The 46,337-nt window shown below is 48.2% G+C and carries 39 protein-coding genes, 1 rRNA gene, 2 pseudogenes, 1 riboswitch and 1 other annotated feature; of the genes and pseudogenes, 29 read left to right on the top strand and 13 right to left on the bottom strand.

The genetic code is table 11. From position 1 onward, the window contains the following. Positions 1-4: 4 nt before the first annotated feature. The 5 genes from rrf to tsaD all read left to right on the top strand — a co-directional run bounded on the left by rrf (position 5) and on the right by tsaD (position 3,982). Positions 5-121: ribosomal RNA gene (gene rrf, locus EWH91_RS11775) — 5S ribosomal RNA — on the top strand. A gap of 1,234 nt (positions 122-1,355) precedes the next feature. Then, positions 1,356-1,823 carry a tRNA (adenosine(37)-N6)-threonylcarbamoyltransferase complex ATPase subunit type 1 TsaE gene (tsaE, locus tag EWH91_RS11770; protein ID WP_129930233.1) on the top strand — a complete coding sequence of 156 codons (468 nt, stop codon included), beginning with the start codon at positions 1,356-1,358 and terminating at the stop codon, positions 1,821-1,823. Beyond that, positions 1,804-2,496 (top strand): tRNA (adenosine(37)-N6)-threonylcarbamoyltransferase complex dimerization subunit type 1 TsaB, encoded by a 693-nt coding sequence (gene tsaB, locus EWH91_RS11765; protein WP_129930232.1) that lies wholly within the window; start codon positions 1,804-1,806, stop codon positions 2,494-2,496. Before tsaE ends, tsaB begins: the two co-directional genes overlap by 20 nt. A gap of 5 nt (positions 2,497-2,501) precedes the next feature. Further along, on the top strand, positions 2,502-2,957 hold the full coding sequence (gene rimI, locus EWH91_RS11760; RefSeq protein ID WP_129930231.1) for a ribosomal protein S18-alanine N-acetyltransferase: 456 nt from the start codon (positions 2,502-2,504) through the stop codon (positions 2,955-2,957). Between the two features lie 8 nt (positions 2,958-2,965). Continuing rightward, positions 2,966-3,982, top strand: a complete 1,017-nt coding sequence (gene tsaD / locus EWH91_RS11755) for a tRNA (adenosine(37)-N6)-threonylcarbamoyltransferase complex transferase subunit TsaD (protein ID WP_326407612.1) — start codon at positions 2,966-2,968, stop codon at positions 3,980-3,982. A gap of 179 nt (positions 3,983-4,161) precedes the next feature. On the opposite strand, the gene EWH91_RS11750 is transcribed toward tsaD, so the two are convergent. Both EWH91_RS11750 and EWH91_RS11745 read right to left on the bottom strand, forming a co-directional pair. Further along, positions 4,162-4,971, bottom strand: a complete 810-nt coding sequence (locus tag EWH91_RS11750) for a ZIP family metal transporter (protein ID WP_129930230.1) — start codon at positions 4,969-4,971, stop codon at positions 4,162-4,164. Positions 4,972-5,027: 56 nt separating this feature from the next. After that, positions 5,028-6,989 (bottom strand): ABC-F family ATP-binding cassette domain-containing protein, encoded by a 1,962-nt coding sequence (locus tag EWH91_RS11745; protein WP_129930229.1) that lies wholly within the window; start codon positions 6,987-6,989, stop codon positions 5,028-5,030. A gap of 209 nt (positions 6,990-7,198) precedes the next feature. Between EWH91_RS11745 and EWH91_RS11740 the strand changes: the two genes are divergently transcribed. After that, positions 7,199-7,843 (top strand): redox-sensing transcriptional repressor Rex, encoded by a 645-nt coding sequence (locus EWH91_RS11740; RefSeq protein WP_129930228.1) that lies wholly within the window; start codon positions 7,199-7,201, stop codon positions 7,841-7,843. 83 nt (positions 7,844-7,926) lie between these two features. Further along, a complete protein-coding gene (gene map / locus EWH91_RS11735) occupies positions 7,927-8,685 on the top strand; it encodes a type I methionyl aminopeptidase (RefSeq protein ID WP_129930227.1) in 759 nt (252 codons plus the stop codon). 170 nt (positions 8,686-8,855) lie between these two features. Here map and EWH91_RS11730 read toward each other — a convergent pair whose 3' ends face one another. Next, complete coding sequence (locus EWH91_RS11730; protein WP_129930226.1) at positions 8,856-9,536, bottom strand: CPBP family intramembrane glutamic endopeptidase; 681 nt, start codon at positions 9,534-9,536, stop codon at positions 8,856-8,858. Positions 9,537-9,974: 438 nt separating this feature from the next. On the opposite strand from EWH91_RS11730, the gene groES reads away from it, so the two are divergent. Together groES and groL are read left to right on the top strand one after the other, a co-directional pair. After that, positions 9,975-10,259, top strand: coding sequence for a co-chaperone GroES (groES, locus tag EWH91_RS11725; RefSeq protein WP_129930225.1), 285 nt, complete (start codon positions 9,975-9,977; stop codon positions 10,257-10,259). 34 nt (positions 10,260-10,293) lie between these two features. Further along, positions 10,294-11,922: a chaperonin GroEL gene (gene groL / locus EWH91_RS11720; RefSeq protein ID WP_129930224.1), complete on the top strand. Its 1,629-nt coding sequence runs from the start codon at positions 10,294-10,296 to the stop codon at positions 11,920-11,922. Between the two features lie 906 nt (positions 11,923-12,828). Here groL and EWH91_RS14775 read toward each other — a convergent pair. From EWH91_RS14775 to tkt, 4 genes are all read right to left on the bottom strand, one after another. Beyond that, positions 12,829-13,308, bottom strand: coding sequence for a hypothetical protein (locus EWH91_RS14775; RefSeq protein WP_240697352.1), 480 nt, complete (start codon positions 13,306-13,308; stop codon positions 12,829-12,831). A gap of 380 nt (positions 13,309-13,688) precedes the next feature. Further along, positions 13,689-14,774 carry a 3-dehydroquinate synthase gene (gene aroB, locus EWH91_RS11705; RefSeq protein WP_129930222.1) on the bottom strand — a complete coding sequence of 362 codons (1,086 nt, stop codon included), beginning with the start codon at positions 14,772-14,774 and terminating at the stop codon, positions 13,689-13,691. Continuing rightward, positions 14,771-15,772, bottom strand: coding sequence for a 3-deoxy-7-phosphoheptulonate synthase (gene aroF / locus EWH91_RS11700; RefSeq protein WP_129930221.1), 1,002 nt, complete (start codon positions 15,770-15,772; stop codon positions 14,771-14,773). Before aroF ends, aroB begins: the two co-directional genes overlap by 4 nt. A 55-nt stretch (positions 15,773-15,827) precedes the next feature. Beyond that, on the bottom strand, positions 15,828-17,855 hold the full coding sequence (tkt, locus tag EWH91_RS11695; RefSeq protein WP_129930220.1) for a transketolase: 2,028 nt from the start codon (positions 17,853-17,855) through the stop codon (positions 15,828-15,830). A 524-nt stretch (positions 17,856-18,379) separates the two neighbouring features. On the opposite strand from tkt, the gene aroD reads away from it, so the two are divergent. Next, entirely contained in the window at positions 18,380-19,156 is a 777-nt protein-coding gene (gene aroD / locus EWH91_RS11690) for a type I 3-dehydroquinate dehydratase (protein ID WP_129930219.1), read from the top strand. A 471-nt stretch (positions 19,157-19,627) separates the two neighbouring features. Here aroD and EWH91_RS11680 read toward each other — a convergent pair whose 3' ends face one another. Next, the gene (locus EWH91_RS11680; protein WP_165364317.1) at positions 19,628-19,927 is read right to left on the bottom strand and encodes a putative quinol monooxygenase; all 300 of its coding nucleotides are present in this window, start codon (positions 19,925-19,927) and stop codon (positions 19,628-19,630) included. A 121-nt stretch (positions 19,928-20,048) separates the two neighbouring features. Between EWH91_RS11680 and EWH91_RS11675 the strand changes: the two genes are divergently transcribed. From EWH91_RS11675 to EWH91_RS14505, 10 genes and pseudogenes are all read left to right on the top strand, one after another. Continuing rightward, positions 20,049-20,744 carry a DUF3298 and DUF4163 domain-containing protein gene (locus EWH91_RS11675; protein ID WP_129930216.1) on the top strand — a complete coding sequence of 232 codons (696 nt, stop codon included), beginning with the start codon at positions 20,049-20,051 and terminating at the stop codon, positions 20,742-20,744. A gap of 457 nt (positions 20,745-21,201) precedes the next feature. After that, a complete protein-coding gene (locus tag EWH91_RS11670) occupies positions 21,202-22,353 on the top strand; it encodes a cation:proton antiporter (RefSeq protein WP_129930215.1) in 1,152 nt (383 codons plus the stop codon). Positions 22,354-22,391: 38 nt separating this feature from the next. Continuing rightward, complete coding sequence (locus EWH91_RS11665; protein ID WP_129930214.1) at positions 22,392-22,679, top strand: hypothetical protein; 288 nt, start codon at positions 22,392-22,394, stop codon at positions 22,677-22,679. Positions 22,680-22,749: 70 nt separating this feature from the next. After that, a complete protein-coding gene (locus tag EWH91_RS11660; protein ID WP_129930213.1) occupies positions 22,750-24,030 on the top strand; it encodes an ArsB/NhaD family transporter in 1,281 nt (426 codons plus the stop codon). Between the two features lie 126 nt (positions 24,031-24,156). Beyond that, positions 24,157-25,698, top strand: coding sequence for a glutamine-hydrolyzing GMP synthase (gene guaA, locus EWH91_RS11655; protein ID WP_129930212.1), 1,542 nt, complete (start codon positions 24,157-24,159; stop codon positions 25,696-25,698). Between the two features lie 1,145 nt (positions 25,699-26,843). Beyond that, positions 26,844-27,069 (top strand) — a binding site (T-box leader). A gap of 111 nt (positions 27,070-27,180) precedes the next feature. Next, positions 27,181-28,434: a tyrosine--tRNA ligase gene (tyrS, locus tag EWH91_RS11650; RefSeq protein WP_129930211.1), complete on the top strand. Its 1,254-nt coding sequence runs from the start codon at positions 27,181-27,183 to the stop codon at positions 28,432-28,434. A gap of 319 nt (positions 28,435-28,753) precedes the next feature. Further along, on the top strand, positions 28,754-28,864 hold the full coding sequence (locus tag EWH91_RS14925; protein WP_326407611.1) for a type II toxin-antitoxin system HicA family toxin: 111 nt from the start codon (positions 28,754-28,756) through the stop codon (positions 28,862-28,864). Positions 28,865-28,905: 41 nt separating this feature from the next. Further along, entirely contained in the window at positions 28,906-29,331 is a 426-nt protein-coding gene (locus EWH91_RS11640) for a type II toxin-antitoxin system HicB family antitoxin (protein ID WP_129930210.1), read from the top strand. Positions 29,332-29,538: 207 nt separating this feature from the next. Further along, positions 29,539-30,468 (top strand): annotated as a pseudogene (gene guaA, locus EWH91_RS11635) (glutamine-hydrolyzing GMP synthase); the annotation flags it as partial. 249 nt (positions 30,469-30,717) lie between these two features. After that, positions 30,718-30,885 (top strand): hypothetical protein, encoded by a 168-nt coding sequence (locus tag EWH91_RS14505; RefSeq protein WP_165364315.1) that lies wholly within the window; start codon positions 30,718-30,720, stop codon positions 30,883-30,885. A gap of 246 nt (positions 30,886-31,131) precedes the next feature. Here EWH91_RS14505 and EWH91_RS11630 read toward each other — a convergent pair whose 3' ends face one another. The 4 genes from EWH91_RS11630 to metC form a co-directional block, all read right to left on the bottom strand. Beyond that, entirely contained in the window at positions 31,132-32,097 is a 966-nt protein-coding gene (locus EWH91_RS11630; protein ID WP_129930209.1) for an SDR family oxidoreductase, read from the bottom strand. Positions 32,098-32,322: 225 nt separating this feature from the next. Beyond that, on the bottom strand, positions 32,323-33,324 hold the full coding sequence (locus EWH91_RS11625; RefSeq protein WP_240697351.1) for an AraC family transcriptional regulator: 1,002 nt from the start codon (positions 33,322-33,324) through the stop codon (positions 32,323-32,325). A 587-nt stretch (positions 33,325-33,911) separates the two neighbouring features. Then, positions 33,912-35,039, bottom strand: a complete 1,128-nt coding sequence (locus EWH91_RS11620) for a vitamin B12 independent methionine synthase (RefSeq protein WP_129930208.1) — start codon at positions 35,037-35,039, stop codon at positions 33,912-33,914. 28 nt (positions 35,040-35,067) lie between these two features. Continuing rightward, entirely contained in the window at positions 35,068-36,255 is a 1,188-nt protein-coding gene (gene metC, locus EWH91_RS11615) for a cystathionine beta-lyase (RefSeq protein ID WP_129930207.1), read from the bottom strand. Positions 36,256-36,348: 93 nt separating this feature from the next. Beyond that, positions 36,349-36,465, bottom strand: a riboswitch (SAM riboswitch). A gap of 382 nt (positions 36,466-36,847) precedes the next feature. Here metC and EWH91_RS11610 point away from each other — a divergent pair. The 6 genes from EWH91_RS11610 (at position 36,848) to EWH91_RS11585 (ending at position 40,807) form a co-directional block, all read left to right on the top strand. Next, positions 36,848-37,486, top strand: coding sequence for an SDR family oxidoreductase (locus EWH91_RS11610; RefSeq protein ID WP_129930206.1), 639 nt, complete (start codon positions 36,848-36,850; stop codon positions 37,484-37,486). Positions 37,487-37,758: 272 nt separating this feature from the next. Further along, positions 37,759-38,022 (top strand): metal-sensitive transcriptional regulator, encoded by a 264-nt coding sequence (locus EWH91_RS11605; RefSeq protein WP_129930205.1) that lies wholly within the window; start codon positions 37,759-37,761, stop codon positions 38,020-38,022. 46 nt (positions 38,023-38,068) lie between these two features. Continuing rightward, on the top strand, positions 38,069-38,386 hold the full coding sequence (locus EWH91_RS11600) for a rhodanese-like domain-containing protein (RefSeq protein WP_129930204.1): 318 nt from the start codon (positions 38,069-38,071) through the stop codon (positions 38,384-38,386). Between the two features lie 83 nt (positions 38,387-38,469). Further along, a complete protein-coding gene (locus EWH91_RS11595) occupies positions 38,470-38,772 on the top strand; it encodes a rhodanese-like domain-containing protein (protein ID WP_129930203.1) in 303 nt (100 codons plus the stop codon). A gap of 13 nt (positions 38,773-38,785) precedes the next feature. Further along, positions 38,786-40,435: an FAD-dependent oxidoreductase gene (locus EWH91_RS11590; protein WP_129930202.1), complete on the top strand. Its 1,650-nt coding sequence runs from the start codon at positions 38,786-38,788 to the stop codon at positions 40,433-40,435. A gap of 138 nt (positions 40,436-40,573) precedes the next feature. Next, positions 40,574-40,807 carry a glutaredoxin family protein gene (locus EWH91_RS11585; protein WP_010631441.1) on the top strand — a complete coding sequence of 78 codons (234 nt, stop codon included), beginning with the start codon at positions 40,574-40,576 and terminating at the stop codon, positions 40,805-40,807. Between the two features lie 341 nt (positions 40,808-41,148). Here the strand turns inward: EWH91_RS11585 and EWH91_RS11580 are convergent, their stop codons facing one another. Next, the gene (locus EWH91_RS11580) at positions 41,149-41,703 is read right to left on the bottom strand and encodes a TetR/AcrR family transcriptional regulator (RefSeq protein WP_129930201.1); all 555 of its coding nucleotides are present in this window, start codon (positions 41,701-41,703) and stop codon (positions 41,149-41,151) included. A 341-nt stretch (positions 41,704-42,044) separates the two neighbouring features. Between EWH91_RS11580 and EWH91_RS11575 the strand changes: the two genes are divergently transcribed. The 3 genes and pseudogenes from EWH91_RS11575 to EWH91_RS11565 all read left to right on the top strand — a co-directional run. Further along, positions 42,045-45,092, top strand: a complete 3,048-nt coding sequence (locus EWH91_RS11575; RefSeq protein ID WP_129930200.1) for an MMPL family transporter — start codon at positions 42,045-42,047, stop codon at positions 45,090-45,092. A 347-nt stretch (positions 45,093-45,439) separates the two neighbouring features. Further along, positions 45,440-45,841 carry an IS200/IS605 family transposase gene (tnpA, locus tag EWH91_RS11570; protein WP_129930199.1) on the top strand — a complete coding sequence of 134 codons (402 nt, stop codon included), beginning with the start codon at positions 45,440-45,442 and terminating at the stop codon, positions 45,839-45,841. Between the two features lie 9 nt (positions 45,842-45,850). Then, positions 45,851-46,147 (top strand): annotated as a pseudogene (locus tag EWH91_RS11565) (helix-turn-helix domain-containing protein); the annotation flags it as partial. Between the last annotated feature and the right edge of the window lie 190 nt (positions 46,148-46,337).

Raw genomic sequence — 46,337 nt, 5'->3', positions numbered from 1 at the left:
TCAGTCTGGCGGTCATAGCGAAGAGGTCACACCCGTTCCCATCCCGAACACGGTCGTTAAGCTCTTCTGTGCCGATGGTAGTGGGGGGTTGCCCCCCTGTGAGAGTAGGTCACTGCCAGGCAAATGATTAAAGAGGCATTTCCCGAAAAGTGGGGAATGCCTCTTTTCGTCGGTGATCCTGATTCTTCATCTGATAACGCTTCTGATCGTCCCGGGATTTCCCGTGACAGGAATCATGTGTGACATGTGAATAAAGTGCTTTACAATTAGATTTAAGTTATTCGCCGGATGAAAAAGTGCTTTCCTGAAAGATGATGTGACGCAGCAGGATCGAACGGTGATTTTGATTGAAGCCGGCGATCTGGCTGATAAGTTCTGAAAATAGACCGATAAATCCTGAATGTTGACCGATAAATCTCTTCCAGACAGATCCATCATTTTCGTCACACGCTAGCATCAACTATGCAATCAAACACGAACGCCGAAAGTTGTATCGATAAAGTCGTCTTGACGTGCATAAAAATTGTATGATTGATCCAAATGCATATCAATCCCAAATAATTCAGCGGGACTCCCGGATATATCAGCCAGTGTACGCCTTATTTCAGCCGGGGAAATGGAATTCAGCCAATTGCCACCGGTTATCAGCCGATGCCCCGGATAATTCAGCGGGACTCCGGGATATATCAGCCGGATTATGCCATATTTCAGCCGGGGGAATGGAATTCAGCCAGCTGCCACCGGTTATCAGCCGATGCCCCGGATAATTCAGCGGGACTCCCGGATATATCAGCCGGATTACGCCATATTTCAGCCGGGGCCAGGAATTCAGCCAGCTGCCACCGGTTATCAGCCGATACCCCGGATAATTCAGCGGGACTCCGGGATATATCAGCCGGATTACGCCATATATCAGCCGGGAAAATGGAATTCAGCCAGCTGCCACCGGTTATCAGCCGGTACCCCGGATAATTCAGCGGGACTCTCGGATATATCAGCCAGTGTACGCCATATTTCAGCCGGGGCCGAGAATTCAGCCAATTGCCACTGGTTATCAGCCGATACCCCGGATAATTCAGCGGGACTCCCGGATATATCAGCCGGATTACGCCATATTTCAGCCGGGGCCAGGAATTCAGCCAGCTACCACTGGTTATCAGCCGATACCCCGAATAATTCAGCGGGACTCCCGGATATATCAGCCGGTGTACGCCATATTTCAGCCGCGGCAATGAGATGAAACACCCGGGCACGATCCACGAGGCGAACCCGGGAGCGAAAAAAAGTCAGTTATGGTACACTAACCATATGTCAGGCGGGAGTGAACCCGCCTGGATAATGAGAAGGTGGGAGCCATGAAACAGTGGATCGTCCATTCAAGAGAAGAGACAATGAACTTTGCGGAAAAAATGGCGGAACATCTGACAGCAAATGATGTTCTGACGCTGTCCGGGGAACTTGGTACGGGGAAAACCGTTTTTACCAAGGGTCTGGCCAGGGGCCTGGGCATTAAAGAAATGGTCAGCAGCCCGACGTTTACCGTAGTAAAGGAATACAGAAGCGGGCGACTGCCCCTTTTTCATATGGATGTCTATCGGATCAGTGATGATGAGGATATCGGGCTTGAAGATTATTATGATCAGGGTGGTGTAACGGTGATTGAATGGGCTGAGAATATTCCTTCCTGGCTTCCCGGGGATTATCTGTCTGTTGCGATTGCCAGAACAGGTCAGACTGAAAGATCACTGATGCTTTCTGCTCATGGCGCAAGATCGGAAACCTTATACAGGGAGATAATGCACGATGCATGTACTGGCCATTGATTCATCTAACCTGGTCATGGGTGTTGCGGTTGCAACAGAAGATAAAGTTCTGGGTGAACTCATGACGAACAGTAAAAAAAATCATTCGGAACGGCTGATGCCGGCTATTTCCAGACTGCTGGAAGATGTCGGTATAGGGCCGGAAGATCTCGACCGGATTGTTGTCGCAAAGGGACCGGGCTCCTATACCGGGCTGCGTATCGGCATTACCATTGCCAAAATGCTCGCCTGGACGCTGAAGAAAGAGCTTGCCGGTGTATCCAGCCTTGAGGTCGTCGCTCAGAACGGGCGGTATTTTAATGGCCTTGTTGCTCCGTTCTTTGATGCGCGTCGCGGCCAGGTTTTTGCCGGACTGTATCAGAACAGAAACGGTCATATGGAACCGGTGATGTCTGATCGGCTGCTGCTTATGGAGGATTGGCTGGCAGAACTGGAAAAGACTGCCAGACCGATTCTTTTCTTAAGCAATGATCTGAGTAAGTGGCAGGAGCGGCTTAAGGGCTTCCCGCAGGCTCACACCGGGAGCCCGGCAGAACGGGTGCCGAGGGCCGGGGAACTGGCACGCCTGGGCATAGAAAAAGAGCCGGAGTCAGACATTCATCACTTTCTGCCCACCTATCTTCGCCTGGCTGAGGCCGAGGCAAACTGGCTGAAACGCCAGCGTCAGGAGTGAAGCAGATGATGCAGCAGCAATCCATAACGATCCGGCCCATGACCTTTGCTGATATTGAGCAGGTTATGCTGGTGGAACACAGTGCATTCGACGTGCCGTGGTCAAGGCAGGCGTTTGAGAACGAACTGAAGCATAATCACTTTGCTTTCTATTATGTGGCAGATGTTGCAGGTAAGCTTATCGGTTATTGCGGGGTCTGGCTGATTGTCGATGAAGCTCATATCACGAATCTGGCTGTCCTTGCCGGGTACAGAGGGCGAAAAACGGGAGAGACCCTTCTTCGTACAGTCATGATGCTGGCACGCTCCCGGCGTTGCAGAACAATGAGTCTGGAAGTGCGCGCGGGTAACTTCATCGCGCAGAATCTGTACAGGAAACTCGGCTTTCGTCACGGAGGAATCCGTGAAAAATATTATTCCAATAACGGTGAAGATGCTCTGGTTATGTGGGTGAATTTATAATGATAAAAATCGATCAGAAAACAATGATTCTTGGTATTGAAACGAGTTGTGATGAAACGGCGGCGGCAGTTGTTGAAAATGGAACGATCATTCGTTCTAATGCCGTTGCTTCACAGATAGATATTCAAAGAAGATTTGGCGGGGTGGTGCCTGAAGTGGCTTCCCGCCATCACGTTGATCAGATTACGGTGGTCTGCGAAGAGGCGATGAACCGGTCGGGTGTGACATGGAAGGATCTAGATGCTGTGGCCGTGACGCAGGGGCCGGGTCTGATCGGCGCACTGCTGGTTGGCGTAAATGGAGCCAAGGCGCTCTGCTTTGCCCATCATCTGCCGCTTGTTCCCGTTCATCACATCACCGGACACATCTACGCCAATCGGTTCGTTCATGAGCTCAGGTTCCCGCTGATTGCGCTGGTTGTCTCCGGAGGCCATACGGAGCTTGTTTATATGAAGGAACATGGCTCGTATCAGGTCGTTGGTACAACCCGAGACGACGCTGCAGGTGAAGCTTTTGACAAGGTAGCACGTACGCTGGGGCTCCCTTATCCCGGCGGACCGGAAATCGACCGGCTGGCAAGGGAGGGAAAAGCGGTGATTCCTTTCCCAAGAGCGTGGCTTGAAGAAGGGTCGCTTGATTTCAGCTTCAGCGGGCTGAAATCTTCGGTGATCAATTATATTCACAATGAGCGGCAGCGAGGCCGGAATATTGACCGGGCAAATGTGGCGGCAAGTTTCCAGGAAAGTGTTTCCGAAGTCCTGACGAAAAAAACAATGTGGGCTGCAGAAAGATTTGGTGCCGTGCAGATCCTTGTTGCCGGAGGTGTTTCGGCGAACAGCAGAATCAGAAGCGAAATGGAAAAAACCGCCCGGACGCGCGGTATTCCTCTGTCGATTCCTCCGCTTAAATTATGCACAGACAATGCGGCAATGATTGCGGCGGCCGGAACCATTGGCTATCTCAAGGGGACAAGGGCGGACCTGTCCTTAAATGGAAGCGCAAATCTGCGGATCGAAGATTTTTGATTCTTTCGGCCTTTTGCTCCATGGCTTCAGGCAGACCTGATACTGAAGAAAAACCGGCCGGCGGGGTAAATGGCAGACGCCGCCCGCGGGCTTCGTTTTTCTGAACCTTTTTTTTCTCAAAAGTTTTATACCTTCTAAAGGGTGATGGGCATCAAGTCCATCGCCTTTTTAAAATCGGATCAGCCGAGTGCCACATCGAGCGTCATCATGATAGCAAATCCGATCATGGTTGCTGCTGTAGCCAGATCTGTAGATCCTTCCCGCTGGGATTCGGGAATCAGTTCCTCAATGACGACGAAGATCATCGCGCCGGCAGCAAAAGCCAGAGCATAGGGTAAAACCGGCGATACAACGACGACAAGGAACGCACCGATGACGGCGAAGATGGGCTCGACAACGGCAGACAGCTGGCCGTACCAGAAACTTTTGCCTCGTGAAAGGCCTTCGCCGCGAAGAGGTATGGAAACAGCGGCACCCTCAGGAAAATTCTGGATCCCGATACCGAAGGCCAGAACCAGGGCGGCGATGAGCGATTCAGTATTTCCGGTAACAACAGCTCCGAAGGCGACGCCGACAGCGGCACCTTCCGGAATATTATGAATGGTAATGGAAAGAACGAGCAGAATGATTTTCCGCAGCTTTGTTTTCGGCCCTTCTTTTTCAACTTCCGGAAAGCCGAAATGCAGATGAGGGATCAGCCGGTCAACGAGGCGCAGGAAGACTCCGCCAAGTAAGAAACCGACGAGTGCGGGAATGAATGAAAGTTTGCCAAGACCGGAACTCAATTCAATAGCCGGTGAGAGCAGAGACCAGAAACTGGCCGCAATCATCACCCCGGCAGCAAATCCAAGCATTACATTAGCCATTTTTGTGTTCAGATTTTTAAAGAAAAAGACGAGCGAGGCGCCCAGTGCTGTGCAGCCCCATGTAAACAGACCTGCAATAAGTGCAAGCAGTATTGGATTTAATGATGCGAGCTGGTGAAACATGTTCAGGACCTCCTTGTTCATCCCCGTTCCTTTTTTCGTGACTAGTGATTCCCGGCCTATTCGCCAAGGTTCTCAAGCTCCTGCTGATCTGACTCCCATCTCTCCATCAGCGTTTCGATTTGTGCATTGTTCTGATCAATTTGCGATTGCACTTCCTTTGCCTTCTTTGTGTCGTTGAAAACGGCAGGCGACAGGAGCGATTTTTCGCCCTTGTCAATATCGGCTTCAAGACCGCTGATTTCTTTTTCGGTCTGTTCAATGGTACGCAGCAGCTGTCTCCGTTTCTTTTTCTTCTCTTTATCCTTCAGAAAATGCTGTTTCCCTGACGAAGCAGGAGCTTTCTCGGATTTTGCAGGAGCGCTCTGTCCATCCTGTGCATCAAGTTCTTCAATTTCCCGCTGCTCCTCCTTTTTGTCTACGTAATAATCATAATTTCCAAGATACTCGGTGATCCCCTCTCTGGACAGTTCAAGAGTACGGGTCGCAAGATGATTGATAAAATACCGGTCATGCGAAACAAAAAGGATAGTCCCGGGATAATCCATCAGTGCCGCCTCAAGAACTTCTTTGCTGTCCAGATCCAGATGGTTGGTCGGTTCATCCAGAATCAGAAGGTTGTCATGGCGCATCATCAGTTTGGCCAGAAGAAGCCTTGCTTTTTCTCCGCCACTGAGCTGAGCGACTAATTTTTTGACGTCATCACCCGAGAAGAGAAATCCGCCGAGGACATTTCGGATCTCGTTCTCCGGTTTCAGCGGATAATCATCCCAGAGTTCATTCAGAACCGTCTTTTCCGGGATCAGACTTGTCTGTTCCTGATCATAATAACCGATAGTAACCTGGCTGCCGAGCTGGACGTGACCCGAAATCAGGGTAGATCCTCCGGCAATAGACTTTAAGATCGTTGATTTGCCGATCCCGTTTGGCCCGACAAGTGCCACCCGTTCTCCCCGCGTGATGCGAAAATGGAGGCCGGAGACAATCGGGGAATCCGCGGAGTAGCCGACGGACAGGTCTGAAACAGACAGGACGTCGTTTCCACTCTGTTTTTCAATGTCAAAAGAAAAAGCAGCCGACTTTTCATCTCCGCGTGGTTTATCCATGATGTCCATTTTTTCCAGCTGTTTACGGCGGCTCTGTGCGCGCCGGGTCGTCGACGCCCGGACAATATTCTTCCGGACAAAGTCGTTCAGCCGTTCGATTTCTTTCTGCTGTTTATCGTAGCGCTTCATCGCATTTTCGTATTCCGCCGCCCTCAGTTCCAGATAGCGGGTATAATTGCCATCATATTTATGAACGGTATGATGCACCACTTCATAGACTTTCGTCGCAATTTTATCCATAAAATACTGATCATGGGAGACGACGAGGATACTGCCCGGATAGCGCTGAAGGTAGTTTTCAAGCCAGTTCAGCGTTTCGATATCCAGGTGATTTGTCGGTTCATCCAGAATCAGAAGGTCCGGTTTGAGAAGGAGCAGCTTACCCAGCGCCAGCTGAGTTTTCTGGCCCCCGGACAGGTTGTTGACCGGTGTGTCATCAGGGAAATCGGCAAAATTCAGTCCGTTCAGTACACTGCGGATCTCAGCCTGATACGTATATCCGCCTTTTGCCTTGTATTCTGCCTGAAGCGTGTCATAGGATTTGAGCAGCTGGTTGTACGCTTTGTCATCGGTAAACCGGGAGGGGTCGCTCATCTGTTTCTCCATCTGCTGCATTTTTTTCTCGATTTCAATGAGCGGCTCAAATACGGTCTGCAGTTCGTCAAAGATGCCCCGTGTCGAGTTTAATGTCGCGTTCTGCGGCAGATAGCCCATCGTGCGGTCTTTCGGCATAATGACTTCGCCGCTGTCCGCACGCATCACACCGGCAATGATTTTCAGAAGTGTCGATTTTCCGGCACCGTTTCTTCCGACAAGCGCAACACGTTCACCATATTTCACTTCTATATTAATATCAGATAAAATAAGTTCAGCAGCAAAAGACTTGCTGATCCCATTTGTCTGCAGGAGTATCAATCATGATCACCTCAGGTACGCAATAAGCATTCACACTCATCATTGTATCCTATTCCCGTTTTATCAGGCAACCGGGAATATCGGTTGTGAAAAGAGGAACAAATATGTTTCGTATTGATGTATAGTAAAAAAGAATGATCCGCTTTCATAAATGAATATAATTAAAGAGATACAGGTGGATCGATATAGAGCGGGGAGGAAGGAAAGTCATGGCAGTTCAAAAAGTACCCCAGGCGACTGCGGAACGGCTTCCGGTGTACTACCGGTCGCTTCAGCGCCTGGTGGCAAATGGAAAAACACGCATCTCATCTTCTGAGTTTGGTAAAATTGTGCAGATAGATTCCACAACCATTCGCAAAGATTTTTCTTATTTTGGTGCGCTCGGGAGAAAGGGCTACGGGTATAATACCCGGCATCTGATGGAATTTCTGAGAAAGACTTTATATCAGGATGAATTATCGAAAGTGATTTTAATTGGTGTCGGTCATCTTGGTACAGCGCTCCTGAACCACAACTTACAAAAAAATGATAATACAAGGATTGTGAAAGCTTATGATGTCAATCCCTCGAAAGCGGGTAAGGAGATCGGCGGAACAAAGATTCATACCTTGGATGAACTGAAGACGGACGATAACACCGACATCGCAGCGGCCATTCTGACGGTTCCGGCCGGCCAGGCGCAGAAAGTAGCGGAACTTGCCATAGCTTCTGGTATACACGGGTTTCTGAACTTTGCTCCGGTCCGCCTGCAGCTGCCGCCTGACGTTTATGTCCGCCATGTCGACATGACGGTAGAGCTCCAGGCGCTGATTTATTTTCTGAATCATGCAATAGAAGAAAAGCAATCTCAATAATCTTAACGCCGATAAAGTGTTACAATACAAAGTGTTATGCTCTGGTAAAGTAGACACGGGAAAGATAAAGGTGGAATGTACGGATGATTCAGTTAAAATCAAAGAATGAAATAGCCGAGATGAAAAAGTCCGGCAGATTACTTGCACTGACGCATCAGAAAATCAGATCGATGATCAGGCCGGGGGTCACCACCTGGGACATCGAAGAATTCGTCAATGATTTTCTGAAAAAAAACGGTGCCACTCCGGAGGAAAAGGGATTTCAGGGCTATAAATATGCAACCTGCGCCTCGGTCAATGATGAAATCTGCCATGGTTTTCCAAACAAAAAGCCACTGAAAAACGGTGACATTGTGACGATTGATATGGTTGTAAACCTGAACGGTGCACTGTCCGATTCCGCATGGAGTTATGCAGTTGGAAATATTTCTGATGAAGCGCAGCACCTGCTGGATACGACAAAAGAAGCCCTCTATGAAGGAATAAAGCAATCCGTCGTCGGCAACCGGCTGGGGGACATCGGCCATGCGATCCAGGAATATGCGGAGACGCGTGGACTCAGCGTTGTCCGTGAATTTGTGGGTCATGGGATCGGACCGACCATGCACGAGGATCCGGCCGTCGCCCATTATGGCAAAGCGGGCCGCGGTCTCAGACTCAGGGACGGCATGACGATTACCATTGAGCCGATGCTGAATACCGGAGGCTGGCAGGCGAAAGTTGATAACAATGGCTGGACAGCACGGACGGTGGATGGTTCACTTTCCGCACAATATGAGCATACGATTGCCATTACAAAGGATGGTCCGGAAATTCTGACCACCCTTGATGATGAAGCATAAACAGGGCTGTAAAAAGGATTCCGCTGGATGTGGAATCCTTTTTTTAGTATAAAGTTTTTTTCCAGAATAAGTTTCAGAAAAACAAAGCCTCCGGCGGCGCCCGCAATTTGTCAGCCGGCAGATTGTTCTTCGTCATGAGGCGAAAAGCTACCCCTGTCAACAGGACAGGTTCAGCGGAAGAAGGAGAGAGCCAGGCCTGATATGGCCGGAGCATTCAGGCTGATCAGCACAGCTGCAGCATTCATGGCGGCATGCATGAACATATTGACCACGATCCGATTCGTCATCTGATAGGTAAAGCAGAGGAAAAGTCCGATATTGAAATAGATGATCAGATTGCGGATATCACCATGCATCAATGCGAAAACGAGGGAACTGATAATTGCCGCCAGGATCACACCTGTTTTTCTGCGCAGGCTGCCATAGAAGATCTTACGGAAAACAATTTCTTCCAGCAGCGGGCCGACGATACTGACCGTTAAAATAAAGATCGGGGACATACGGGCCAGAGAAATAATGTCCTGCGTATGTTCCGATTTCGGAATCTGTCCAAATGCGGCATAATTGATCAACACAGACAGAACCTGAATCAGGTAGAGAGCGAAGACGCCGAGTACCGCCCAGACGACCGAGATCAGCGGAGAAGCTTTTTTATCTGAACGCATGTGCCGCTCAGGAAGCAGCAGCAGCAGAACAACCGCCAGTGTGATCAGAAAGACGCCGGTATAAACCGTTCCATATCCCTGCTGAATCGTCGGGAACCGGCCGGCAAGCCACATGAAACCTGGTATAAAAGGGGAGATAAAGCATAGTAAATAAATAACCACAATCATAATATAGCGTTTCAGCAAATCCCGGACACCTCATATCTCTGTTAGAATGAAAAAAGCACGTCAGAAACGGTAATATGTATCCCGCATGAACGGGCAGTGAGCCTCCCATCTTAAAGTTATGAGGGTAAACGAACCGGCCCGGGTGGAGAATCACAGCCCGCAGCAGCTCGATGGGTTCAAAGGGACCCCTCACTGGTTGGCGTTTCACTTTATTTTAGCATACATCAGAGAACAATCTGCTGATGGCGCCTGATTGACACAATCTCCGGCCGGCAATGAACGGACGGAAGCCCTTGAAGCCCTTCCTGAAGCGGTGCATCGGGTGCGATAAATTTTTAAGGAAAAACTTGCAAAAAGGGTGGGAATTGATTATTATATTAGATGGATTAGCACTCAGAAGCAGAGAGTGCTAACAAAAGGATTTCACTTAACACCTTTTAAGGAGGGTATTTTTTCATGTTAAAGCCATTAGGTGATCGGATCGTCATCGAACCACAAGAAAAGGAAGAGAAGACGGCAAGTGGTATCGTGCTGCCTGACTCGGCTAAAGAAAAGCCTCAGGAGGGACGGGTTGTCGCAGTCGGCGCGGGCAAGGTGTCCGACAAGGGCGAACGTATTGCACTTGATGTGAAAGAAGGAGACAAAGTAATCTTTTCAAAATATGCGGGTACTGAAGTCAAATATGACGGCAAGGCCTATCTTGTTGTTCGTCAGGATGACGTTCTCGCAGTTGTTGAATGAAACGGATAAATAATATCAGGAGGGAATTTTTATAATGGCAAAAGATATTAAGTTTGGCGAAGAAGCGCGCCGCTCCATGCTGAACGGTGTAGACATTCTGGCAAATGCGGTAAAGGTTACGCTCGGACCGAAAGGCCGCAACGTCGTACTTGATAAAAAATATGGCTCACCGCTGATCACAAACGACGGTGTCACGATTGCAAAAGAAATTGAACTTGAAAATAAATTTGAGAATATGGGTGCACGTCTTGTTTCCGAAGTAGCCAGCAAAACAAACGATGTTGCGGGTGACGGAACCACGACTGCAACAGTTCTTGCACAGGCCATGATTCGCGAAGGTCTGAAAAATGTTGCTTCCGGTGCGAATCCGATGGGTATTCGCCGCGGTATTGAAAAAGCGACTGAAGTTGCTGTAGAAGGTCTGAAGAAGATCTCCAAACCGATCGAGGGCAAAGATTCAATCGCTCAGGTTGCCTCTATTTCTGCAGCTGACGAGAAAGTCGGCGGACTGATCGCTGAAGCGATGGAAAAGGTCGGCAACGACGGTGTGGTAACAATTGAAGAATCCAAAGGCTTCGCAACGGAACTGGATGTCGTAGAAGGGATGCAGTTCGATCGCGGCTATGCTTCGGCATATATGGCAACAGATCAGGATAAGATGGAAGCCAATCTCGAAGATCCATACATTCTAATTACTGACAAGAAGATTTCAAATATTCAGGAAATCCTTCCTGTACTTGAAAAAGTTGTTCAGCAGGGTAAATCACTTCTGATCATCGCAGAAGATGTTGAAGGTGAAGCACTCGCAACCCTGATTATCAACAAACTGCAGGGCAGATTTACAGCTGTCGCTGTTAAAGCACCTGGATTTGGTGATCGCAGGAAGGCTATGCTGCAAGATATTGCTGTGCTGACAGGCGGTCAGGTGATCACGAGCGACCTTGGCCTTGAACTGAAAGAAACGACCCTTGATCAGTTAGGTTCGGCTGCAAAAGTGATCGTAACGAAGGACGATACAACGATCGTTGAAGGCGCCGGAGATTCTGAAAAGATTGCCGGACGTGTCAACCAGATCAAAGCTCAGCTGGCAGAAACAACTTCCGATTTCGATAAGGAAAAGCTTCAGGAACGCCTGGCTAAACTGGCCGGTGGTGTCGCCGTGATCAAAGTCGGCGCGGCTACTGAAACAGAACTGAAGGAACGCAAACTGCGTATTGAAGATGCCTTGAACTCAACCCGTGCGGCGGTTCAGGAAGGTATTGTTGCCGGAGGCGGTACAGCCCTTGCCAATGTCATCAAAGACGTTGCGGCAGTCGAAGCTGAGGGCGACGAAAAGACCGGTGTCAATATCGTGATTCGCGCTCTTGAAGAACCGGTTCGTCAGATTGGCGAAAACGCCGGACTCGAAGGCTCAGTAATCGTTGAAAAGCTGAAGACCCAGAAAACGGGTGTCGGATACGATGCCGCTAAGAATCAATGGGTAGACATGATTGAAGCCGGTATCGTTGACCCGACTAAGGTAACCCGTTCGGCTCTGCAGAACGCTGCTTCCGTATCAGCCATGATGCTGACCACTGAAGCTGTTGTTGCCGACAAACCGGAAAAAAATCCTGCTCCTCAGGCACCGCAGGCACCAGGAGGCATGGGCGGCGGCATGATGTAATCATGCCTGACCCCCAGGGGACCCGGGCATAGTACGGATATTAATCTGCCATCTATGTGCTGTAAACTGATTTAATAAGGAAATAAGAGGTTTCTCATGAGGTTAGTCTACTGATGAGGGCCTCTTTTTTCGTGCCTTTTTTTGAAGTTAAAGAGACCGGCATCTGCTGCAGCAACAAAACTCTTTCCTGAATGGCTCCCCTGTGTGCCCGGCAGACTGCACATCCATGGTTATGAACAGCAGTGACGATCGGCCCCCTTTTTTTAATGCAGACAAAACTTAAGGATTACGGTCTCACCCAGGATGGCCCGGCATTGCTGCCCGGTGGCTCAATAAATGAGGACATCAGCAGTTCGGGTGAGGTAAGCACGGCAGCACGGTGCTGAGCGCCGGCTGTTTCGGCTCCGAAGCAGGCGCAAAACCGCTTGGCGGAAAAATTCCGTCTAACTCAGTAAAAAGGATCAATGCGAATTTCAATAGACGGAGGGATTCTGCCTATTGACTCAACAAAACATGAAAAGGGGGGATTTTTCATTGCCTAATCGGAAAATCTCCGCTTATGATACTCTGATACGAGTTCCATTCTGCATTTAAGCGGAAAATCTCTGCCTATTAAGCAAACGACTGGATTCACAACTAACGATCCTGTCCATTGTCTGGTTAGTTGGTTGTTGATCGCGCCGAAACAGCTGGGTGGAGAGACGGCCGTTTACGCAAGCAGCCCGCCCCCAGAGGAGAACCCCTCTTCTCATCGTGCTTCTTTGCCCGACTCTTTCTACAACCCGTCCGGACAGGTACATGTCATTTTGGAATGGGGTAAAAATGTGGCGGGTTCGTCATGTTTAAAAGGGCACCCATCACCGGGTGTCCTGATATATGACGGGGGAAATGCCTTTTTGTTCAGATTTAACGATTTTCCTGACGTGGATAAAAGGCTTCATCGATCTCCCATGACTCGACAATCTGTCTTGCCATCCGGGGATCGTAGCCCATGCCCATGAGATACGTGATTGCGGCGACTTCTGTCATTGCGTGATGATGAGAAGTGTACATGGCTTCTTTCATCCCATACTGGAGAACAGGGGCAACGGCACTGAGGACCCGATCTTTCAGATGTGCAGGATGACTATTCGGATTGGGCATCATGTGACCCGGATTCACTTGACCTGGATTCATACTTGGATTCATATAACCCGGATTCATATGACCCGGATTCATGTGACTTGGATTCATATGACCCGGATTCATGTGACTTGGATTCATAGGATCCGGATTCATGTAACCTGGATTCATAGGATCCGGATTCATGTTCCTATAATAGGGGTTCTGAGTCACGTCATTCGGATTCTGGTCCATCTGATAAGGATTCTGATAGTCATAATTCATTACGGATGATCACTCCTGATTCTTTTTTATCCTTTTTGTAGAAAAAAGGTTCAGAAAAGCGAAACTTCAGGCGGCGCCTGCGACCGGCCAGTCGGCAAGTTTTTCTTCACAACACAGTTACTGTATGTGGGCTATTTGTCCGTGGTTACTGAGGCGATCATTTAATAGAGAACGATTCACATCCTTTCTTCTTTTCCCGGATTCGTAAGCCTTGATCTATATCTGCGACAAAGGAAGTCTTTTTTTTTCGGGAAAAAGGAAGAGGAATGATCCATAGCCTGTCTCATAAACATGACGATAGGCAGGAAAAAAACCTCTCTGCTGATGAAAAAGAGGTTTTTTTCTGAATATGGCGTTCAGGATTCTCAATGTTCTGCCGGTTAAGATTCTAAGGAATTTTTTCCGGAGAAAAACAATTGGAGCCGGTCAGTCGGCACAGGATACAGGGCCGGTTCACCCGGCTTCTTTAAATAGACAAGATTGAGGCGGCCGCCGTGATTCTTTTTGTCCGAAATAATTTTATGGTAAAAATCCGAAGTGCCAATCAATGAAGAGTCAAGCGGCAGTCCCACTTCCTGCAGCCGCTGAATCAGGCTGCGGGAGGTACCGGATTCGGTCAGGCCGTAGTTCTCGAACAGTTGCGACAGTCTTGCCATACCGATACTGATGGCTTCGCCGTGAGCCAGTGTGCCTTTGGCCTGAAGCTCAATCGCATGGCCGATCGTGTGGCCAAAATTAAGAATCTGCCGGAGACCGGATTCCTTCTCGTCGGCGATGACGATACGGGCTTTAAAAGCGACACTTTTCTGAATCAGCACCTCTGCCCGGGCAACAATGTCTTCCGGGTGATGGATCTGTCCGGTTGTCTCCCAGAATGAACCGCCTGACAGGGCAGACATTTTGACAATTTCCGCGTATCCTTCGGCGATGTAACGATCCGGGAGGGTTTCAAGAGTGTCGGGATCGATAAAGACGGCATCAGGCTGATAAAACGTGCCCACTATATTTTTGCCTGTATCGAGGTTAACCGCCGTCTTACCACCGACGCTGCTGTCGACCTGTGCCAGAAGTGATGTCGGGACCTGGACGAATGCGATGCCGCGCATATAAGTTGAGGCGACAAAACCGGCAAGATCACCGATCACGCCACCACCCAAAGCGACTATGCCGTCTGATCGTGTAAAATGATGATCGATCAGTGCCCGGTAGAGTGTGACAGCTGTCTCCCAGCTTTTCGAAGACTCTCCGGCCGGTACCTTGAGACTGGTCGCCGGAAAGCCTGCGGTTCGCAGCTGGCGAATGACCTGATCCTGATAAAGGGGGCCAACAGTACTGTCGCTGATGACAGCGACCTTCCCGGGTCTCCAGATCCGGCTGAGCCGATTTCCCAGGTGATGAATCAGGCCGCGGTGAATCAGCACCTTATAGGTTTTGTCTGGCAGATTTACAGAGACTTCCAAAGTCATCCCTCCCAGGTTTCCATAAGCTGTCTGAGCGCTGAAATACGTCTGACCATCCTCAGGTACGTGTCTGGCTTCAGGGCCTGAGGACCGTCGGACATCGCTTCTTCCGGTCGGTCATGAATTTCCACAATCATTCCGCTGGCACCGGCTGCGGTTCCTGCGCAGGCGAGCGGGGCCACCAGATCCCATACACCGGCGGCATGACTCGGATCGACAAGAACCGGGTAGTGCGTCAGCTTCTGCAGAACCGGTACGGCCGCGACATCAAAGGTATTGCGTGTATATTTGTGATCAAACGTCCGAATCCCGCGTTCGATCAGCATGATGTTATGATTACCGCCGCTTGCGATATATTCAGAGGCGTTCAGCAGGTCGTCGATACTGGCCGCCATGCCCCGCTTCAGTGCGACAGGGATACGGGTTTTCCCGACGGCTTTTAACAGTGAAAAGTTCTGCATGTTGCGGGCACCGATCTGCAGTACATCAGCATATTTGGCTACAAGCGGTACATGGGTCTCGTCCATGACTTCCGTAATCACATCCATCCCGTTTTCATCAGCGGCCTCGCGCAGGTAACGCAGCCCCTCTTCACCGAGACCCTGAAAAGAATAGGGGGAGGTGCGGGGCTTGAACGCACCGCCGCGCAGAACGGTTGCGCCGCCTTCCCGGGCGATGCGGGCCATATGGCGGATGTGTCCTTCCGACTCAACGGAGCAGGGACCGGCCATCAGGGTAAAAGCAGGACCGCCGATCACTGAATGCGGGAGCCGAATCACCGTATCTTCAGGATGGAACAGGCGGCTGGCCAGGACATAGGGCGGTGTATCCGTGACGATTTTATCGATGGCGGACGCTTCATGATCCGAGAATTCGCAATGGTTGAGCTCTGTGACGGCCATTCTTGACCCTGCAGTTAAAACCTGCTTGTTAAGCCGGCTGAATTTTGCTGCAAATGCCTTCTGCGTGTCTGGCGTCACGTTTTCCTTGAATTGAATAATCATGTTGTATGACCTCACTTTGGTATAGGTTGATATAATTTTACGTTGCCGGGGCCGGTCAGCCTACCTGCGGATGAACCAGGTTGACAGGCTTCTCGGCTGCCTGCGTGTAAAGCGTGACAATATGATTTTCTGTAAAACCGAAATGATTCATCAGATCTTCTGCAGATCCGCTGGCGCCGAATGTGTCGACGCCAAGGGAGATGCCCTGCAGGCCGACATAACGTTCCCAGCCGAATGTCGCCCCCATTTCAATCGACATCCGCCGGCGCACGGTGGAAGGAAGAACCGATTCACGATAGGCCTGACTCTGTTTCTCAAACCGGTCGAAACAGGGCATCGATACCACGGAAACATCATGCCCGGACTGGCGCAGCAACTTTTGTGCACCGATAGCGAGCCGGACTTCCGATCCGGTGGCGATCAGAATCCCCTCGGGCCATGCCCCCTCCTGCGGGGAAAGCACGTAACCGCCGTGCCGGACCCCTTCTTCAGCCTGTTCCGCGGTTCCGCTCAGTACAGGCAGTTTCTGGCGGGACAGGGCGAGAATCGTTGGCCGGTCTGAGGTCTCTATTGCTGCTTCCCAGGCTGCGACGGTCTCATTCGCATCAGCGGGACGGATGAGCGACACACCGGGCATCGCCCGCAGACTCATCAGCTGTTCCACCGGTTCATGGGTCGGACCATCTTCTCCAACGGCAATCGAATCGTGGGTGAAAATATAGATCACAGGCAGCTTCTGAAGGGCTGCCAGGCGGATGGCGGCACGCATGTAATCGGAAAAAACGAAGAAGGTGCCGCCGAATACCCGGCTGCCGCCGTGAAGCGCGATCCCGTTCAGCGCCGATGCTTCAGCAAACTCACGGACACCGAAGGCAATATTTCGTCCCTCACGGCGCTCCGCACGGAACAAATCGCTGCGTTCAATATTTGTTTTATTCGAACTGGCGAGATCGGCTGATCCGCCCCACAGAAAGGGAAGCTTATCTGCCAGAATCTGAATGATGCGATGGCTGGTCACGCGTCCGGACTCGGAACCGGTCACCTCGCGCGGGAGTCCCTCTTTCCAGTCCGGAGGCAGCTGATGGTTCAGTGCCTGCGTTAACTTTTCGGCTTTGTCCGGATGACCTGCCGCCCATTGATTCACCCGGCACTTCCATTCAGCTTCAGCCTGCCCTCCCCGTTGGCCGATGCACTGCCTGAAGCGTTCCCGAACGTTACGGGGAACAGTAAATTCAGGATGATCCCAGTGCAGCCGGCGGCGAAGTTCTGCCAATCCCTTTTCTCCGAGCGGGGTGCCGTGGACCTGATTTGTTCCCTGACCCGGCGCACCGAAACCAATGACCGTCCGGACTTCTATCAGCGTCGGTCCATTCCTCTGCTGTTTTGCGCGTTCAATCGCCGCGTCGATGGCGGACAGATCATTGCCGTCTTCCACCCGCAGATAATTCCAGCCGCAGCTTTCAAAACGGCCGCGTACATCTTCAGAAAATGATCGGTCTGCCCGGCCATCAAGTGAGACGCTGTTCGAATCATACAGGACCATTAATTTGTTCAGTTTCAGATGACCGGCGAGGCTTGCAGCTTCATAGGAAACGCCTTCCATCAGATCTCCGTCTCCGCACAGAACGAATGTCCGGTGATTGATCACCTCCTCGCCTGAGTGACAGACAGCTGCCAGATGGGCTTCAGCCATAGCCATACCTGTTGCCATTCCAAGGCCCTGGCCCAGTGGACCAGTTGTTGCCTCAACTCCGGGCGCACTTCCCCGTTCCGGGTGTCCGGGCGTTCTGCTGCGGAACCGGCGGAAATGTTTCAAATCATCCATGGTTAGATCAAATCCCGACAAATGCAGCAGACTGTAAAGCATGGCTGAGCCATGACCGGCCGACAGGACAAAGCGGTCGCGATCAAACCAGTCCGGATCATCCGGATTCAGACGTAAATGATTACGCCACAGCACGTAGGCCATCGGAGCGGCACCGAGAGGAAGTCCCGGATGTCCGGAACCGGCACGTTCAATGCATTCACAGCTCAGCATACGTATCGCATTCACACAACTTTCGTCAATTTCGTCAAACTTCATTGTAGCTTCACTCCTTTCTGTTTCTCGTCAATCCCGGCAGCGACGGACGTACTGAAAAAAGGGCCCACGGTTTTCAATAAACCGTGGGCCCTTTTCGATTTCTTACTCTGAACAGGGAAAAGCCGCACAGTTTATTGTCCTTATCTGTCTGGACAACATCTGTGCGGCTTGTTCTGACGCATGCGAAGCAGCTTTGGCCGGCACAGATGCAAACGGAAGTGTTTGCATCTGCTGCGGGCAAGGTGCAAACACCTAAATAAACCAGCCAAAGTAATAGTATCGATTCATTTGAAAACAACACCATTGTTGAACCATCGTCAAAACTCCCAGTCAGTTAGTGTTAATAAGATAGCAGTAAATATTAAAAATGTCAAGACAAGTTTGAAAAATGGAAAGGTATCCTGACAGAGAATCATGGACAATATCTGAAAACAGGGGGCTCGCCGGGCTCTTCAGGCTGATTGACAGTCCGTCAGCTGCATGCTACGCTCGCGATAACAGAAACAGCCGTAAGAAGGGTGAATATGAAAACAGTTACGTTAAAAAATCTGACCATCGGTTCCGGCATCCCGAAGATCTGTGTACCGATCACGGGTACGTCCAGTGAATCAGCGGAGCATATTGCGGCACAGATCGCCTCCGGTCCGGCCGACTTTGCCGAATGGCGTATCGACTACATGAAGGATCTGTCCGTTGCATCCCTGTTGCATGCAGCCGGACGGTTGCGGGGCGTTCTTGGCGAAAAGCCGCTGCTGGCCACCTTCAGAAGTTCACGCGAAGGCGGGGAGAAGCCGCTTAGTGATCCGGCATATTTTCAGCTGTACGAGAGGCTGATCGAGCGGAAACTGGCTGATGCTGTTGATCTGGAACAGACACGCCCTTCAAGGGGACGGGCACGCCTTATTGATGCGGTACACCGGTCAGGAGGGAAAGTGATCATCAGTTCACATGACTTTTCCCATACCCCTTCCCGGAACGCCCTCGTCACAAAATTGAAAAAAATGGAAGCGGAAAAAGCTGATATAGCGAAAATAGCGGTGATGCCCCGTTTACCGGACGACGTACTGACACTGATGGAGGCAACTCTGGAGGCGAGCGGGTCGATGACGATTCCGATTATTACGATGGCAATGGGCAGCCTGGGTAAAGTTTCCCGAATCAGCGGAATGCTCACCGGATCTGCTGTCACTTTCGGAAGTCTGAACGAGGTTTCCGCGCCTGGACAGATTGAAGTGAATCGTCTGAAACACATACTGACTGAACTGTCTCCTGATCCCCGAGAAGGGGGCGCAGGGTACTGACTTTGCCGAAATATCGGGATTCCGGTCAGTTCGGGCCATAATCCGGTGAAAATGGCGAAGATCCGACCGAATGCACAAATCATCCGGCCGGAGAATCAAAGCCAGTATAAGAAAATCCAGTACAGAATCCGTGCAGGCAGAGAAGCCTGAAACAGCTGTTCTGAATTTTGGCGTTCCTGTATTTCTTTTTCGTTGCTGTGTTTTTATTTTTGCGTCCGTCATGACGGATTCAGGAATACATCCCAGAGTCAGCATGAGGGCAAAAGGGGTGATTATGAACTTATCCAGATAGCGGGGAATCGGGATGAAGTCCGGAATCGGATCAATCGGACTGAGCGCGCAGGCAACGATGCACAGGCAAAGGCTTTCGCATACCATGGCGTCCGTCTGTCTTTTGAGGCGTTAAGGGATCCACAATCGTTCTTTTGACAAGTGGGCGAGCGCTTTAAGTTTCTGTGACATGACCGCACCTCATTCAGAAGGCAGTTTTCTGGCTGAATAACAGCTAATCGCTGTCGGACGATCGAAAAGCAGGTCTGCCCTGGCCATAAATGCGGTAACTTGTGCAGACTGTCTGTGGCGCTGAACAGCTTTTTCATCTTTCCATTCTTCAACCAGGATGAAGCTGTTCCTGTCTGAGGGATCTTCGTAAAGGGTATAGCGGATATTTCCTGATTCCATCCGGGATCCGGTAATCAGCGGGACTGATTCTGTCTGAAAAAGATCACGGTTTTCCTGTCTGACATGAAAGGTTGCGTGAATAATGATCATCTGATTCACCTCATCTTCTATTCTAACGGTTTCGTTCTGGAAAAAGAATGATAAATGACTCTGCCCTTTTTTATAACGTAAGATCATAAGGACATACTAGGTATCATAAAGGCTAGTTGGGGTGAAGCGTGTGACAGGGAAAAGCATGATGGCACTAGTGATGGTACTTGTGCTGATGGGATGGTGGCCGCCGGCGGGACAGGCTGTGGCGGCAGACCAGCCGTACCCGGTGAAGATCAGCATTCAGAAATTGTCAAACGGGATCTTCTATCCTGTGGTGACGTCCGGAATCGATCAGGAAGCGATTCGAAAAAGCATTAATAAAACTTTTCTGGAGCACGCGGATGTCATATGGCGAAAAGATCAGGCATACCGAAAACAGTACGAAAAAGACAAGCTGACCGGTATCCCGGGACCGTATTATGCCAGTACAAGACCTTATGTGCGCTTCAATGACGGCCGGCTGCTCAGTGTTTCTTTTGTCGATGAAGCTTACACCGGCGGAGCGCACGGCATGCATTATGAAAAAACTTATAATTTCAAAACGGATACAGGAGAACAGTTACAACTCGGGGATGTCGTGACAAATCAGACGCAGCTTGATCAGGTCAATGATTATGTGAAGAATCAAATGATTGAACTGAAAAAAGCGGGTCGATATGATTTCTTTATTGACAGCTTCAAAGGCATCGATCAAAAAGAGGGGCAGTTTTACTTCGACAGGGATGGCATCACGCTGGTTTTTCAGGAATATGAAGTTGCACCTTATTCAAACGGAATCATTCATATCCATGTCCCGTGGGAAGTTTTCAAATGATATGAGAAATCTGTGATGTTTATCAAAATTATGCCATATTGTGCCAATGATCAGCTGGATGCAGTACGATAATAACTGTTAAAGCAATGCGTTGTTCTTTTGGCTTCCCCCCTTTTATGATATAGATTGTTGAGCCCGAACAGGGGCTCTTTTTTTTTATTAATATTTGACATAGCCACCTGTCTCAGGATAAAGTAGAGATAAACAATATAAAGATAAATATGCACGATTCTGGTGGAGCCTGTCAGCACAGGCTCCTTTTTTGCTTTTTTTATCCCGCCTGAACGGGCAGTGCCCTCTTGCCCGGGTGTGGGATCACTGCCTGCTGCAGCACGATGGGTCCAACAGACAATCAGCGGAGGGATGCGCGCAGGCTAAAAATGAGGGTGCCCTGTGTGCTCGAAAGTCCCTCACGGATTGACGTTTCACTTTATCATTTCATCACAGGGGGGAACCGATGGACTTTATTTTTGAACTGGCTGTCATTTTACTTGCGACCAAAATAGCCGGACATCTGAGTGTCCTGATGAAACAGCCGGCTGTGCTTGGGGAATTACTGGTGGGCATTCTGATTGGCCCGGCTGTTCTGGGGTGGATACCCAATTCGGAAATGATCCATATCATCAGCGAAGCCGGTGTGATCCTGCTGATGTTCATTGCCGGACTTGAAGCTGACCTTGACGATCTGCGAAAAAATGCCCGGCCGTCGACGGCTGTGGCCGTCGGAGGGATTATCTTTCCGCTTGGATTTGGTACGCTGGCAGGACTCGGGATGGGCATGCCGCTTAATCAGGGGATCTTTCTGGGGCTGGTTCTTTCTGCGACTTCAGTGAGCATTACGGTACAGACTTTGAAGGAAATGGGCAAGCTTCAGACGCGGGAAAGTACGACCATCCTCGGGGCCGCGGTACTCGACGATGTTCTGGTCATTGTTCTGCTGGCTTTTGTCATGAGCTTTTTCGGCGGATCAGATGAGAGTACACTGCTTGTAATTGGACAGAAAATTCTGTTCTTTGCCACCATCCTCCTGATCAGCTGGAAAGCTGTTCCATGGATCATGCGCCGGTTCGGCGGGTTGAAGGTCTCCGAACCGGTGGTCAGCGCGGCAGTCATGATCGGGTTCTTCTTTGCCTGTTATGCCGAATGGCTTGGCGTGGCGGGTATCATCGGTTCTTTTATCGCCGGGGCGGCTATCGCACAGACACCCTTTAAGGAGAAGGTGGAACAGAAGATTGAGCCGATTTCATATGGCATTTTTGTTCCGGTGTTTTTTGTCAGTATCGGACTGAATGTCACGTTTACCGGACTTGACCGTCACATCTGGTTCATTATCGCCCTTTCGCTTCTGGCCATTTTCACCAAACTTGCGGGTTCAGGTCTGGGTGCCTGGATGACCGGATTTGATTTTCACGGCGCGGCGAAAATCGGGGCGGGTATGATCTCGCGTGGAGAGGTGGCCCTGATCCTTGCCTCCATCGGTATGACTTCAGGCCTTCTGGACGAGAGGTATTATACCCCGCTGATCCTTGTCGTTCTGATCACTACGCTGGTGACGCCGCCCGCCTTAAGCAGGCTCTTTGCCAATGAAAGAGATCATGAAGCAGCCTGAAGAACATGCTACAATGAATAAAAAAAGAAGGTGGCCTCATGAAGCCGGTTCGTTATGAAATCAATGATCAGCAGATTGCTTTGCGGGAACAACGGAACGAACAGGATACTGACTTTCTGATCCGGGCAAAAACCAGTGAAGCAGTCGATTGCCTGCATCAGCTGAGGGCGTTCTTTGACCGTGATAAAGTTTATTCTGATATTCTATTCTACAGCCGCGGGGAACGGACGTGGCAGGTGATCGTCCGGCGGGATGCTTATGTTCCGTTTCTCGCCCATCTGTTTCAGCTGCAGCTGCTGCGATCCATCCGCTGGCTGACGGACTGATCCGGGGCGGAAGCAGGCGGAAATCCGCTTAACAAGTACAGGCAATCTATTCAGAAAGGTCTGTTTTCTATTGGGGAATCACGCACTACTTGCCATCGGCATTTTCCTTGTTGCCTATGGTTTTATCATATCAGAGAAAATTCATCGGACCATCATCGCCCTGCTCGGCGCTTCGGCTCTGCTGTTCTTTGGCGTCATCGATCAGGCGACAGCTATCCGCCACATTGATTTCAACACACTGGGGCTCCTTATTGGCATGATGATCATTGTCTCTATCACGTCACAGACCGGACTGTTCCGTTTTGTTTCGATCTGGGCAGCCAGGAAAGTGGACGGGCAGCCGTTTGCTTTGCTTGTCATCTTTTCACTGATTGCGGCGTTCGGTTCAGCTTTTCTCGACAATGTGACGACCGTTCTTCTGATCGCTCCTGTGACGTTCAGTATTGCCAGACAGCTGAAGATGTCGCCTGTCCCGTTTCTGATGTCTGAGATCCTGATGTCGAATATCGGCGGCACGGCGACAATGATCGGTGATCCGCCGAACATCATGATCGGCAGCGCGGTCAAAAGCCTGAGCTTTATTGATTTCATCACCAACCTGGCACCGGTGATTGTACTGATCATCATCGCTGTCCTGATCCTGCTGAGCTTCATTTACCGGAATTCACTTAACGGGCGGCCGGATGCCCGGGAAGTGCTCGCCGGCCTCGATGCCCGGGAGGAAATCACGGATCCCGTTCTGCTTGCCAAATCACTGATCGTGCTTATTCTGACCGTGATCGGCTTTTTCCTGCATCAGATGCTCGGGGTTGAAACAGCAACCATAGCGCTCTCCGGTGCCTTTCTGCTGCTGCTTCTGACCGGCGAGCGCTATCTTGAGAAGGCTTTGTCAGACGTTGAATGGACAACCATTTTCTTTTTTATCGGGCTGTTTGTCCTGGTCGGCGGTCTGGTTGAAACGGGTGTCATGACCCGGCTCGCGCACGGTGCCCTGGACCTGACCGACGGAGAACCGCTGCCGACTACCTTTTTGATCCTGTGGATGAGCGGGATTGTCTCCTCTTTTGTCGATAATATTCCTTTTGTTGCGACAATGATTCCGCTGATTAAGGATATGGGCGAAATGGGAATGACCAATCTGGAGCCGCTCTGGTGGAGCCTGTCACTCGGAGCCTGTCTTGGTGGAAACGGTCTATTAATCGGCGCAAGCGCCAATCTCGTTGTGGCGGGAATCGCCGGGAAAGAAGGGCATCCGATTACCTTTATCGGGTTTATGAAAATTGGTCTGCCGGTGATGCTCCTGTCGCTGGTCATCTCAACGCTCTATGTTTATTTCCGTTACCTGATGTGAGGTTGCCGCAGCAGCGACGGATTGTTAAAATAGGTACGTAATACAAAATCAGTGGAAACAAGAGGACGCCTTCGAGCGAGGTGCATCCTTATTCTTTATATAAAAAATTGCGGGGTGCAAACGGGGATGGGACAACCTGAGAATTTGATCATTGTCATGGACTTCGGCGGTCAGTATAATCAGCTGATCGCAAGACGTGTCCGTGATCTTGGTGTATACAGTGAACTTCTGCCGAATACGATGACGGCGGAACAGATCAGAGAAAAAAGGCCGAAAGGGATCATCTTCTCCGGCGGACCGAGCAGTGTCTACTGGGAGGGCGCGCCGAAAGTCGATCCGGCGGTCTATGACCTCGGGATTCCGATTCTCGGTATCTGTTACGGGATGCAACTGATGAGCCTGCACTTCGGGGCGGATGTTGCGCATGCCTCCCACAGAGAATATGGTAAAGCAGAAATTTCCGCGAATACGGACAGTGCCCTTTTCCAGGGGCAGCCGGCAAAGCAGACAGTCTGGATGAGCCATGGCGATCTCGTTAAAACGCCGCCGGAAGGATTCAAAGTCGATGCGAAAAGCGCATCGTGTCCGGTGGCGGCGATGAGTGATGTCGCAAAAAATCTGTACGGAGTGCAGTACCACGTTGAAGTCCGCCACACAGAATTCGGAAATGATCTTCTGAAGAATTTTATTTTTAACATCTGTAAAGCGGAAAAGAACTGGTCGATGGAACACTTCATCGATCAGCAGGTGGAGAAGATCCGGTCCACTGTCGGCGATAAGAAAGTAATCTGTGCATTGAGCGGCGGAGTTGATTCTTCGGTTGCTGCAGCTCTGGTACACCAGGCCATAGGCGATCAGCTGACCTGCATTTTTGTCGATCACGGTCTGCTCCGCAAAGGCGAAGCAGAAGGCGTTGTTGAGACATTCAAAAACCGCTTCCATATGAATTTTATCTTTGTCGACGCAAAACAGCGCTTTCTGGACAAGCTGACGGATGTCAGCGAGCCGGAGAAAAAGCGCAAAATCATCGGCAACGAATTCATCCATGTTTTTGAAGAAGAAGCAAGCAAGCTTAAGGATATCTCGTTTCTTGTCCAGGGCACGCTCTATACGGATGTGGTAGAGAGCGGCGCGGGCGGCTCCTCACAGACCATCAAGTCGCATCATAATGTCGGCGGGCTTCCCGAAGATATGACATTCAAGCTGATTGAACCGCTGAATACGCTGTTCAAGGATGAGGTACGCGAGCTCGGCACCCAGCTCGGCCTGCCGGACGATATCGTCTGGCGCCAGCCGTTCCCGGGACCGGGCCTCGGCATCCGCGTGCTCGGCGCGATTACCGAGGACAAGCTGGCAATTGTCCGTGAATCAGATGCCATTCTGCGTGAGGAAATCAAAAAAGCCGGTCTCGACCGCGACATCTGGCAGTACTTCACCGTGCTGCCGAACATCCAGAGTGTCGGCGTTATGGGCGACGGACGTACCTACGATCACTGTATCGCCATCCGCGCTGTCACCTCAATCGACGGCATGACCTCCGACTGGGCACGCATCCCATGGGAGGTTCTCGAAAAAATCTCGAACCGGATCGTGAATGAGGTGGAGCACGTCAACCGTATTGTGTATGACGTTACCTCCAAGCCGCCGGCCACAATTGAGTGGGAATAAAAGGAAAATACAAATTGGAAAGAGAATCCCTGTTTCACAAGGTTTATTATGATGTAAAGCGGGTAAAAACTGCTAAAAATTTAATGGTTCCTGCCAAGATCCCTGCCAGAATGAATGATCTGGCAGGGTGTTTTTTGCTTTAATGGGAGTCTTTTTAAACCTTTTTCGTCGTTTTCCTTTTTGACGACCATATAATATTTATCTCTGGATCAAGTCTTTTATTGTGTGTAAATACACCTCAGTAGAAGCAGAGTCATTCTTTACTAACATAAAACGATATCATTTAATGACACATCGAATGAAAAAAGTTGCATAATAAATGTTGAAAGGGAAATAATCGAACGGAGGTGTCAAAGTTATGGATGATGAATCAATCGTGGTCAAACCTAATTTTCTGAAGACCAGATTATTCCATCTTCTGTGGCGGTTAAGACATTCAGTTCAGTTCGCAAACGGGCCAAAAAAAAGCCGCAAGTGATTACTGACAATCATAAGTTTGACTCAATCATTCTTGACTATCGGGAATACGAAAATATGTTTGAACGGATAAACTACCTTGAAGATAAACTGATCTATAAGGAAGTTGCGGATCGAATTAAGAATTATGGAAGGCATCCGGAACAAGCCTTCCACCTGAGCATTCAATGTCTAAAGAAGAGTATGAAAGATATCAGAAGTTAGATGTTTAAGCATACGCTCAGATGAATAGACGGAAAAATTCCGCTTACTTGGTAAATAAAATGAAAAGCAGCTAAAATAGACGGAAGGGTTCCGCCTATTAGCTCGAAAAAAGGGTGAATGGAGCTTTTTGTTTTGCATAACCGGAAAACTTCCCCTTATATACCCCCCGAAAAGAGTCCCATTCTGCGTCTAACCGGAAAACATCCGCTTATTTTACTTTTTGCTCATGACTCCATTAAGGACATACAAGGAAGTGAGATGAAATCCCTGCGAGACGGGTTGATTGGGTGTTCTTTTTGATCGTTGAAAAAATCGGGGAGAACCTCATTTTGCTGCGATACGGTGAACCGTATCGTAAGTGAGTGTAGATGTTCCTGAAAAATAAAAAGCCCACGGGGAGCTAATTGCGATGTAGGCTGTTGACAGAACGTAGAATTCTGTCATAGGATAAGAATAATTTCACATTGATCGCGATGATTGGAATGAGTAGTGGCTGTTTCCCTGTTCCAGAAAGCCGGCGGACGATGCGAGCCGGCACAAAGGCAGTCATGAATTACTTCCCTGAGTTTTTCTGCAAACGCCGTCTTCGTTCAAGCCAGTAGCAGAAAACGGTTGCTGCCGTTAACGGAACAAGTGGAGAGCTGGCTGAGCGCTCAACGAGGGTGGTACCGCGGAATTTTCGTCCCTTTTCAGAGGGGGCGTTTTTTTATTCCTGTTTTACGGGTGTGACAGCAGTTCATGGTTCGTGTCGGCGGCTTTCATCGAAAACGTATGAAGAATAACGGAAATGGAGTGGGAGAAATGAATGCTGAGATTCATTTATCGGTTTCACAGCAGGAAGCTGTCCAACAACAGTTTGACACTCTGAAACAGGGTGCAGCGGAAATTGTTCCTGAGGCTGAGCTTAGAGAAAAACTGAAAAAGTCAGTGGCGACCGGAAAGCCGTTGCATGTTAAACTGGGTCTTGATCCATCGGCTCCGGACGTGCATATCGGACACACGGTGGTGCTGCATAAACTGCGCCAGTTTCAGCAATTCGGCCATCAGGTTCAGCTCGTGATCGGCGATTTTACAGGAAAAATCGGCGATCCGACGGGCAAATCGGCGACACGCCGGCAATTAACGGATGAAGAAGTTCAGGCGAATGCACAGACATACTTTGAACAATTTAGCAAGGTTATCGATATGGAGAAAGCGACCGTTGCCTTTAACGCGAAATGGCTGTCCCGTCTGAGTTTTTCCGATGTCATTGACTTGTCCGCCAAAACAACGGTGGCGCGCATGCTTGAACGTGACGATTTCAGCAATCGCTACCGGTCAGGGCAGTCTATATCGATTCATGAGTTCTTCTATCCTCTGATGCAGGCGTACGACTCCGTTGCACTCCGATCCGATATTGAACTCGGAGGCACGGATCAGAAGTTTAATTTGCTGATGGGACGGCATATTCAGGAAGCTTACGGCATGGAAAAACAGGTGGCGATCATGCTCCCTCTTCTGGAAGGGCTGGATGGAAAGAAGAAAATGTCCAAGTCGCTTGGCAATTATATCGGCATTGACGAATCAGCGGATGAGATTTTCGGCAAGGCGATGTCTCTGCCGGATGAACTGATGATCAAGTACTTTACTTTGGCGACCGATCTGCCCATTAAAGAGATCAACCGTCTGGCGGCTGGATTAAAGAATGGCTCCATCCATCCGAGGGATGTGAAGGAACGGCTAAGCTGGACACTGGTGAACATGTATCATGGCAAGGAAGCGGCGGATCAGGCGAGCGCACAGTTTGCAGAGGTGTTCCGTCAACACGCGCTTCCGGGCGATCTTCCGGAAGTGCATTGGAACGGTTCCACGCAACAGATCTGGGTGGTTGCTTTTCTGGTGAGACTTGGCCTTTTTCAAAGTAACGGAGAGGCGCGCAGGATGATCCATAACGGCGGCGTAAAAATTAATCAGACGAAACTGTCCGACATCGGAGCAAAAATTAATGTACATGATGGCATGGTCGTTCAGGTTGGCAAAAGGAAGTTTGTAAAAATAAATCTTGAATCGGAGTGAGCATAATCACACAGGACGCCGATTATCAGTGTAATGTAAGATAATGCTTAATCCTCACGAATATTGATTGACATTTTTCACAGAAAAGTTTTAAAGACATCCTTCCCGCCAGTCACGCGGCAGAAAGATGACAATCTTATGGTCAACGTATATAGATCACGAAGTTGTCTCATTTCGTCTTTGTTGACACGTACTATAACACGTGTTAAGATACAGGAGAAAGAGGTTAGGTTATGAAATCATATTCCTCAAGAGAAGTCCTTAAGATACTCAAAAAAACGGATGGTATATTGTTGATACTGTTGGGGATCATGTTCAATTGAAGCATCCAACGAAAAAGGGAAGGGTTACACTGACTCATCCAAGAAAGGATATACCAACCGGAACTTTAATGAGTATTGAAAAGCAATCAGGAGTTCGATTTTCCTAACCTTTTCTTTTTCTACCCGTAAAAAAGGAGTTGATCTGACTATGGGTTTAAAGTCTAAATATATATTTCCTGCTATTTTAACAGAAGAGGAAAAAGGCTACTCTGTTCAATTTCCTGACTTGCCTGGGTGCCTTCCTTATGGTTCAACTTTGGAAGAGGTTCAGAAAAACGCGAGGGAGGCTCTTGCGTTGCACTTATACGGAATGGATAAGGACGGAGAAGATATTCCGGAAGCTTCAAGTATTAGAGACCTGAAGATAGAAAAGCATCAGTGCGTGATCCTAATCGATGTATTAATGGCCCCATATCTTCAGCAAATTTTTAACCAGTCCGTGAAGAAAACATTGACCATCCCTAAGTGGCTGGATGATCTTGCTAAGGAAAACAACGTGAATTATTCTCAAGTATTACAATCAGCTATAAAAAAACAAGTCGGCATAGAGGAGAGACATTCAGTTAATGGATAAAGGCTGCACTTACATCAGATACGGACTTGATGAAGCTTCTGAGATTGATAAAATAGAGAAATGGTTCAATGGTTCGCTGAACACTTTTTGACAAATCGGCGGCCATCATGAAAAAGTCAGATTTCATAACCGGAGCCCCTGATCGGGTTTCCGGCTTTATCTATTCGGTAATTTAAAGAAAAATCAGAGATAGGGTGCAAGGCGGGGATGGATCAGAACGACTTGATAATTGTGATGGACTTTTCCGGCCAGTACAATCAACTAATTGCCAGGCGCATCCGTGATTTAGGCGTATACAGCGAACTCCTTCCGAATACGCTCACAGCAGCACAGATCAGAAAGAAGCAGCCGACGGGCATCAGTTTCTACTGAGGTCCAGGCAGTGTGTACGGTGAGGGGGGCACCAAAGTGTGATCCGGCGATTGTTGATCTGGGTGTTCCGATTCTGAGCATCTGTTACGGCCTGCACCTGATCAATAGGCAATTTGACGCTGAGGTGGAGCGCGCGGTGCATCGTGAGTATGACAAGGCAGACATCATTACCGATACAGGCAGCCTGCTCTTTAAAGGACAGCCTGCCGGGCAGTCGGTCTGGATGAGCCACGACGATCTGGTTAAGACACCGCCGGAAGGATTCGAAGTCTTCGCCATAAGCGAGTCCTGCCCGGTTGCGGCTATGAGCAACGCAGCGAAAAATGTCTATGCCGTTCAGTATCACCCGGAAGTGCGTCATACAAAGTACGGCAATGATCTGCTGAGCAATTTTATCTTTTCGATCTGTGGCGCGAATGCCACCTGGTCAATGGAACATTTTCTCGATGAAAAAGCTGAAGAGATCCGCAAGAGTGTCGGCAACCGCAAAGTGCTGTGCGCGCTGAGCGGTGGAGTCGATTCATCAGTTGCGGCAACGCTTGTCCACAAAGCGATCGGCGACCAGCTTACCTGGGTTTTTGTCGATCACGAACTGCTCCGAAAAGGGGAAGCGGAAGGCGTCATCGATACATTCAAAAACCGTTTTCAAATGAACTTTATCCCTGTCGATGCCAAAAGCGTTTCTTGGACAAGCTGGCGGATGTCGGTGATACTGAGAAAAAGCGCAGGATCATCGGCAATGAATTCATCTACGTATTTGAAGAAGTTCTGAAATTATTTTCTCCCAAAACAGAGAGCAAATCTGAAGTCGTATGGTCAAAAATCAAGGACGATTTACCCCAATATGAAAAATACAGACGGAGGCTTTCCGGGATCCGCTCTTATCAGTTAGGGGACTCGGTTAAGCATACGATCAGATGAATAGACGGAAAAATTCCGCTTCGGCCGTTCTGGTACTTTACCGTATCGCCCAATTATTTGTCCAAATTGGGGATTGAAGTAAGTCATGATGTTTTGGCCAACGCTAAAGCGGGAACGCGGCTCTATCTATTGCCAGGTACGCTTTCGGAAGCGAATCGCCGGCAGATGGTGGCTTTTTTACAGGAATCTTCCACCGAAGGTCTTTCTCCCGGTGATATTCAAACTGCTTTTTCTAAAAATAAAAAATTTGGCCACTTGTAAAATCAAATTAGCCAGTTAGGTTGAAGTAATAAAACGCCATCATAAAATCCGATGTATCATTAAAACGACGAAAACTTAATGAAAGAAGCGGATCCTCGAAGACGCATACGAAGGCACCGCACAGAAATCTAAAGATCATGGAATGAACAAAGCGCTTCCCAATCAAGGGAAGCGCTTTGTTTTTAGAAGCGAAAGTGATACTTGAAAAGTGGTCTGATCAGCACAAAGGCCGGAAGAGAGATCCTATTATCTCTGAAAATAGTAACCTTGATTAATGTCTTCAATTAGAGAGGGATGCACGGGGCGCCACCCCAGGCGTTTATGGGTTAATGCGCTTGATACAGGGTTGTCGACTGATGCGAAGTCGCCCAGCCATCCGAAATGCGAATTTGCCTTTTTCGCGTCTATGCTTTTTACCGGCAGGTTGAGGTGTTGGCCAAGGGCGATGGCGATATCACGAAAGGGTACGCCCTCATCGGCAACAGCGTGAAACCGCGACCCTGCCGGGGCCTTTTCCAAAGCGAGGCAAAAAAGATGTGCCACATCGAGGTGATGCACAGCTGGCCAACGGTTGGCTCCAGTTCCAATGTAGGCTGAAATGCCCTTCTTGCGAGCGATGTCGATCAGGCTTGGGACGAATCCATGCTTATCGCCATCACCGTGTACAAGTGGAGGGATACGAACAATTGAGGAGCGAACGCCTTGATCGGCTAACGCCAGCGTTGTTTTTTCCGACGGGACGCGTAATTTTCCAGCGGAATCAGGGTCAGCCGCATTGTCCTCCGTTCCGAGTTGATTGGGAGTGAGGGTCAGTGTCGGCATAGCGACAACAAGAGGGCGGTCGCGGCCGGAAAGCGCGGTACCCAGTGTCTCAATGGCACGTCGGTCCGTCTCGACAGCTGCCGTCATGAATCGCAATGGCGCCTGACGGGGGGTTCCACCAAACATTATTCGCAGGCGTGTTGACAGTCGTGCATGAGAGAACTTATGGAAGAAGGCTGTGTGAATGACGCCATCTGCAGCTGCAGCACCGCTGCGCAAGCTTTCCAGGTCTTCGATTGAACCCTGGTGAGCCTTTGCGCCAAGGGCAATAAGCCTTTTGGCAGCTTCTTCGGAACGAACAAGGCCGACAACATGATGGCCAGCATCCATGAGTTCACGAACAACCGCCAATCCGATGAATCCGGTCGCTCCCGTAACAAAAACACGCATATGAAAAACCTCCTTATAAGCAGTATAATTGGGTGGTTTGAACCATGCTCAGTGCCGTCAGCGAAGTGCACGGTCGGCTCATGGTTAACCTAATTATAGAAGAGGGTTTACTTGGATGTTTGCGTGTTCTGATTGAGTCATTGCCCGATTCAACGGAACCTGTTCAAAAAAGCGCGAAGCCTTGAAGCAGCCGAGATATGAAAAAAAGGCGACGAGGCATCCTGATCAGTTTAAATTCCGTCTTTCTTGGCGCCATCTGGCGATATCTCTGTTTGGCGGGCTTCCAAAGAAGCGACTGTATTCTCGACTGAATTGGGAATCGCTCGCATATCCCACAATCCGGCATGCAGTCGTCGCATCCATTTGATTGGATAACATCAGCCGCCTGGCTTCTTGAAGACGCAGTACATTGCGGTATTGTAAGGGACTCATCGCGGTGACGGACTTAAAATGCTCACGGAAAGAGGATTCGCTCAAATGGACCATCTCTGCCAAATCAGCGATTTTAAATGGCTGGGAGAAGTTGTTCTGGAGCCAGTCCATTGCTTTCACAACCCGCTGCACGTTGGATTCCGCAAAAACGGTCTCAGCAACGTAAACGCCAATGGGGCTGCGAAGAAGTCGAATGAAAATCTCATCCGTGATGAGTGGGGCAATTAAATGATCATCGCCGGGACTAGAGAGACAATCGACCAGTCTTGCCATGGCATTAATCAGAGCCAAATCAGCATCCATGACATAACCTGCACGCCGATTACGAATCGTTGGCAAGCCCTGCGGATATACTTTCGACACCAACGCCGCGATCCTTTGCGGGTCGAGATATAGCCCTACTCCCAGGAACGGTTCGGCAGGGCTGGCCAAAATGGTTTTCATGGCAACCGGTAAGGCAACGGGAGCAATAAAAATCCGTGACCCTCCGTACTCATAGACATCCTTTCCGACAGTTATGATTTTTTTACCCTGCGCTGCAATGCCGACAGCAGGCGAGTAAATGGTATGCACATAATCTGCGGCTTCTATTCGCGAATAGCGATTGACATATAACCCGGGGATCCGCGCGGCGTAGGTCCCATCATGTGAAGAATGAGTATCAATCAGATTAGCCAGTCTGATGGTTTCCGCTTTAAGCGATCCATTGGCATTATCTGACATCGGCGTGGCCGCATGATCATCCAGACTCATTTTCTCGAAAGCAACTCCTTTTTCCGTTTGATCGTCCGACATGGCGGGCATGCAGTTAATAATTATGGTGCTTATCTATCCTCACTCTAATGATACCCGATCAGGTTCGTCAAATTCAGGCCCTTCCAGGCAAAGTTTATACCGGCCAGCTTAGCAAGCAGTCTGTACCTTCATTTTGTGTCCTTATGCAGCTGCAAAGTAAAGAAGGATGTCGCACAGTCATAGACCTTTGTGACATCCTCTTTCTCTAATCGTTGAGCGTTTTCATGCAATCGTTAATTGGCCATATGATCGATAGACAGCTAATATCAGTCATGATAAACCGTCGATTCTTGATCACCAGCGCACCAGGGTGACCTGATTTGGTCTGCTTTTTCGCGTAAAACGTACTCAAAAGAAGGATCCTCTCTGGCTGTGTGGTGACTTAATTTTACCAGATTTGGATTCTTTTTTCGTACACTTTTTTCATGCACGGGGCGCGATCGAGAAAAGTGATCAGATCAAGCATCTGAGCATCTTGGAGAAATTATTTTGGCCTGTGTTATTTAGATTTGTTAAAGAACGAAACAACACGGCGCATTCCAAATAGTGGGTGCGCCGTGCATCTTTTAAGGGTTCTCTTTTAATCATCAGGCCTCTGACCAGATTTTTTGAGCCGTGTCGATAACACGTTTTAATTTGGCCCATTGCTCAGCTTCAGTCAATTTATTCCCTTCCTCAGTAGAAGCAAACCCGCATTGTGTAGACAGGCAGAGATTGTTCAGCGGCACATAATGAGTCGCTTCCCTGACGCGCTTTTCCAATGCTTCCTCTGATTCAAGTTCCGGAAATTTAGACGTGACCAGACCAAGAACAATCCTTTTATCCGAACCTTCGGTGAAAATATCGCCGAGCGGTGAAAAGTCTCCGGAACGTTCGTTATCGTATTCCAGGAAATACCCATCATAATTCAGCTGCGACAGGTATTTTGCCACCGGCCCGTAACCGCCGGAGAAAAGGAATGTGGAACGGAAATTGCCGCGACAGATATGGGTAGTGATCGTCAGATCCTCCGGGCGGTCCCGAAGAGCACCATTGATGACGGTCACACTGTCTTTGGCAATTTGTTCATATTTTGCCTTTTCTTCAGCACTTTTGGCGTTGATGATCTGATTGATCAGAAAAGCCCAGGTTGTATCGTCAAGCTGTAGATAGCGACAGCCGAGATCATAGAAATGGCGAATGGTCTGACGATAGGCGACTGCCAGGTCCTTCAGAAAATCCTGGCGGGAAGCATAGAACTTAACGGCATTGTCGTCGCGATGGTCACGGAAATAGAGCGTAGGGCTGGGAATGGTTTGTTTTGCCAGAATCCCTTTGGGAACAATGTTGTTCAGAAATTCAAAAGCTTTGAAAAAAGGATGATCCGGATTATAAGACACTTTGCCCGAGAAACGAACATTCGTATCGCGTGTTTTTGCCCCCTTAAATTTATAGCTGGCGTGTTGCGAATAGGTTTCAACACCATGCAACCCTGCCAGAAAATCCAGGTGCCACCAGCTGCGACGGAATTCACCGTCCGTAACAGCTTTCAATCCGAGATTGACTTGTTTCGCGACAACTTTCCGTATTTCTTCATCTTCCACTTTGGTCAGATCTGACCGGGTAATTTCTCCTGAAAGGAACTTTTCGCGGGCGGATTTAAGTTCGTCAGGTCTCAGCAGACTGCCTACCTGGTCGAATCGAAAGGGTACTGTTTTGGTTGTTGTGATAGCCATTTTTGTTTCCTCCTGAATGAGATATTGGTCAGTTAACGCTGGTTACTGTTTCCTGTTTCTTTTCATTGATTGCTGTAAGGCCTCTGGTGAAGTCCTTGATCAAGTCATCCGCATCTTCCAGACCGACGGACAGACGGAGCAGACCGCTGCCGATGCCGGCTTTGATTCGCTCTGCCTCAGACAATTCGGCATGAGACATTTTCGGTGGATAGGAGAGGATCGACTCGACGGCGCCGAGACTGACGGCGAAAATTGGCAGAGAAACGTGGTTGACAAACGTGTGCGCCGCCTCCTCGTTTTCCAGTTCGAAGGAGAGCACGGCGCCGCCGGACATTGCCTGTTGCTTCTGAATTTTCGAGCCGGGATGTCCGGGTAATCCGGGATAGAATACCTTTTTGACTTCTGGACGATCCGAGAAGAATGAAGCGATTTTTAAAGCGGATGCTGCCGACTTTTTGATCCGCACATCCAGTGTTTTCAGGCCTCGTAAAAGCAGCCAGGAATCCTGGACGCCGAGAACGGCACCCAGTGCATTTTGCAAAAAATACAGTTTGTCTGCCAATTCTTTATTTCCGGCTACGGCCAGGCCGGCAATAACATCACTATGTCCGGAAATAAATTTCGTCGCACTGTGCAGCACCAGATCGGCACCTAACTGCAACGGCCGCTGAAAGACCGGCGTCATAAAGGTGTTATCTACAAAGGTATAACATCGATGAACTTTTGCAATTTTCGCAATGGCGCGGATGTCTGAGACCTTAAGCGTTGGATTGGACGGTGTTTCGACATAGATGACTTTTGTGTTCGGACGGATGGCTGACCTTACTTCATCGAGCCGGGTTGTATCGACAAAGGTGTGGTCGATACCGAGACGTCCAAGTACTTCAGTTAAAATACGGAAGGTTCCTCCGTAGACATTCTTGGGAACAACGGCATGATCCCCCGCAGACAGAAGCAGAAATGCTGTGGAAATCGCAGCCATTCCTGAGGCAAAGGCGAAACCGCGGACGCCTCCTTCCAGATCGGCAATGGCATTTTCTAAAGCGTCACGGGTCGGGTTACCGGACCGCGTATAATCATACTTTCCGAAGTGATCAAAATCTCTTTGATGAAATGTGGATGACAGATAGACAGGAACATTTGCCGCACCAGTCTCGGGATCCACCCGGACAGTGTCGCGGACGATCCGGGTCGAAAACTGATAATCGTCAGCCATTGACAGGCACCTCTTTCAAAAAATTTGTTGAAGCAATTGCGTAAAATAAAAGGCTCTCTTCGGGAAGAAGAGAGCCATACGCTCGAATGTCTCTTCTTATCCCTCAGTCACATCACTGTGTCTGCTGGGATTAGCACCTTACCGGATCACGTAGATACGGCGGTTGCTGAAGCGTCATCGGGCCAGTCCCTCAACTTCTCTAGATAAGAAAATGAATCATTTTAACTTGTTTAGTTGAACCCTATTTTACGCCAAAAAGTTTTTTTTGCAAGCTTTCAAACATTATAATTTCGAATTTATTGAAACAGAAAGTATCGGGACCTGCCTGATTTTGGGAAGGAAGCCATGAAGTACATGTACCTATTGATGTGCCGGACTGTAAAGGCTTTGTTTACCTGGCTGGATCGAGTGATTGTAGAGAATAAACAGATTGAGGGATGAATAGATAGCCATAAGGATCAGCGAACCCTTCAGTTCCAGCTGATCTGATTTTACAACTGGCCTGTAAGAAGATAGACTATAATTGCAAACAATAGTAAGTAAAGGCACAGGGATGAAACCTGTTCTTATAAAAATCAAGGAGGCTGGATCGATGGTTCGTGTACTTATTTTAGGTGCCAATGGTCAGATTGCCCGACTTGCCGAGCAGCTGCTGCTTGCGGAGACAGAGGCGCAATTAACACTTTTTCTGCGTCGTCCGAATCGACTGACGCCGGCCGATACCGGCAGAGAAAAAGTCATCGGTGGTGACGCGACTGATCAGAGTGCGCTTATCGAAGCGATGAACGGGATTGATGTGGTCTATGCCAATCTGGCTGGACAGAATATTGAAGAGCAGGCCAGAGCAGTGACCGCCGCCATGAATAAGAGCGGTGTCAGGAGACTCATCTGGATTTCAACGCTCGGTATCTATGATGAGGTTCCGGGCAACTTCGGTAAATGGAACAAGCAGCAGCTGGGCAGCTATCTGGATCGCTATGGCGCAGCGGCAAAAGTCATCGAAAACTCAGGCCTCGATGAGACGATCATTCGTCCCGCCTGGCTGACAAATAAAGATGAAATTGACTATGAAACGACGGAGAAGAGTGAGCTGTTCAAGGGGACGGAAGTTTCCAGAAAAAGTGTTGCTGCTTTTGTTGTCCGCCTTATCCAGGATCCTTCAGAAGAAGTGCACGCTTCGGTCGGAATAGATAAACCGCATACCGACGGTGACAAACCCGCCTGGCTTTAAGTCGTTTTATTGGGCGCTTGTTTCTGGAATGCGCATTCTTTGAAAATAGTTACTCAATTTGCACCACGCCACTGAACAGCATAAAAAGCATCACCCAAAGCTATAAATAAGACAAGATCGAGATAGATGAACCTGACGGAATGATGAATTTCGTCAGGTTCTTTACTTCGTGGAATCTAAAGGATATCCCAATTATTTGTCTACAGTCCTTTTATTTGACAGGGGAAAATGTATCAATTATTATACCCATAGGGGTATAAGGGGGATTGTTCATGGAGTATACAGCGCAAATGAAAAATCGATTGAAACGAATTGATGGTCAGATCCGCGGAATTCTTAACATGATGGAACAAGGTGAAGACTGCCGCAGTGTAGTGACCCAGATGACTGCTGCCCGGACGGCAATGGATCGTGCACTTGGTTTAGTTATTGGAAAGAATCTGGAAGCCTGTCTGCGGGAGCAGATTGAGAGCGGTAAAGGATCAACTGAATCCATCGTAAATGAAGCGGTTCAAATGCTGGTGAAAAGTCGCTAAGGAATCAAGATACCGTGAATCGATGGCGAAGGGAGGAAAAATAAATATGAAATGCCTGTTCTTTTGCAGACCTAAAATAAAGAAGATAAGCACTTCGGAACTAAAAGAGACTTATCTGCCTGATAAAAAGGGAAAATACTTTCTTGATGTGCGCACAAAGCCGGAGTTCAGCAGTCGATCCATCCCGGGCTTTATCAATATTCCGCTGCAAACTTTGAAAAATCATCTCAACAAGATCCCGAAAGAAAAAGAAGTCGTCGTCATCTGTCAAAGCGGTATGAGAAGCTCAGTCGCCTGCAAGTTTTTGAAAAAAGCGGGCTATGAAAAAGTGACCAATGTACGCGGCGGGATGAATCGCTGGTAGTTTTTTTATGGAGTAAATTATACCCCCACGGGTATAATGCTGCGCAGGTTTTTGATAAGAAATGATCCAGGGAGGAAAACAGCATGTATGAAGAACTGACACCTGAAGAAGTCGAACGTCTGGTGCGCAACCATACACCGTTAAGTATTATTGATGTCCGTGAACCGTTTGAATTTGCCGGGGGACATATTCCGGGGGCGATCAATATTTCGGTTAATGAGATTCCGAACCGAATCGGTGAAATCAACAAAGAGCAAGAACACATCATGGTTTGTCAATCCGGAAACAGAAGCGATGTGGCTTCTGCCATCCTGTCCGCAAATGGATTTAAGGTGAAAAATATGGCCGGCGGAATGATGAACTGGCACGGACCGATTGAACGCTAAGGAGGGAAATGCAATGAAATACGTCATTATTGGCGGGGTGGCCGGTGGGATGTCGGCAGCCACGCGGCTTCGCCGATTAAATGAAGAAGCAGAGATTATTGTCGTGGAACGCGGTCCTTATGTTTCTTTTGCCAACTGCGGTCTTCCTTATTTTATTGGCGGCGTGATCCAGGAACGGTCACAGCTGCTTGTGCAGACGGCAGAAAAGCTGTACCAGCGTTTTCGTCTGGATGTGCGGACAGAAAGTGAAGCAACACATATTAATCGAGAACAAAAGGAAGTGACCATTACTCATCATGGAAAGACTTATAAAGAAACCTATGACGCTTTGATTCTCTCAACCGGGGCGCACCCGATGCGTCCGCCAATTAAAGGAATGGACCAGGCGGAGCATGTATTCACGCTACGCGATGTTCCGGATGCTGAACGCATTGTTCACGATCTGCAGCAGCGTCAAGCAGATCGGGCCGTGATTATCGGTGCCGGTTTTATCGGCCTGGAAATGGCCGAGAACCTTGCAGAACGCGGACCTAAAGTGACGATCATTGAACGGGAGCATCAAGTTCTTCCCCCGCTTGACCCGGAAATGGCGGCCAGCGTAGAAGCTGAACTGAAAGTGCACGGTATTGAGGTGCTCAAAGGAAAAACCGTCACGGGTTTTGAAGAAAAGGGTGCCGTTCTGGTGATGGATGATGGGCGGCGTAAAGCGACAGATTTGACCCTTTTATCAGTCGGCGTCGTTCCAGAATCAGCCTTAGCTGAGCAAGCAGGCTTAGCGCTGGGTATCCGCCGCAGCATATCGGTTAATGATCAGCTACAGACCAGTGATCCAAATATTTATGCGATCGGTGATGCAATCGAAGTGACTCAGACAATCAGCGGGAAAGCCGCAGTTATTCCACTCGCCTCACCGGCCAATCGCCAGGGACGAATGGTTGCTGATATTCTAAGCGGTATGAAACGCAGTTACAAGGGGACTCTGGGTACATCTATTGTGAAAGTTTTTGATACATCTGCCGCTGTAACAGGATTAAGTGAAAAAATGCTGCAGAGATATCAGATCCCTTATGAAGCGCTGCACACCAGTCCGCCGGATCACGCGTCTTATTATCCGGGCAGCTCGCAGATGACACTTAAGCTGCTCTTTGACCCGGAATCCGGAAAGTTACTGGGTGCTCAGGCGGTTGGCAAAAAGGGGATCGATAAAACCATCGATGTGCTTGCCGCGGCGATCCATGGACAGATGACGGTTCATGACCTGACTGAGCTTGAACTTGCCTACGCGCCGCCGTTTAACTCGGCAAAGGCTCCGGTTAATTTAATCGGTTATGCGTCAGAAAATCTGCTGGAAGGCAAAGTGCAGCATGTTCAGTGGAATGAGGTCGACCGGCTGGTAGAACAGGGGGCAATGCTCATTGATGTTCGGACAGCACAGGAATACGGGAACGGAACCATCCAGAGAGCGGTGAATATTCCTTTGGACGATCTTCGTGAACGATTACGTGAGATTCCGAAAAACCGTGATTTGATTGTGACTTGTCAGGTGGGCCTTCGCGGCTATCTCGCATCTCGTATTCTTGCTCAGAAAGGCTATCGGGTTAAGAATTTAGATGGAGGATATAAACTATATAAAACTGTTTTTCCGGAGAAAGTAACGGAATGAGGAAAGAAGAATAATTTATTCATTCGATGAAGCCGGCAGCGGTTACAGAAGTGCAATAAATAAATGATCCGAGCGACGATTAATAATTAAACGATTGACTGATTAAGAGTGAAAAAACTTTTAAAGGAGTAATTAACGATGAATGAAATTACTGTGTATACGACTAATACCTGTCCCTTCTGCCATATGGTAAAAAACTTTCTGAGAGAAAAAGGGCTGCTTTTTAAAGAAGTGAATGTCCAGCAAGACCCGGCTGCCGGTCAGCGTCTTGTCGAAACAACCGGACAAATGGGCGTACCCCAAACAAACGTGAATGGACAATGGGTACTCGGATTTGATCCAAATCGGATTATGAGTCTGATTCATGACTAATCTCTTTACCGACAACAAGCCGGGGAAATGAATCAGGACTAAAAACAAAAAATATGTTCTCAGGTGTTAAAATGGTTGCCTGTATGATAAGTATGGAGTGAATGGGCGTAGCACGTGAGGGGGTGTTACGTTCGGCGGTTTGGCCGGCTTCTGGGCGAAGCAACAAAATCTAATGTGAATCTATTTATCTAATCAGATACAAAACAACGATGTGGGTGTTTCACTGGTTTATTGACTGTGAAGCACCTTTGCCATGTAAATATAACAGGGTCCCGGCTGAGAATAAAAGCAGAGGTGCAAGATGCCGGCATTGACCCATAATATCCATTTATCTCTTCCAATTATTCCGTTGATCGCGACAAGACGTTTGCTAAAGCTTTAGTAATTCCCTCAATCGATTGATCCTCCTCATCTGCGAACCAACTTAAAATAGCGCTAATTGAACCATTGACAAAATAGGAAAAGTAATACTTTAGAATGTGAGGATCCTGCTCATGAAAATCCTCTTTAAATTCCTCAATCGCTTGTTCCTGTACTTCAGAAAACAACTCATTGATCATAATACCGTCACGGTAATTTGCCAAAATCAATTGGCTAACTGCTTCGTTATCTTTAAGTATAATAATCAGTCTTTTTAGCCAGTCATGAAGCTGTTCTTGCGGACGCATGGCTAAAACCGGTCGGATTTGATTGGTCAGATCCGTTTCAATGTTATGGAATAAATCAAGCGGGTCGTTAAAATGCAAATAAAAAGTTCCCCGATTGACATCCGCTTCCCTGCAAATTTGAGTAACCGTTATTTTGGAGAGCTCATTCGTGTTCAGAAGACGTAAAAAGGCCTCCTTGATTACCTGGATCGTATATTGGGTGCGTCTGTTATTCTTTGTACCCACCATCAGATTCACCTATTCCTTCATTTATTAAACAATACGTGATGTGTTTGTTTATTCAATAACAGAAAACGAAAAATTACATATTGAACTTAACTTTTACGTTTACTATACTATCAGCATGATATTAAATCAACACTGTGTTCAATGAATTCTATGAGGAGAACAAATGAGGTTTTTAGAAGATAAGCATACCTTTAAACGATGCAACACTGAGATTCGACAATGCCTCTCCATAATAAATAATTGCTGAACATAGATGTTAAATCGAGAAAAGACGATATCTGCTTATGAGTCGTCTTCATGAACAGGTGAAATTCATTTAGTTTTTACGGGGAGGATCAGAAGTGAGAGGAATCATTAAAGCGCGTTGGCTCATTTTATGCTTATGGCTTGTTGCAACGGTTGTGCTCGTTGCTATGCAGCCGGATATCAATGCCATCCTGAGAGACAGAGGGCAGAAGGCATTAAACGAAAACAGCCCATCGGTACAAGCCGACGCCATATTGAGTAAAATGGAAAGGTCGAAGGGAACCAATGACCTTATTGTCTTTTATGATAAGAATAAAATTTCCAATAATGAGCTGAATCAGATCAGGCAGGGTGTGGAACAATTCCGTGATGATGCAGACACGCTCGGAGTTGCCGAAATCATGGATCCCTTCAGCCTGCCTGAAGCGAAAAATTCGCTGATTTCGAAAGATAAAACAACGGTAATGGTGAGCTTCAAGTTAGATAAAAAGTCTCGAGAAATCGATGATATTAAGAAAGCTATTGATCAGCGGCTGGACAAGGTCACGGTTACTCATTATCTGACCGGCGAGGATTTCATTAATAATGACTATTTAAAGGCATCTCAGGGCGGAGTTGAGAAAAGTGCGGCACTGACCGTTCTGTTCATTTTAATTGTTCTTGTCCTTATGTTTCGATCCATCGTGACACCGGTCATTTCGTTACTTGCGGTTATGTTCTCCTACCTTTGCTCAATGGGGGTCGCTGCGCAGCTGATTGACAAAGCAGGTTTCCCGCTAACCAGTCTGACGCAGATGCTGCTTATTCTGATCCTGTTCGGCATTGGGACCGATTATAATATATTGCTGTTTAACCGCTTTAAGGAAGAACTGTCAAAAGGATTGTCTATTGACGATGCGATTGTCTCGACTTACCAAACGGCCGGAAAAACGATTTTCTACAGTATCCTGACTGTCTTTATCGCTTTTGCGGCACTTATATTCTCTCAATCGCCAATCTATCGGTCGGGCATTGTCGTGGTCATTGGTGTTGCGTTTCTGTTGCTCGAGATGATCACCCTGACTCCGTTTGCGATGAAACTGCTCGGTCAAAAGCTGTTCTGGCCATCCAAAAGTAGTAAAGGACATGGGGAGAACAGAATGTGGGCAGGAACTGCAACGCTCGCCACCCGGCATCCGATTGTTTCCGTAATCGTTGTGGCTGTACTTATTGTTCCGGCCGTGTTTTTCTATCAGGAAAAATTAAACTTTGATACGATCAGCGAACTGGGCAACAGCTATCCTTCCTCTAAAGCCATGAATATTGTGGCGGATCATTTTGGCAAAGGTAATGCAATGCCGGCTACTGTCGTCATTGAGAATAAAAAAGCTTTAGACAATAACGAATCTCTGGCGGCGATCGATCGACTAACCGGGCAACTGGGAAAAATTAAAGGCGTCAAAGAAGTTTCTTCCATAACCAGGCCTCAGGGACAAGAAGTGAATGGGTTTTACATTGGTGATCAGACGAAGTCGGTCACAGACGGATTGTCCGCGACACGGAAGGGGGTCGATCAGATCGGCGGCGGTCTGAAAACGGCTCAGGAAAAACTTGGCTCGGCTGATTTCTCTCAAGTCAATAAGATGGTCGACGGAACAGCCAGACTTGAGAATGGCATGACTGCTCTCACCAGCGGACTTAAGCAAATTCAAAATGGGCTCGGAGGCACCGGTCAATCACAAAATATCAGTGACGGGATCGGACAAATTGAAAGTAATCTTGAAAAAATGAGTGGTGCTGTGCATACACTCGCTGATAACTATGATCAGATGCAGTCCGGCTATGCGAAAATGGGCACCAGTTATCAAGACACCGCAAAAGCGCTGCTCGGCGTCAAGAATGCACTCACGCAGATGCAAATGCTGACGGCGACGCTCGGTGAAAGCAGTCCGGGAGTTGCCAGTGATCAGAACTATCTTCAATTAAAAGCAGGCATCGATCAGTTGTCTGCATCATTGGCCAGGATCACCCCGGAAGGCATCGATGCATTGAACAAGAACTACAATGCACTGACGACCGGATTCAAAACGGCGAACACGCATCTGGCTGAGATGAGTGCCGGCCTGTCCAAAATGGCGGAAGGACTTGAAAAAACGAAAAGCGGTCTTGACAGCGCCTCTTCAGGCATCGGAAAGATCGTTACCAATATGGACCAGGTAACGGACGGACTGGGACAAATGAAATCCGGTCAACAGAAGCTGGCAGATGGGCTTAACGGGTTCCATACATTCAGCGACAAGCTGGCGGATGTCAATAAAGGATTGGATCAAATATCCGGCGGCCTGGGAAAGACCAACACTTTTCTCACGCAGCTTAATACAAATCGAAGCTTCTCAATACCAGATGAAGCACTGAAAGATAAACAGTATCAGCAGGCTTTGGATGCGTTCATGTCCAAAGACCGGACCATTACCAAAATAACGGTGATTCTCGATAATGACCCTTATTCAAAGCAAGCTTTAAATACAATCAGGCACATGAATACAACGGTGGAGAACGGAGTGAAGGGAACAACTTTGACTGATGCCAAGGCAGCCGTTTCCGGTCCAAGCTCGACAACCTATGACACGAACAATGTTCTGACAAAAGATTTGAATCGCTTAACGGTTATTGTACTCATTGGCGTGTTGCTTGTACTGATCGTTGTGATGCGTTCCTTCTGGATCCCGGTGTTTATCACGGTGTCTCTAATGGGGGCCTACTATGCGGCCATGTTTGTCCTGAACGCTTTGTTCATCAGTATGTTTGGCCTGGAGGGAATCTCCTCTTTCGTTCCATTCTTCGCCTTTATCGTGATCGTTGCTCTGGGCGTAGACTACAGCATCTTTCTGCTGGCGCGTTATAAGGAATATCCACTGCTGTCGGGCAAGGAAGCGATTGTCGAAGCCGCAAAACGAGTAGGCACCATCATTTTGTCGGCCTTCGTGATCCTTGGGGGAACCTTCGCGACACTGATGCCGTCAGGAATTGTGCTCCTTATTGAGTTGGCAACGGCTGTCATTACCGGTCTGATCGTACTCTGCTTCATTATGCTTCCGATCTTTGTTCCGGCGATGATTTCACTCTTTGACTCGCCACCAAAGTTTAAAAGGAACGCAGAATGATCAGCGAATGATGAGTAAAACGAAAGGGCCTCGTCCAGTGCATTGAAATCAGACGAATAGTGGTTTCTCGTGCAGAAAAAAATGGATACAGAAATTCTTGAAAATAAAAATCCGAATGATTCAGATGAACGGATATAAATCTGATCATTCGGGCTTTTTTGTGAGATAAGCGGCAACCCAAAGGAGGAATTTAGCGAAGAAATTGATTTGTTGCGAACGCACACTCGTGACTTCAGTCATGAGTAAGTGATCATATGTTATTATCGTACATTTAAAAAATACTACAATATCAGTATATTAAGTTCCATAATCTATTAACATATGTTATATTATTAATGGTGATAAAAATGTCAGAAGTTAAACATGGACGGGGATACGTTTATTCCATCCAATATCATATTGTTTGGTGTGTAAAATATCGGCATCAAGTTTTAGTTAATCATATTGAAAATGGACTCAAAGAGATATTGTATAACATAGCAGATGAGAATGATTTCACTATATCTGAATTGGAAGTGAACAAAGATCATGTCCACTTGTTAGTCGATTGCACGCCTCAGCAATCAATACCTAATATGATTAAATCATTAAAAGGGACTTCTGCTCGTATGATGTTCAAGAGATTTCCTGAATTGAAAAATAAATTATGGGGAGGTAATTTATGGAATCCATCATATTTTGTTGCAACAGTAAGTGAAAATACCGAAGAACAAGTAAGAGAATATATTAGAAACCAAAAGAAGAAGTGAGGTGATCGCATGTTACGTCAAAAAGCATACAAAGTCAGAATTTACCCAACGGAAAAGCAAGCGGTTCAAATAGATAAGACGATTGGATGCTCACGATTTGTGTATAATCATTTTTTGGATTTATGGAAGAGGGCTTATAAAGAAACAGGAAAAGGATTAACTTATAATAAATGCTCAAGTCAACTATCAGCCTTTAAAAAGCAATTTATATGGCTTAAAGAGGTAGATAAATTTGCTCTTCAAAATTCATTAAGGAATTTATCTGATGCTTATCATCGTTTCTTTAAAAAACAGTCCCGGTATCCTAGTGCATCGTAGCTACCATATTTGCTTTAATTTTCTACCGTGAGTTTAGGGTACAGCGAGTGTAATTTGGTACGGGCATCGGCTGTGGTGAATTGCCACTTGACTGCAATCGACTGATGATTGCGATCATCGCACCAGGCATTTAGCTCCCGATCCAGTTCTTCGATGGTCGGTATCCTGCGATTTAAGC

The sequence above is a fragment of the Sporolactobacillus sp. THM19-2 genome (assembly GCF_004153195.1).
Lineage (GTDB): Bacteria > Bacillota > Bacilli > Bacillales > Sporolactobacillaceae > Sporolactobacillus.
This window is presented reverse-complemented; position numbering and strand designations above follow the sequence as displayed.

Excerpts from the sequence above, each read along its gene's own strand:
- tsaE (WP_129930233.1), top strand. The coding sequence starts at position 1,356 with ATGAAACAGTGGATCGTCCATTCAAGAGAAGAGACAATGAACTTTGCG.
- tsaB (WP_129930232.1), top strand. The coding sequence starts at position 1,804 with ATGCATGTACTGGCCATTGATTCATCTAACCTGGTCATGGGTGTTGCG.
- rimI (WP_129930231.1), top strand. The coding sequence starts at position 2,502 with ATGATGCAGCAGCAATCCATAACGATCCGGCCCATGACCTTTGCTGAT.
- EWH91_RS11750 (WP_129930230.1), bottom strand. The coding sequence starts at position 4,971 with ATGTTTCACCAGCTCGCATCATTAAATCCAATACTGCTTGCACTTATT.
- EWH91_RS11740 (WP_129930228.1), top strand. The coding sequence starts at position 7,199 with ATGGCAGTTCAAAAAGTACCCCAGGCGACTGCGGAACGGCTTCCGGTG.
- map (WP_129930227.1), top strand. The coding sequence starts at position 7,927 with ATGATTCAGTTAAAATCAAAGAATGAAATAGCCGAGATGAAAAAGTCC.
- groES (WP_129930225.1), top strand. The coding sequence starts at position 9,975 with ATGTTAAAGCCATTAGGTGATCGGATCGTCATCGAACCACAAGAAAAG.
- groL (WP_129930224.1), top strand. The coding sequence starts at position 10,294 with ATGGCAAAAGATATTAAGTTTGGCGAAGAAGCGCGCCGCTCCATGCTG.
- EWH91_RS14775 (WP_240697352.1), bottom strand. The coding sequence starts at position 13,308 with ATGAATTATGACTATCAGAATCCTTATCAGATGGACCAGAATCCGAAT.
- aroB (WP_129930222.1), bottom strand. The coding sequence starts at position 14,774 with ATGACTTTGGAAGTCTCTGTAAATCTGCCAGACAAAACCTATAAGGTG.
- aroF (WP_129930221.1), bottom strand. The coding sequence starts at position 15,772 with ATGATTATTCAATTCAAGGAAAACGTGACGCCAGACACGCAGAAGGCA.
- tkt (WP_129930220.1), bottom strand. The coding sequence starts at position 17,855 with ATGAAGTTTGACGAAATTGACGAAAGTTGTGTGAATGCGATACGTATG.
- aroD (WP_129930219.1), top strand. The coding sequence starts at position 18,380 with ATGAAAACAGTTACGTTAAAAAATCTGACCATCGGTTCCGGCATCCCG.
- EWH91_RS11680 (WP_165364317.1), bottom strand. The coding sequence starts at position 19,927 with ATGATCATTATTCACGCAACCTTTCATGTCAGACAGGAAAACCGTGAT.
- EWH91_RS11670 (WP_129930215.1), top strand. The coding sequence starts at position 21,202 with ATGGACTTTATTTTTGAACTGGCTGTCATTTTACTTGCGACCAAAATA.
- EWH91_RS11665 (WP_129930214.1), top strand. The coding sequence starts at position 22,392 with ATGAAGCCGGTTCGTTATGAAATCAATGATCAGCAGATTGCTTTGCGG.
- guaA (WP_129930212.1), top strand. The coding sequence starts at position 24,157 with ATGGGACAACCTGAGAATTTGATCATTGTCATGGACTTCGGCGGTCAG.
- tyrS (WP_129930211.1), top strand. The coding sequence starts at position 27,181 with ATGAATGCTGAGATTCATTTATCGGTTTCACAGCAGGAAGCTGTCCAA.
- EWH91_RS11640 (WP_129930210.1), top strand. The coding sequence starts at position 28,906 with ATGGGTTTAAAGTCTAAATATATATTTCCTGCTATTTTAACAGAAGAG.
- EWH91_RS11630 (WP_129930209.1), bottom strand. The coding sequence starts at position 32,097 with ATGCGTGTTTTTGTTACGGGAGCGACCGGATTCATCGGATTGGCGGTT.
- EWH91_RS11625 (WP_240697351.1), bottom strand. The coding sequence starts at position 33,324 with ATGTCGGACGATCAAACGGAAAAAGGAGTTGCTTTCGAGAAAATGAGT.
- EWH91_RS11620 (WP_129930208.1), bottom strand. The coding sequence starts at position 35,039 with ATGGCTATCACAACAACCAAAACAGTACCCTTTCGATTCGACCAGGTA.
- metC (WP_129930207.1), bottom strand. The coding sequence starts at position 36,255 with ATGGCTGACGATTATCAGTTTTCGACCCGGATCGTCCGCGACACTGTC.
- EWH91_RS11610 (WP_129930206.1), top strand. The coding sequence starts at position 36,848 with ATGGTTCGTGTACTTATTTTAGGTGCCAATGGTCAGATTGCCCGACTT.
- EWH91_RS11605 (WP_129930205.1), top strand. The coding sequence starts at position 37,759 with ATGGAGTATACAGCGCAAATGAAAAATCGATTGAAACGAATTGATGGT.
- EWH91_RS11600 (WP_129930204.1), top strand. The coding sequence starts at position 38,069 with ATGAAATGCCTGTTCTTTTGCAGACCTAAAATAAAGAAGATAAGCACT.
- EWH91_RS11595 (WP_129930203.1), top strand. The coding sequence starts at position 38,470 with ATGTATGAAGAACTGACACCTGAAGAAGTCGAACGTCTGGTGCGCAAC.
- EWH91_RS11590 (WP_129930202.1), top strand. The coding sequence starts at position 38,786 with ATGAAATACGTCATTATTGGCGGGGTGGCCGGTGGGATGTCGGCAGCC.
- EWH91_RS11585 (WP_010631441.1), top strand. The coding sequence starts at position 40,574 with ATGAATGAAATTACTGTGTATACGACTAATACCTGTCCCTTCTGCCAT.
- EWH91_RS11580 (WP_129930201.1), bottom strand. The coding sequence starts at position 41,703 with ATGGTGGGTACAAAGAATAACAGACGCACCCAATATACGATCCAGGTA.
- tnpA (WP_129930199.1), top strand. The coding sequence starts at position 45,440 with ATGTCAGAAGTTAAACATGGACGGGGATACGTTTATTCCATCCAATAT.